This window comes from Streptomyces sp. NPDC059994 (assembly GCF_042737755.1).
Classification (GTDB): domain Bacteria; phylum Actinomycetota; class Actinomycetes; order Streptomycetales; family Streptomycetaceae; genus Streptomyces.
Map to the genome: position 1 here is coordinate 83,341 of NZ_JBHWUR010000002.1, position 54,928 is coordinate 138,268.

The window sequence follows — 54,928 nt, forward strand, 5'->3', positions numbered from 1 at the left end:
ACGCGCAGTCGCCCGCCGACTGTCTGGCGATCCAGCGGTACCAGGAGAGCCGGCCCCCTCCACCGGCGCGTCAGCAGCCGCTGGTGTGGATGCGGCAGGCGGTGATCAGCGCGGCGGCGTGCTCCTCGCCGCCCAGGCTCTCGGTACGGAGGTCCTCGGGCAGGACCTGGAGGGCGTCGATGTCGTGCTCCATCATGGTGGGCTCCTTCGTTCGGGAGGGTGGGCCGGGCCCGGGCGGGTCCGGCTGCCGGTGGCCGGGCGGCCACCGGACGTTCAGGGGTGGGTGCGTGCACCCTCGGGCAGCCACGCGCGGGGGCCGCCGAACCGTATGCGCAGCAGCAGCGAGAGGCTTCCGCCCAGGCCGGTGGCGTACTCGGCGAGCACCGTCCTGCGGTTCTCGTCGGGCACCAGCAGACGGCCGTCGTGCAGGACCGCCTGCGCCGCCAGGTGCTCGACGAGCGACTCCGCTCCGGCGAGGTGGTACGCGTCGCCCGTCAGCTCGGCCGCGTCGAGCAGGAATTCGGCGTTGCCCGCGAGCCCGTGGCAGGTCGAGGTCGAGTCGGTCACCCTGCCTGCCCGTACGGCGAGGGCCGCGCCCTCCACCAGCTCGCGCAGGGCGTCGTCGTGCGCGCCGGTGGCCGACCAGAGCCGGACCAGGAAGGTGCCCACTCCGGACGAGCCGCTGCACCAGTGCCGGGCGAGCTCCGGGGAGTCGGAGAGGTGGCGGGCGCGGTCGACCGGCCACAGCGCCCCCGCGGGCCCCCGGCGGGCGGCGGCGGCCAGCGTGGCACCCGCCTCGACGGCCGCGTCGAGGAAGCGCTCCTCCCCCGTGGCGTCGGCCGCGAGGAGGAGGAAGGTACCGACGCCGGCCACGCCGTGCGCGAAGCCGTAGTGCCAGGCTCCCGCGAGGGCGGACGCGAAGTCCTCCGGCACCGGCCAGAAGATCCCCTCCGGGGTGCGCCGGGCCGCCGCGAGCAGGCCTTCGGCGGCCCGCGTGGCACGGTCGAGGAAGCGCGGGTCCCCGGTGGTGCGCCAGAAGTGCAGCTGGGCCAGACCGGATCCGGCCGCGCCGTGACAGACGTCGGGGTTGGGCCACTCGACCGGGAGCGCCAGGGCGAGGGCGGCGGCGCGAGCGGCGAGCGCGGTGTCGTCCAGCGCCCGGGCGGCGTCCAGCAGGGCCCACGCCGTGCCCGAGCGGCCGAAGTGCAGGCCGGGCAGGTCCCCGGGCAGGGCGTCCTGCCGGTCCGCGGTCCAGTACGCGGCGGACCGCAGCCCTTCGCGCAGCGCGTCCCGCGTGACGCGCGTCGTAGGCCCAACAGGGTTTGGCTGTATGGCCGTTGGTCCAGTGGCGTCGCCGTCCCAGTGCCGCAACGCCCGGGCCAGTACGCTCACGCCGCCCGCCGAACCGTGCTGCACGGCCACCGGGTCGCACGTCTCGCCGAACGCCTCCGAGGTCCAGAGCCGCTCGGTGTCGTGCGGACGCATGGTGGCGAGGAGGTGGGCGACACCGTCGTGCAGCAGTCGCGCGCGGGTGCGCGCGGCATCGGCCGGCTCCGCGTCGGTCGGCGTACGGGCGGTGGGCGGCAGCACCGAGGCCGCGGGCGCCGCCTGCGCCGCGGCGGCGTCCGCACGCGCGACCGGCACCGCGGCGCCGTCCGCGTCCCCCGCCGCGGCGCCGGTGACGAACTGCCGTGCCCGCTCCAGTGTCCAGCGGTGGGCCGGATCGTCCCGCATCAACCCCCGTATCAGCGGCGAGAAGCGGCGTACCAGCGGGTTCTCGCGGGCCAGCAGACCCACGAGCCCTGCCAGGCGCTCCTCCTCCGGCCGGACCCCGGTGCCCGGCCGGTCCGGCGCGAAAAGCGGGTCGGCGCCGCTCAGCGCGTGCAGAACCGTCGCCCCCAGCGCGTACAGGTCGACGCTCGGGGCCGACGCGGGCGCCACCTGGTCCAGGGCGCGCAGTTCGGGGGCGGTGTAGCCGGGGGTGGCGCCCAGCACCCAGCGCTCGCCCTCCCTCGCCGCCATCTCCAGGTCGATCAGCAGGAGTCGGCCGTCCGGCGTGACCATCACGTTGTTGGGGTTGAAGTCGTGGAGGGTGACGTCCAGTTCATGGGCGGCGCCCACCAGTTCGACGAGCTGCCGGACCAGGGAGTCGGCCGTACGGTCGTCCGGGCAGCCGGTCCCGTTCTGGATCAGGCGCTCGGCGACGGTGCGCCGCAGGGTCGCGCCCGGTACCGACTCGGTTGCCAGGAACTCGCTGCCCTGCTGCTCGAACACCTCGACCAGGCGCGGGACCCGGTCCGGGCGGACCCTCCCGAGGCGGTCGAGCAGCGCCGCCTCCCGGCGCAGCAGGTCACGGACGTCCAGCCCCTCAAGCCCCGCCCCCACGTGGGGGCGCGCCTGCTTGACGACCACCTGGGTGTTGGTCCTGGTGTCCTCGGCCCGGAACACCCCGCCCTTGTTGGAGTGCTGGATCGCGCCGCGTACGAGATAGCGGTCGTTCAGCAGGACCGGCTTGGCCGTGGCCTTACTGCGGGCCGGGGCCGCCGGGCGGTCGGGGAACGGGTCGCCCGCCCAGGCCGGCGGGCTGAACCAGGCGTTCCGCTCGTCGGCGACGGGGCGCCCCTCGGGGTCGGTCAGCCGCGTGGCGAAGCAGCCGTCGGCGGTCAGGCCCGGGGTGGCGGCGAACACGCCGTACCGGTAGTAGACCTGGCTGCCGGGCAGATAGCGGCGGTCGGAGAGGACCGCCGGACCGGGCAGCCCGACGGTGGCGAGGTGCAGTTCCTCGGCGAGCAGCCGGAAGTGGTCGTCGTCGGCCGGATACACGGTGATGAACTTGCCGCCCCCACCGCGCTCGTAGCGCCCGGAGACGAGGGCCGCGACCCGGGCGGGGCTGCCCGCGAACTTGAAGGCGGCCCGGTGGGCGACGAGCACCTCGGCGGACCGCGCCAGGGTCAGCGGCGCGGAGAGCGGGGTGGCCGAGACATGGAGCTTCCAGCCCTGGGTGCGGCGGGCGGCCCCGGCGGGGACGGCATGGCACCAGAAGTCGCCCGGCTCCACGGCCCAGTCCGCTGCCCCGTCGTGCCCGGACACCTTCGCCGTCGCTCCGCCTCGGAGCGCCGGTTCCGTCCCCGACCGGGCGATGACCGCGCGTACCAGATCGGGCAACAGCGCGAGGTCCGCCGGACGTTCGGCGCGTGCCCGCCGGGGCCCGGGGAGGGCCTGGGGCGGGGCGGGCGGCGGTGCCGCGGGCAGGGTGGACACGCTGTTCGGCCTCACAGTTCGCAGATGAAGGGGTGGGGTCTAGTGCTCGGGCCGCACGTAGTCGTCGCCCCAGCTCGTGTCGAGGATGTCCGCGGCGACCGTCGCGGTCGCACCACCGTGCACTCCGGCCGCCGTCCCCGGCCCGCCGCCGTTCACCGCGGTGACGCACGCGCCCCCGACCATCAGGACGGTGAGGACGAGAAGACAGCGGACTGCTCTGGGCATGGCACGGCTCCAGGGTCGGGAGATCATGAACTCACGGACACACGGGGTCCCAAATGTCGGCCTGGCGGGGTTTGCCCGGCCCGACGCCCAAAGTTCATCCCGGCAGGCCCCGTTGGTCCAGCGCTTTGACCTGGCAATAGCCTGCATGGCAAGGAAGTAGTACGGCCGCATTGCGGGGGAAAGTCATGACTATCGGGGCAAACTTGGACGGGCTGCCGCAGCTGGACGCGAGAGCCGTCGCCGTCTTCGAGTACGTGCTGTCACGGGGCAGCCTCAAGCAGTGGCCGCCCGACGCGCCCCCGGCACTCGGACTGACCCAGGAGGAGGTCGAGGGGGCCTGCCGGACCCTGCTGCTGCTCCGGCTGCTGCGCCCCGCTCCGGGCAGGCCCGAGGAGCTCATACCGGTCAGTCCCGACGCCGCCGCGGCGGAAGTGGTGGGTCCACTGGAGGCGCGGCTCGCACAGGACGCGGCGCACGCCCAGTCCGTACGCGACGATCTGCACTCCCTCATGCCGCACTACCGCGCCGCCCGGCGCCGGCGCAGCCACCGGGAGGGCATCGACCTGCTGCCCGACCTGGCGGCCGCCTCGGCGATGCTCACCGAGGCGGCGGCGGGCTGCCGGGAGGAGGTGTTCAGCATCCAGCCGGGCGGCGGCCGCGCGCCCCACCGCCTCGGGGACGCCATCGACCGCGATCTGGCGATGCTCCGCCGCGGCATCCGGATGCGCACGCTCTACCAGCACTCGGCGCGCGCCAGCCTGTCCACCCAGGGATACGTGGAGACGCTCGCCGAGGCCGGTGCCGAGTACCGCACCGCCGCCGAACTGCCCGACCGGGCCGTGGTGTTCGACCGGGCCGTGGCCTTTCTGCCCCGGCGGGCGGACGGCGGGTCGGGCGAGGGCGCGGTGCTCGTCCGGGATCCCGACGTGGTCGCCTACCTCTGCCGGGTGTTCGAGCAGCACTGGTCCGGCGCGACCCCGTTCCTGGGCACCAGTGAGGCCGCGTACAAGGAGGTCGGCCACAGTCTGCGACGGGCGCTGGTGGGGCTGCTCGCCGAGGGCGCCAAGGACGAGGTGATCGCCCGGCGCATGGGCATGTCGCTGCGCACCTGCCGCCGCCACATCGCGGAGCTGCTGGAGGAGCTGGGTGCCGAAAGCCGCTTCCAGGGCGGTGTGCTCGCCGAACGCGCCGGACTCACCGCGTCCGAGGACCCGGTGGCCCGGGATCCGGGCGAGACCCTGCGTGGGTGAGCGGGTGCCCGGTGTCACCCCGGCCCACCTGCGACATCGTTCTGCCCATGGGGCAGGATGGCAGCCCGTTCGGCGTGTACGCGGACCCCGAACGAGGCTTCACGCAAGACGAACTGACAGGTGACAAGATGGCGACACTTCACATACGGCGGCCGGTGGCGGCCCACGGCGTTTCCCCGGCCCGGCGCGGAGTCTCCCCGGCCCCACGCAGCGTTTCTCCGGCCCGATGCGGCTCGGAGGGTGTCCGTTGACCCGGGGCCTCGTCGTGCACGACTGGGTGGTCGCCGCCATCGCGGTGGCCGCGGGGCTCGTCGCCGCGGTGCTTCTGCGCGCCCTGCTGCGGTGGCTGGGCAAGCACGCCCTCAGGACGCGGTGGAGCGGGGACGACATCATCGTCGACGCGCTGCGCACCGTCGCCCCCTGGGCCGCGGTCATCGCGGGCACCGCGGCGGCGGCCTCGGCGCTGCCGCTCACCACGCGGATGGCGGCGATCGTCAACCACTCGCTGACCGCACTGCTCATCCTGATCACCACGCTCTCCACGGCCCGTGTCATCGCGGGTCTGGTGCAGTCCGTGGCGCAGTCGCGGACGGGGGTGGCCGGGTCGGCCACCATCTTCGTCAACATCACCCGGGTCGTGGTGGTCGCGATGGGCGCGCTGGTCGCCCTCGACACCCTCGGCATCTCCATCGCCCCGCTGCTCACCGCCCTCGGCGTGGGCGGACTCGCGGTCGCGCTGGCGCTCCAGGACACCCTCGCCAACCTCTTCGCGGGTGTGCACATCCTCGCCTCCAAGACGGTGCAGCCCGGTGACTACATGCGGCTCAGCAGTGGCGAGGAGGGGTACGTCGTCGACATCAACTGGCGTAACACCGTGGTGCGCAACCTCTCGAACAACCTGGTCATCATCCCCAACGCCCGTCTCGCGCGGACGAACATGACCAACTACAGCCGCCCGGAACAGGAGTTGTCGATCCTCGTCCAGGTGGGTGTCGGCTACGACAGCGACCTGGAGCACGTCGAGCGGGTGACCCTCGAAGTCATCGACAGCGTGATGATCGACATCACCGGCGCACTCCCCCACCACGAGGCGGCCGTCCGCTTCCACACCTTCGCGGACTCGCGGATCAACTTCACCGTGATCCTGGGCGTGGGCGAGTTCAGCGACCAGTACCGGATCAAGCACGAGTTCATCAAGCGCCTGCACCAGCGCTACCGCGCGGAGGGCATCGCGATCCCGGCCCCCACCCGGACGGTCTCGCTCCAGCACGACGAGCAGACACCTTCGTCCCTGGTGTCCGCCCCGGCACCGGTCCCGCACCCGCGCCAGGCGCCGGCGTAGGCTGCCCCGCCGCAACGTCGCCGCAACCCCGCCCGTGCTTGGCTGGCGGGGCCGGCACGACGCGCAGACCGAAGGGCCGTGATCCTCATGTCCGACAGGAACGCGGGCGATACGGGCACGGGCGACGCGGGCACGGGCCACGCGCGCGTGGAGCTGACGCCCGCGGCCGCCGAGTTGCTGCGGCGGCTGCGGGCGGCTCACGGACCCCTGATGTTCCACCAGTCGGGCGGCTGCTGCGACGGCAGCGCGCCCATGTGCTTCCCGGACGGCGAGTTCCGTACGGGAGGGTCGGACGTCCTGCTCGAAAGCCTCGCCGTCGACGGGGTCGAGGAGCCCGTCCCGTTCTGGATGTCGACGAGTCAGCACGAGGTGTGGCGGCACACCCGGCTGATCGTCGACGTCGTCGAGGGGCGCGGCAGCGGCTTCTCCCTGGAGGCCCCGGAAGGCGTGCGCTTCCTCATCCGCTCCCGCCTCATCTGAGAGGCCGCCTCCGGTTCGGTCCCGGTCGCGCACCACCATGATCCCGTTGAACACCCCCACGTACGCCGTGCCGTCCGGCCGATCGTCACGGGCGCCCAGCCGTTGTCGTACGCGGCGCCGGTCTCCCGTCGGCCGCTTCCAGCGCACCGCGCCCGTAAGGAAGTCGAAGGCGGTCAGGCACCAGGCGTCGATGCCCGCTTCACACACGCTTCGGCCGGCGCTCAGGCGGAGAGCCGCCGTTCGAGCGGGGTGCGGAAGCTCGGCCGGATGCGCGTGTCGCCGAAGAAGGCGGACAGCCGGGCCGCTTCCGCCTCGATGGCGGCGCTCGCCTCGCGGCCCTGGTCCGCGAACACGTGCGTGGCGATCTCGCCGTCCGGGCGCTGGGCCCAGCCGCCGGCGATGCGGCCGTTCCACCACACCGAGGGGCCGATGTTGCCGGTGCCGTCGAAGAGTTCGGCCCTGTGGGCGGTGTCGAGGTACCAGTCGCGGTGGCGCCAGCCCATCGGGGTCGGGTCGAGGCCCGGGAGCAGGGCGGCCCAGGGCTCGGGGGCCGGCGGCGCGGCCAGCTGGCCCGGCAGGGCGTGTCCGGGGCCCTCGTCCAGGTCGACGTCGACGGCGTCGGTCCTGGCCAGCGCCTTGCGGGTGTCGGTGAGGGTCCAGCCCGTCCACCACTTGACGTCCTCGGTGGTGGCGGGGCCGAAGGCGTCCAGGTAGCGGGTGGCGAGCTCGGCCCTGGCCTCGTCGGCCGCGAGTTCGGGGTGCGGCTCCGCGACCGTCCAGCGGAACTGGCTGGACGCCCAGGTGCCCAGCGGGCGGCCGCGCCGGATGCGGCCCTCGGCGGCCAGGACCCCGAGGAAGCGGCTGGTGATGCGGGGCCTCGCCTCGTACGGCTTGCCCGGGGCCTGGACGATCTGCGACTTCAGGTCCGGCACGTCGTCGGCGAGTTGGGCCGCCGTCGCCTCGCCGCGCGCGGCGAGGGCGGCGAGGACCGCTTCCTGGGTGGCGGCGAACCACTTGGCGTCGAGACCGAGTTGTTCCTCGATCACCTTGGCGAGACCCGCGCGCTCACGGACGGCGACGGCCCGGGCGGCCGCCGCGTCGGCCACCGGTGCGAGCGCCCTGGGCAGCACGAACATGGTGCGGCGCATACAGAGCATCCGTACGAGTGAGTGGTCCTCGTACAACGCGCGTTCCAGCTCCCCCACCGACGCGGTCCTGGTCCGCGCGGCGACCGCCAGATACACCGTGGCGGGGTCGGTCGCGTGCAGCGCCACCAGCGCATCCGCCACCTCCTCGGGGGTGGCCGCGCGGGCGGCGGGGGTGAGGAGGTGGCGGGTGCCGAGGCGGGCGCGCCGCGCCTCGGTGGTGATCTTCTGGCGGGCCGGAGTCATGGCCTGAGGCTACCGACCACGCTCGCGGTGGCGTTCAGGCCGTCCTGGATGGTGGGGGCCATGCTCGTGCCGGCGAGGAAGAAGCCCAGCAGCACACAGACCATCGCGTGCGAGGCCTTGAGTCCGCCGCTGCGCAGAAAGATCACCGCCAGCACCATGAGCAACAGCACCACCGAGATCGAAACGGCCATGGCCAACCTCCTCCACCGCGCCGGAATTGCGGCATTCGGCGGCCAGTGTGGCGGAGGAGGCGGGCCGGTCGGGCGTATGGCGTGTCCGCCGTACGGGTGTTGACTGCGGGTGACGGCCCGCGAGGCGAGTGACGCCCGTGACCCCGGGATGCGCCGGGACTACTCTCCGTGCCCGCGGAGGAAGGTCTCCAGGCCCGCGAGGTCGTCGGTGTTGATGTAGTCGACGTCGGCGGCGAGCAGTTCGCGCCACAGGGCGTCCCGCTCGGGCCCGGCGAGGTCGGGGGTCGCCCAGAACCGTACCCGCTGCCGGTCCGCATGGGCCTGCCCGACGATCGCGCGCAGCTTCTGGCGCTCGGCGGCCGGGAACGGTCCGGCGCCCAACCAGCTGAAGCTTTGCGTCCAGTTGCTGCTGATCAGGGGGATGAGGGCGGCGGTGGCGGCGGTGCCGAGGTCCTCCAGGCGTCCGTCGTAGAACGCGTGGCGCACCTTCTGCGCCTCCATGGGCACCCGGGCGGCGCGGTCGCCGGAGATGACGGGCGTGACGGCGCCGGTCGACACGCGGCCGTGCGCGTAGCTGCTGAGCATCCGCCGGTACGGGCGCAGTCGCCGGTCGAGTTCCAGGTAGGCGGCGGCGCCTTCGGTCTTGATGTCGACCAGGAGCTGCACGGGGCGGTGGTGACCCCGGTACACGGAGCCGTGGTTGGCACGGACGCGGGCCATCAGCGGGTCGAGGTAGAGCGTTTCGAGCGTGCGGGCCGGGTCGAGCCGGGTCGGGTCGTGGGCCACCAGCAGCTGCCCGTCGACCAGGAAGACATCGGCCTCGACGCTGGTGAACCCGTGTGCGAGGGCGTCGAAGAGGGGGTGCGGATGCTCGAAGTCGTTGTGCGCGTGGGTCCGGCGCAGCGGTCTTGGCCCGGCGGGGTGAGCGCGCTCGGCCGCGGCGGCGGGCGCGATGGCGGCGGAGGCGGCGGCCGCGGCGAGGGCGGCGACGGCGCTGCGGCGGGTCAGTCGAGCCATGGGGTGCTCCCGGGGCGGTGGGACGGGCGGACGCGACCGAGTATGCGGGCGCACCGGCCCCGACGGGCAGGCTCCTTCGCAGAGTTGGCCGGTACTTCGCCGCCCGGCCACCCGGTGGCCGGACGGCGACGCCGCACGCGGGGAACAACCGTCGCAGGGACGTTACTGCGAAACAGTCACCGCGAAAGCTCGCCCCACTCCGCCGCCCGGTCGCACCACCGGGACAGCAGTGTCCGGTCGTGGCCCACCGCGAGGAGGGACGCGGTCGTCTGCGTGCGGTAGCGCTCGACCGCCGCCACCAGGGCCGCCGTCGTCGACGCGTCCAGCATCGCCGTCATCTCGTCGCAGACCAGCAGCCGGGGCCGCAGGACCAGGGCGCGGGCCAGGCAGGCGCGCTGGAGCTGGCCGTCGCTGACCTCGTGGGGGCGGCGGTTCAGCAGGTCCCCGCCGAGGCCGACCAGGTCCGCGAGTTCGTCGACGCGCTCGCGGACCTCGATCTGGCGGCCGGTCGCCCGCAGCGGCTCGGCGACGAGGTCGCGCAGCCGCAGCCGGGGGTCGGCGGCGAGCCGGGGCGACTGGAAGACGACGCCGACGGTGGTGCGCAGCGCGCGCGGGGCCCGGTGGCGCCACTCGGTGACGAGGGCGCCGTCGAGGGTGACCGTGCCGTCGTCCGGCCGGTGCAGCAGCGCCGCGACCCGGGCCAGGGTGGACTTGCCGCAGCCGCTGGGGCCGAGCAGGCCGACCGCCTCGCCGGGGGCGACGGTGAGGCTCACCTCCCGGACCACCGGCGTGCCGCGCTCGTACCCGGCGGTGATGTTCTTCAGATCAAGCACGGCCGGGCTCCTCCAGGTGGTGACAGGCGACCCGGCCGTCGAACGGCGGCAGGGTGCCGCACTGGCCGGTGGCCCGTTCGCAGCGGGGCGCGAACGCGCAGCCGTGCGGCAGATCGCCCAGCTCGGGCGGCATCCCGGGGATGGGCGTGAACGCCCGCTCCGGGAGCGCGTCGAGCAGGCCTTGAGCATACGGGTGACGGGGTCCGGTCCCGCCGAAATACGAGGTTGCGTCGGCGAGTTCGACGACGCGCCCCGCGTACATCACGGCGACCCGGTCGGCGATCCGCTCGGCGGCCGCCAGATCGTGGGTGATCATCAGCAGCGCCCGGCCGTCGTCGGCGGTGCGGCGCAACTCGTCGGCCGTACGGTCGACCAGGTCGCGGTCGAGCCCGGTGGTCGGCTCGTCGGCGAGCAGCAGCGGCGCGTCCCCGATGAGAGCGAGCGCGGTCGCGGCGCGCTGGGCGAGGCCGCCGGACAGTTCGTGCGGATAGCGGTCGAGGTGCCCGAGCGGGAAGGCGGCCCGTGCGGCGGCCGCCTCGGTCGCCGCGCGCAGCTCGCGCCTCGGAGTGCGGGTGAGCTCGCGCAGGGTCTCCGCGAGCTGCGCCCGTACGGTCCGCACCGGTGTGAGGTGGGCGGCCGGGCTCTGCGGTACGAGACCGATGCGGCGCCCCCGTACCGTACGGGCGAGTGTGCGCTCGTCGGCGGCGAGCAGGTCGACGGGTTCTCCGCCACCGTGCAGCACCGCGCTGCCCGCCGTCTGCGCGTTCCCCGGTAGCAGGCCGAGCAGCGCCGAGGCGAGGACGGACTTGCCGCAGCCGCTCTCGCCGACCAGGGCCAGGCACTCCCCCGCCGCCAGGTCGAAGGAGACGTCGGTGACGGCGCAGCACGCTGGAGTCGCCGAGGTCGCCGGTGAGGGCGGCGGTCAGCCAGTCCCACCAGCGGGTGACCAGCGGCTGGTCGACGCCGAGGTTGGCGCGCAGCTGGTCGAGGTTCTCCTGCGAGGCGCTGAGCCCTGCGGTGCCCGCGTAGGCCTTGACCGGGTCGAAGGGCGAGGCGGCGGCCACGGCGAAGACGCCGAAGGTCACCACGAGCAGGACGGGGGCGGCGAACAGGGTCCGCCGCCCCGCCATCCGCGCCATCGGCCCCCAGGGGAGGCGGCGGCTCACTTCTTCGGCGTCCAGGTCTCGACGTTCCACCACGGGCCGGCGGCGAGGCCGTGGTCGTGGGGCTCGGTCTGGGTGGAGAGCCCGTCCCAGCGGTCGTTGACGACGTAGAGGTGGTCGATGTGGGTGAGGAAGGTGTAGCCGGGGTTCTTCACCAGCTCGCGCTGGATGGTGTCGTACGCGGCCTTGCGCACGGCGGTGTCCCCGCTCCTGCGGCCGTCGTCGAGCGCCTTGTCGACGGCCGGATCGGCGTACCACGCCATGTTGTTGAAGCCGTCGCCCGCGAGGGAGGACTTGAGCAGCGTGTACTGGTCGAAGTCGGGGTCGCCGGGCGAGCCGCCGCCCGCGAGGACCGCCTCGTCCTTCATCTTCGGCTCGATGACCTCCCAGGTGCCGGACTGGGTGGTGATGTCGATGCCCGCCTTCTTGGCGTCGGAGGCGTAGGCGAGGGCGTGGTCCTGGCGGAGCTTGTCGCCGGAGAGGTACCAGAGCGGGAAGGCGGCGCGGACGCCGTTCTTCTCGCGGATGCCGTCGGCGCCGGGCTTCCAGCCCGCCTCGTCGAGGATCTTCTGCGCCGCGGCCGGGTCGTGGGGCCGCTCGGTGCCCTTGGCGAACCAGGGGCTGCCGGTGGGCACCGGCCCGTAGGCGGGCTTGCCGGCGCCGTCGAGGATCTTGTCGGCCATCGCCTTGCGGTCCACGGCGAGGTCGAGGGCGCGGCGTACGGCGGTGTCGCCGGTGACCTTGTTGCCGGTGGGCAGGGTGACGTTGCGGTAGTCGTAGGTCTTCGCCGTATGGGTCTTCTTGTGCTTGTCCTTCTCGAAGCCCTGGGCGAGGTTGGGCGGCAGGATCGCGCCGTCGAGGTCGCCGGAGCGCAGCCGGGTGGCGCGCACGTCGTCGTCCTTGATGATCGCCATGGTGAACTTCTTCACCTTGGGCGCGCCGCCCCAGTACGACGGGTTGGCCTCGAACGCGATCTTCTCGCTCCTGGACCACTTGAGGAGCTTGTACGGCCCGGTGCCGACCGGCGCGGTGGCGAAGTCGCCGGTGTTGACGTCCTGCTTGCCCGCGATGTGCTCGGGCACGATCGGCAGCACGGTGCGCCGCGCGAACGGCGCGTAGGGGTACTTGAGCGTGAAGACCACCGTGCCGTCGCGGTCGGCGCGGACTTCCTTGATGGCGTCGAGCTCGCCCTTGGAGGGGTTGTTGGTCTTCGGGTCGAGGATCGTCGAGTAGGTGAAGACGACGTCCTTGGCGGTGAACGGCTGCCCGTCGCTGAACTGCACGCCCTCGCGGAGCTTGTACGTGTAGGTCAGCCGGTCGGCACTCACCTCGGGCAGGGCGACGGCGAGCGCGGGCTTGAGCGCCATCTGCGCGTCGAAGGTCAGCAGTCCGTCGAAGAGCTTGGAGTTGCCGTCCTTGCCGTAGCCGAGGAGCGGGCTGAGCGTCTCGGGCTCGTACGCGATACCGACGACGGCTGTTTCCCGGGCGGCCGTGGCACCCTTGCCGCCGCTCTCCCCGCCCGGGGTCGAGCAGGCGGCCGCGGTGAGGGCCAGTGCTCCGGCCAGCGCCGCGGCGCCCGCTCCTCGCATCGCCCCGTGGATCGAACGGGCGACCATGCCCCACACCCCTTATTGAAGATCAACTGTTATTGCGAACTGGTCGCAACAGCTCGCCATTTAAACAGCCTTCAAAGGGGCGGTCAAAAACGGGACACTCGGCGCAGACTAGGCAGGTCCGGGCAGCCCCACGATCTCCGCGACCGACGCGCGGTGCTCACCGGCCGAACCCAGCGCACTCTGCGCCGACTTGGCCCGCTTGAGGTAGAGATGCGCGGGGTGCTCCCAGGTCATCCCGATGCCGCCGTGCAACTGGACGCACTCCTCGGCCGCGTGCACCGCGACCCGCGAGCAGTACGCCTGCGCGACCGCCACCGCGAGCGGCGCGTCCGGGCTCCCGGTCGCCAGCGCGTCGGCCGCGTTGCGTGCGGCGGCCCGCGCCGACACCACCTCCAGCCACAGCTGCGCCATCCGGTGCTTGAGCGCCTGGAAGGAGCCGACGGGCCGGTTGAACTGCTTGCGGTCCCGGGTGTACGCGACGGTCTCGGTCAGACACCATTCCGCGACGCCCAGTTGCTCGGAGGCGAGCAGACCGGCCCCGGCGAGCAGACCACGGCGGACGGCGGCCCGGCCGGTGTCCGCGTCGGCGAGCAGCGTGCCGCGCGCACCGTCGAGGGCGACGTCGGCCAGCGGGCGGGTGAGGTCGAGCGGGGTGAGCGCAGTGATGGCCGCCTCGCCCGCCTCGACCGCGTAGAGCCCCTGCCCGGTCGGCACGAGCAGCACGTCGGCGGTGGCGGCGTCGGCCACGGTCCGCGTGACGCCGTCGAGCCCGCCGCGCAGCCGCGGCGAGTCGGGCCCGTACGAGAACGGCACGACCAGCGCCGCGGTCTTGCGGCCGGACGCCAACTCACCGAGAAGCCCCGCGACTTCGTCGGCCGTGATGTCGAGTCCGAGAAGCGTCTCGGTGGCGATGACGGAGCTGGTGAGGTACGGAACCGGGGCGACGCTCCGGCCGATCTCCTCCAGGACCACGCCGGCCTCGCGGTGTCCCGCGCCCTGGCCGCCCAGCTTCTCCGGCACCAGCAGCCCCGCGAGCCCCATCTCGGCGCCGAGCGCCTGCCACAGCCGGGGGTCGCAGGGGATGTCGGACTCGGCGCGGGTCAGCGTGGACGCGGTGTCGGTGCGGTCGGCGAGCAGGGAGCGCACGGCGGCCCGGAGGTCTTCCTCGGCCTCGGAGTACAGCAGGTCGGGGGCGGTCTCGGTCATCGGGCCAGGTCCTTCCAGGCGATGTCCTTGTCGTTGCGCGGCTCGGCGGGCAGCCCGAGGACGCGCTCGGCGACGATGTTCAGGAGTACCTCGGTGGTGCCGCCCTCGATGGAGTTGCCCTTCGAGCGCAGATACCGGTATCCGGCGTCCCGGCCGGTGAAGTCGACGAGCTCGGGCCGGCGCATGGTCCAGTCGGAGTACAACATCCCCTCCTGCCCCAGGAGTTCGACCTCCAGACCGCTGATCTCCTGGTTGAGCCGGGCGAAGGCGAGCTTCATGCCCGAGCCCTCGGGACCGGGCTGGCCCGCCACGAGCTGCTGGCGCAGCCGCTCGCCGGTGAGGCGGGCGACCTCCGCCTCGACCCAGAGGGTGAGCAGGCGCTGGTGCAGGTCGTGGGTGCGCAGTTCGGGGCGCTCGCGCCAGGTGCGCGCGACGGACCCGATCATCCCGCCCTCGCGGGGCAGCCGCATCCCGCCGATGGAGACCCGCTCGTTCATCAGAGTGGTCTGCGCGACCTTCCAGCCGTCACCGACCGCGCCCAGGCGGTGGGCGTCGGGGATACGGACGCCGGTGAGGAAGACCTCGTTGAACTCGGCCTCGCCGGTGATCTGCCGCAGCGGCCGCACCTCGACGCCGGGGTCGGTCATGTCGCAGATGAAATAGGTGATGCCCTGGTGCTTGGGCAGCTCGGGGTCGGTGCGCGCGATCAGGATGGCCCAGCGGGCGACATGGGCGCTGGAGGTCCACACCTTCTGCCCGGTGACCACCCAGTCGTCGCCGTCCCGGACGGCCCGGGTGCCGAGCGCGGCGAGGTCGGACCCGGCGCCCGGCTCACTGAACAGCTGGCACCACACCTCCTCACCGACCCACAGCGGCCTCAGGAACCGCCGCTTCTGCTCGTCGGTGCCGTACTTGAGCACGGTCGGCGCGGCCATGCCGAGCCCGATCCCGATCCGGCGCGGATCGTTGTCGGGCGCGCCGGCCGCCGTCAGTTCGGCGTCGACGACCGGCTGAAGCGAGCGAGGCGCCCCGAGCCCGCCGAGGCCCACCGGGTAGTGCACCCAGGCGAGCCCGGCGTCGAAGCGGGCCTTGAGGAAGTCGATCGCCCCGGTGGTGGCGGGCGGGTGCGCGGCGAGCAACTCCTGCGTAAGGGCGCGCAGTTCGGCGGCTTCGGGCTGCTGCTCGCTCATCGGGCGACTCCGTCCGGGAGCACGACCACACGGCCGGTGGTGGTGCCGTCGGCGACGCGCTGAACGGCGGCGGCAGCGTCCTTCATCGGTACGCGCTCGCTGATCAACGGCTTGACGGCGCCCTTGGCGGCGAGCTCGGTCAGCTGCTCGTGGCAGCGCAGGATCGACGCGGGGTCCTTCTGCGCGTACAGCCCCCAGTGCAGACCGACGATCGAATAGTTCTTCACCAGCGCGTGATTGAGGGCGGGGGCGGGGATACTGCCGCTGGCGAAGCCCACGACGAGGATGCGGCCCTCGAAGGCGACGCACTTGGCGGACTTGGCGTACGCGTCGCCGCCGACCGGGTCGTAGATCACGTCCGCACCGCGCCCGCCGGTGGCCTCCTTCACGGCGGCCACGATGTCGTCGGAGCGCCGGTCGATGACGAGGTCGCACCCCAACTGCCGGGCGATCTCCGCCTTCTCGGCCCCGCCGACCACGCCGATGACCTTGGCCCCGGCCGCCTTGCCGAGCTGGACGGCCGCGCTGCCGACCCCTCCGGCGGCGGCGTGCACCAGCAGCGTCTCGCCCGCCTGGAGGCCGGCCCTGCGGTGCAGCCCGAACATGCCGGTCTGGTAGCCGATGTGCAGGGCGGCGGCCTCGGCGTCGTCCAGCGCGTCGGGCGCGGGCAGCAGCGCGCGCTCGTCGGCGATAACATGGTCCGCGAGCCCGCCGAACGGCAGCACGGGGTTGGCGATGACCCGCCGCCCGTCCTCGGTCTCCCCGCAGATCTCGACCCCGGGCGTGAACGGCAGCGGCGGCTTGATCTGGTACTGCCCCCGGCACAGCAGCGCGTCCGGGAAGTTGATGTTCGCGGCGCGCACCTTCAGCAGCACCTGCCCGGGGCCCGGGGTGGGGCGCTCGACCTCTTCGAGCCGCATCACCTCGCCCGGCTCGCCGTTCTCGTGCACTCGCCATGCCTGCATTCGGGGCCTCCACGCGCTGTAGGCGGTACGGCTGCGTACCCTTGCTGCACGGCATACTAAGCGGTCGCTTGCCGCTGAGGGAACAGGTGGAGGGGTGTGCGGGGCGACGAATTCGCCCCGCGACGCGCGACCGCCCGGTTCCATGACGTGTGACCGCCCGTCCCGCGACGCGCGACCGCCCTGTTACGAGCTCCCGCCCCGGGGCCGCGCCCGTACGTGCATCCGTTCCCCCTGCGGCCCGAACAGGCTCAGATACTCCACCGGCGCGTCCCCGGCCGGCCCGAACCAGTGCGGCAGCCGGGTGTCGAACTCGGCCGCCTCGCCCGCCCCCAGCACCACGTCGTTCCCGGCGAGCACCAGCCGCAGCCGCCCAGCCAGGACGTACAGCCACTCGTAGCCTTCATGAACGCGCGGCTCGGGCGCACCGCCCGTCTCCCGGTCCACCACCTTGTACGCCTGGAGCCCGCCGGGCTGGCGGGTGAGTGGCACCAGGGTCTTGCCGCCCCGCACGATCGGCCTGGCCCGCACCCGGGGATCCCCGACCGGCGGCGCGCCCACCAGATCGTCGAGCGGCACCTGATGGGCGCGGGCGATCGGCAGCAGCAGTTCGAGGCTGGGCCGCCGGTTCCCGGATTCCAGGCGGGAGAGCGTGGAGACGGAGATCCCGGTCGCCGCCGACAGATCCCCGAGCGTGGCTCCGCGCTCCTTGCGGATCCGCCGAAGCCGGGGGCCGACTTCGGTCAGCACGTCGTCGAGTGCGCGTTCCCCATCCATCCGCCCATTGCAGAATCGGCAAGGCGCTTTGTCAATCCGGCCCTCCGGCCCTCCGGTCCCGTCTTCCGGTCGTCCGGTCTTCCGGTCTACCGGTCTACCGGTCTACCGGTCTTGCGGTCTTCCGGTCTTGCGGTCTTGCGGTCTTCCGGTCTTCCCGTCTTCCGGTCTTCCCGTCTTCCCGTCTTCCCGTCTTGCGGACTTCCGGTCTTGCGGTCTTGCGGTCTTCCGATTCGGGTCGCCGGGAGCTACTGCTCCCCCGTGGCGGCCAGGTTCTGGAACTCCCGATGGGTGATGACCATGTCCTGCTCCTGCCCCGGCGTCAGTCCCTCCAGCCGGACGGAGCCCGCCCGCCCCCGCGCGGCGGCTGCCTGCTGGTGGGCGAAGACGAACAGCAGCCTGGGGAACGCGGTGAGCAGCCGGTCGAGGAGGTCGGCGTCCGGCGGCTGGTACAGCACGATCGTGAACGGCCCCGACTCCTCCTCGTGACGGGCCAGCAGCCGCCGCAGGGCCTCGTCGTCGCACTCGAAGCCCCACCCGATCGAGTCGACCACGCAGGCGCGCACCTCGGCGATCACGCCCTCCACGAAGTCCGCCGCGTCGTGCCGGGGCGCGGGTTTGCGCACGCGCCACGAGTCCGGCGCCTCGCTCGCCCTGCGCACGTACATGTCCGCGGTCTCCTTGAGCGTCGACCCCAGCAGCGCCACCCGGTCGCCCGCTCCCTGCCCGACCAGGCGGAGCTGATCCGCCGCCTTCTTCGGGACCCGGGCGAACGGCACCACCACGTCCACGATCCTCTGCCGGTCGGCCCGGCTCTTCACCTTCGGCAGGAAGTGCTTGACGGCCTTGCGCATCGCGCAGCTGTCGCCGACGTTCTGGACCGGCCGCTCGACCAGCAGCCCCTGAGCCACCGCGTAGCGCGAGTGATCGCGTGCGTAGGCGAAGGTGGCGACTCCCAGGATCTCGGCCGTGTGCTCTAGGGCCGCGTCCGAGAGGTCGGAGATCCGGCCCGCGAGGAAGTCGGTGACCTCCGGGTACGGCACGGCGCCCTGCCGCTCGATCAGCGGACGCAGCGACGTGGCGATCTTCGCCGGGGGCCGGGTGGGTCCGTACTGCCGCCGCCAGTCCACCATGTCGAAGCGGCCGAGGTTCAGCTTGCCGAGCCCGCTGTCGGGAAGCTGGCGGCGACGGACTCCGGGCAGGGTCACGGGCAGGACCACGAAGGCGTCACCGGTCCCGGCCCGCTCGGCGTCGGCGACGATCGCCTCCACCATCACGTAGTACGAGTCGAGCGCGTGCGGCGACAGCAGGATGATCATGCCGTGGCACTTCTTGATCTCGGTCAGCACCTTGCCGTACCAGGTGTCACCGCCGCTCAGGATGTCCTTGTCGACGATCGGCTCGCAGCCCAGGTCGACGAGGTGCGCTTCGAGCGCGAACAGGTAGGCCCGGCAGTCGCACCCGGACTCGGGCGTGCACTGCGAGCTGTGGCTGAGGAAGATCCGGGGACGTGCCATGCCGCTACTCCCCGAGGCCGGAAGTGCGCGGTATCGGGAGCAGCCGGTACCAGCGGACGGCGCCGCCTTCGACGGCGACGGTGGCGGGGGTGCTGTCGGTGCACGGGACGACGGTTCCGTCGAACAGGTCCAGCAGCCGTGCGTTGCCCGTGGCGCCCAGGTAGTCCGGGGAGACGTCGATCGTCTCGCGGTCCGCCCCGGCGTTGGCGACGCAGAGCACGATCTCGTCGCCGTGCTGCCGTACGAGTGCGATCAACTGTGGCAGCGACAACGGGAGTTCCCGGCAGGTCCCCCGGGACAGAGCGAGATGGTCCCGGCGCAGCTCCAGCATTCTTGACACCTCCGGGTCCTGGTTCTGGAGGAGCGACAGGGGAACGATGGGGCATCCCGGCAGGCCGAGCAGCACGCGCAGGGCCAACGCCGTTCGCCCGGGCGCGGTCAGGTCGTCGGGCAGCAGATGGCCCCACTGCGCTCCGGGCCTGGCCGTGCCCAGGGACAACTGGGCGTTGACCAGTGCGTTTCTGACCAGGGCGCCTTCCGTCATACCAATGATCAGCTCCCCTTGCAGGGCTCGCACCACGACATCGCAGGCTACGAAGGCGCCGGTGGCGCCGAAGTCGGAGTCCGCCGTGGCGGGGAGCCCGGTGGTGTGCGTACCGATGAGCACTCGGTCGTCGTAGCCGTCCAGCAGGTGGCGCACATCGCGCAGTACGTCCGCGTGGAGACGGGGGTCGCCGACCAGGCGCAGGCCGTCGACGTCGTGGTCCAGCCACTGGCGCATCGAGTTGAGGATCCGGCCGACCGCGTACACGTCCCGCAGGTCCATGTCAACGACGATCCGCACGCCATGGTGGTGGGCGGACATGAGCAGCGACACGAACCCTCCGAAGTCGCCCAGAGAGTCGGGGATTTCCTCGTCGCCGGGGATTCCCTCCACGTCGCCCCTGACGGTCGGGGTGATCGGCCCGACCGTCAGACACGTGACGCCCACCGCCCGGACGGACGCCATCGCCTCCGCCAGGTCGACGAACGTGACCGGGTCCCGGCCCGCTCGTACCACCGCGATCACCTCGCCCCGGATCCAGCCGGGCACGTCCACCGGGTCGGCCAAGGCCTCGGTGTCCGGGGTGATGACGTACTGCCGGCCGTCGTCGGTGGTGAGCTCGACCGGTCCGCCCGTGCCGGAGACCGCCCATTCGCCGCCGGGCAGGGCGAAGACGCGGTCGGCGCAGAAGTTCAGCCGCCGTTCGCTGCCGATGGCCGTCCCGCTGGCGAGGTCCCAGAGCAGGAGCCTGGAGTCACCGCCCACGGCCGCGATCCAGCGGCCGTCCGCGCTCATGGCCAGGGAGGTGACCTGCCAGGACGCCGTGCCGTAGTTCATCACCATGTCGCCTTTGTCGCCGCCGACGAACCGCCCTTCGACCTTCCCGTCCGCGTGCGCCCAGACCACATGCGTGCCGTCCGGCGCTCCGGCGACAGCGGTGACCTCGCGGTCCGCCAACTCCCGCAACAGCCCGTGGTCATACATCCTCAGCACGCCCGATTTCTCGACGAAGGCCGCGCACTCCCCACTGACCGACACCCACAGCGCCCGCACTGGGGCCGCTTCGCGGTCGCCGAGGTCACGTACTCCAGTACGCCGCCCATACAGGAAGAGCCCGTCACCCTGCACGAACAACTGCGCGAGACCCTCCAGGTGATCCGATGGGAACTGCACACGAACCGCGGCGCCGCTCGGCCACGTGTGGGCATGCCGCCTCGCCATGGCCAGGTCGTACTCGATCGCCGTTCCCCCCTCGGTCCACGCCAGGGCCGCGCCGTCCGACGACAGGCTGAGGGACCGCCTCGGCGCACCGTCAGCCGCGGCAGGGAGGCGACCCACCTCCGTCCCGTCGTCCGCATGCAGCACGATCGTGCAGTCCCCCAGCAGTACGGCGAACCGCGCACGCACCTCCGTGCCCGAGGCGACCGCCACCTCGTAAGCCGCCCCGGCGTGCGCCAACCCCTGGACGGCCTCGCCACTCACGGACAGCCGCTGCACCACGGTGAACGGGAGGTGGATGCTCTGATCCTCCATCAACTCCAGTTGCACCGAGGACGATTGTGGCGCGAGCGCGCTCGCCGCGTCGACCCGCACCGTACGCACCCCCGCCGCCATCACCGTACGCGCCCCCTCACCCGGCGGGCGGCTGAGCACCAAGCCGTCGGAGCGGGCCACCACGCCAACCGGGATGTCCCGCTGGACAAGGGCGCGAGCCGCGGCCGTCATGCCGGATGCGCGCGGGAAGAGGTCCTCCGGCGGCGCCACGCCGAGGCGTTCGCAGGACGCCACCTGGATCCGCCAGGCGTCGTCGTACCGGCGCACCCCACTCGGCAGGCGCGGCACATAGTGCAGCGCCCAGCGCCCGATCTCGTCGGCCGCGTGCCCGGTCGCCGTGACCGCGTGCAGCACCCGTCGCAGCTGCTCGCCGATGTGCTCGGGCGTCGACGTGGCCGGGAAGAGATCGGCCCACAGCAGATCCTCGAACCAGCGGGCGACCGGCTGTGCACCCAGATGTGCCTCAACCATCAAGTTGCGTACGTCCAGGACGAATTGACGGGGCCGGAGTGCGAGGCGTCGCCGCAGGACGGCCGCCGCGGCCGGGTCGAGCAGCAGAGAGTGCGCGCTCGCCGACTCCACCAGCGGGGAGAACCACAGCTCGGCCTCAAGACCCGCCGCCGAGCGCGGCAGGAAGCGCAACCGGGCGCGGCGCAACAGCGGTCGCTCCACTCCGGCCGCCAGCGACAGGCACTCGGCGAGCCGGACGAGCTGGGGCCGGCTCCGCGCGAGCTGCGGGATGTACTCCTCCATCGTGCGGTCGGCCGGTGGCGGCAGGTGCGCCTCCGGCACCTCGGGTTGGCTCGTCATGGGCACTCCAGCCATCCGCGCACCCGCGCCGTCGCCTCCCGTGCGTGCCGCAGCGAGACACGCCGGTCGAGGGGGACGAACGCCACCTTCTTGCGCAGCGGGGCCGGATAGTCGGCGCTCTCGTACGGAGTCAGGCAGATGACGGGGCAGCCGGAGTGCGCCACGCTGTGGACGAACGCACGCCACTCCTGCGGGCCCGCGACGCCCTGCCCCGCGAACGGCGGCCGCATCCGGCCGAGGTCGGAGAAGAGGATCACCGGTGTGCCGGGCGGCGGCGGCCGGTACGGGTCGATCGTGAGGGGATCCTGGCGCACCACCCCGCGCCCCGGCGCGCCCCGGAACCTCAGCACCTCGACCCGGTCGCGTCCGGCGATGCTGCCCACCAGTTCGCGCAGCCACAGTCCGTCGTCACGGAACGGCGCCATGCCCGGCCCGTGGTCGAGCAGCAGTTGCGCACCGCGCCGGGTGCTGAAGCGCCGTCGGCGCGGCACGGCTCGCAGCGCCTGGCGCCCGGCGACGCCCCGCAGCAGCGCCCGCTGGTCGACCTCTCTGCTCTCCACCGGCGTGGCCACCACCGCGAACATGATTCCCCGGGCCCAGTCCCCCTTCCAGGGCGGCTCGTGGGAGAGCGGGGTGGCGGCGGTAGTGCGCTCCGGCAGCCCGGCGCCCGCAGCCGGACCGTTGGCGCCGTCCGTCACGGCGGCCTGCGGCGGAGGTCCGCCGATCGCGGTGAGCGAGAAGTCGACCGGCCTGTCGGCCAGCAGGAGCGCCCGCTCCGCGCCGCCGTGCACGGTGCCGTCCCCCTCCGGCTCGGACGGGTCCGGCCGCTCCGTGCGCGGTCCCCGCTCGGCGCTGACGGCCCGGGGAAGTGGCGTGGGCGTGCTGCGGCGAGGGCCGCCGGACGCCTCCTCCAGCCGTACGGCCCTGGCGCGGCCGGCCCCCGTGCCCCGGCCGACCGCCTGGACGACGCGGCCCTGCGGCAGGGCCGTGGGCGTACGGCGCCCCTGCCCCAGCAGAGCGGCCATGGCGTCTGCGGTGGCCAGGTCCGAGGGCTTCAACTCGGCCATGGCCCGCACCAGATCACCGAGGAAGAGTTCACCGCGCCCGCTCACGCGGTGGGCTCCGTTCCGTCGCGCCGCTTGCGCAGGGTCACCGCCTCAAGCGCGGCCCACTCGGGTGTGCCGGGCACCACGCCGAGCTGCTGGCTGGCCTTGAGCGCGTCCAGATATTCGGCGGTGCTGGGCCCGGCCGCCGGATCCTCCAGCGTCTTGCGGACGTCGAGAATGTGCGTGGCGACCTTGTCCGCGAGCTCCGGTACGTACCGCTCCCCCAGGTGGGAGCCCGCGACCTTCAGCAGGTGTTTCTTGGTGGGGGACCGCAGCTCGAAGACGATGCAGCGGCGCAGGAACGGCCGGGGCAGCTCGCGTTCGTCGTTGGTCGTGATCACCACGAACGGCGCTCGCTCCGGCGGCACGGAGACCGACTGCTCGTCGTCCCACGGTACGGGGAACGACAGCGAGCCGAGGGGCCCCAGCAGGCTGTTCGGCAGATCCGGGTCCGCCTTGTCGATCTCGTCGATGAGGACGACCGAACGCTTGCCGGCGGGGGCCGCGAAGGCCCGCCACAGCGGACCCTTGGTGTAGTAGTGCCCCATGTCGTCGACGAGTTGCTGCGCCTGGGCGTCGTTGAGCCGCTTCAGCGCGTCGAACCGCCACAGCAGGTCCTCCGGCTCGGTGCGGGCCGTGACGACATGCGCGTAGTACTCCCAGCCCAGGATCCTGGCCACGTTGGGGGCGAGAGTGGACTTGCCGGAGCCCGGCGGACCGAACAGCAGCAGAGGCCGCCCCGTCTTGAGCGCGACGTTGACCGCGAGGACGACCTCGTCGTCATCGAAGACGTACACCTCGTCGTCGGCGGCGTACCGCCCCGGGCCTGCGGCCGGACCACCGGAGCCGTCGGCCCCCGCGCCGTCGTTCCTCGGGTCGAACTCCTTGTCGTACCGCAGCACGCGGCCCTCCCTCAACGGTGCGTCCGGAAGTCATTCTGCACGCCCGCGTCCCGCCTCATGCGCGGACGCCGGAACGCGGCACGAGCTCCACTCCCGGCAGGCTGCGGCGCAGCCCCTCCAGGTCGAACTCACCTGCGGGCAAAGGGAATCCGAGCACCCGCAAACGCGTCGCACCGGCGAGTGCGGCGAGTGCGGCGGCCCCGGGGTTCGGCGACACGTCGAGGAACACCACACCCGTGCGGGCGAGGGCCGTGAGGTCGGAGAGGGACGGACATCCGGTGATCCGCAGCGTACGCAAACGGGGCAGCCGGGGCAGCCCGTCGAGGTCCGTCAGGGCCGGGCTGTCGGCGATGACCAGCGTGCGCAGCAGGGGCAGGCGGCCCAGGACGGCGCACGGGGACGCGACGTCACGCCAGACCACGTGGTGGACGGTGGCGGCGAGCCGGTCGAGGTCTGGCGGGACCTCCGCGCCGGATAGCTCCAGCATCGCTGGTCCAGAGACCACTTGCCGTGGCGCAGTGGTCCATGACTCGACCCGGACGGACTCCGGAGCGGGCCGGGCGGGCCGCCGCTGCGTCTGGGCGGCCCGCAGCCTGCGGGCCGCGACGAAACGGCGGACCAGCTCATGGGCTGCGGGGCCGCCGATCCGCTGGGCGGTGCGTACGATCAGGCGTGCTTCGGGGCCGTCGGGGTCGAGGCTGTCGGGCAGCGGCATCAACTCCAGCACCAGCTCGCCCACTTCGGCGAGGGCGTCCGCCTCGGCGGGTGTCCGGGGCGGGATCAACTGCGCCAGTCGGAACTCGATTTGTTCGCGGATCTCGGGGTCGACTTCGACGGTGTACCCAAGCGCCGCCGCAGCCAGCAGGTGGAGGCGTACGCGGCTCGTCGGGACCTCTTCGGCGCGCTCGAGAAGCGCCCGGAACAACCCCTGGCGCTCACTGCGTCGCGCATGGCCGAACGCCATCAGTACGACGTCCTGCCAGTTCGGGTCGTCCGCCTTGTTGACCAGCAGCCCGAAGTCCCCCTGCTCGACGGCCGCTTTCGCCGCGAAGTAGGACTGGAAGCTGCGGTGCGCGAAGCCGATACGGTCGAGTGCGGACACCTGGAGGAAGCCGCTGCGTTCCCGTATATACGCAAGCAGCGTCTCGGGGTTCCCTTGCTCGGCGAGCGCGGGAAGCGACGGCAACAGCCCGGCGATCAGGCCGTGGGCTCTCTCAAGCTCCGCGTCCGTCTGGCCGTTGCGCTGCAACCAGTAGGCGAGAAGTTGCAGCAGCTGGGTCTGGGGCCCCCGCCCGAATGCTGTGATGCCGTACCCCGAGACGCGACGCTGTTCGTCCCGTCGGGTCAGCATCATCGAGAGCACGGCGTCATAGAGCTCCCAACGGGTGTGGGGCAGCAGGCCGCCGCGCTCGTCGTGGACGACGCACAGCAATGAGCACAGCAGAGGGTTGCTCGCCATCTCCCTCAGGTCGCGCTGTTCGACAACGGCGGCCAGCAGTGCGTCACGCTTGCGCTCCAGGGCCGCCCTTTCCGCCGGGCCGCCCATGCCCGCCGAGGTCACCGCGTACCAACGGGTGACGAGTCGCTGAATGTCCTCGGAATTCAGCGGAGCCAGTTCGAGGGCGGCGAACTCCCATTCCGCCAGCCATGATTCGGGCACGGCCTGGGTTCGCGTGGCCACGGCGTACGAGCAGTCCGGATAGGCGGCGAGCAACTCTCCCAGCCAGGAGCGGATCCCGGCCCGCTCGGGCTCCTCCACCTCGTCGATGCCGTCGATGAGCAGGAGACCCCGCCCGGACGCCAGGACGCGCTCCGCCCAGCCCGAAGGCTGCTCGTCCGCGATCATCAGACCCGCCGAGGCGAGGAACTCCGCGGGGCGTGGCAGCCCGCCGCCCAGCTGGAGGTATCTCATCGGCAGGACGAAGGGGATGTGTTCGTGCAGATGGTCGCGGGCGGTGCGCTGCCCCTGCGCGGCCGAGACGGCCATGTGCCACAGCAACGTCGTCTTTCCGGAGCCCGCCGCGCCGCGCACCAGCGTCCGCCGACGCCCGGCCAGCGCCGCCCCCGCCGTCGTTTCCGTGGGCGCCCCGGTCTCGCCGAACGTCGTCAGGTCGGTGTACAGCTCGCGCAGCGGCCAGCCGCCCCGGGGCCGCCTCGAAACGAGGTCAAAGCCGAAGACCTCCACCCGGTCGTACTTCCTGGCCACGAATTCGAGGTACCGGCTCTCGAAAGCCGCGTCCGACAACGGCACAGCGGACTGTTCCATCAGCCCACCGTCCAGCGAATCATCCACGCCTCGTTCTGGATCGAGATGACATGCTCGCACTCGGCGACGAACGCCTCGGCCGCCTCGGGCGTCCCCACGGCCCCGGGCGCGTCCTCCCAGCGAGTCATCAACCGCTCCAACTCCTCAGCCGTACGCATGAATTCGAGTTGCTGGTACGAGTACCGCCGGGCGATGGCGTGCGCGGTCAGCGCGACCGAGACCGATGCCACCACCGGCACCCACGCGGCGAGGCCACCCGCCGAGAACACGCCCGCGAACGCCGCCAGCACGGCAGCCAGACCACCGAGACCCAGTTCCACGCGGCCCACCAACACGACCTTCCTGCCCATCCACTCGGCCTTGGGCCGGTAGTAGGTCTCGATCTGGCGCCGCAGGCGGTACTCGACGTACGAATCGAGGTCGGTCACCGGCGGCAGGGGCCTCGGAAGGGCGGCGATCCCGGCGGTGTACCGGATCAGATCGCCGCCGTCCGTCCGGTACGCGCGCCCGCGCTCGGCCAGCAGCGCGCCCGCGCCCGCCAGGTCCCGGTAGGGCCCGACCCGCGCCAGGCAGGTGTACACCTCGGCCTTCAGCGCCTCGGACACGGCGCGCACCCGGATCCAGTCGTTGAACCGGGCCGGCCCGCCGCGCTGGGCGAGCAGCGGCGCCGCCCCCGCCGCCACGGCCGCGGCGAAGGCGAGCACCTTGCCGGCCACCTCGTTCCGGCCCATCGTCTCGGCGGAGCCGGTCCCCAGGACCGCGGCGAGGATGGCGAGCAGCAACGCCTCGCTGCGCGCGCCCTCCACGGTCTTCTTCAGCCGGTCCGCGCTCCGCGACCAGACGTTCTGCTGGTCCCAGACCGCCGCTATCGACGATTCGTACTGAGTCAGTGCCACAGAAGGATTTTGACGGCTTCTCAGCGGCCTTGTCTGGTGGATTCGCGGTGTTGACGGTAGGGATTGCCGCCATGACGGCCGACACCGCACCCCCCGGCGCCCCGCTCCCGGGCCTCCCCGCCCCTCCTCCGCCCGGCGCCCGCGCACTGCCGCCGGGGACGTACGACGGGACCGTGGTCCTGGTGACCGGCGGTGGCTCCGGGCTCGGCAAGGCGATGGCCGCCGAATTCGCCCGTTCGGGGGCGGACTTGGTGATCGTGGGACGCACCGAGGAGCGGCTGAAGGCGGCCCGGGAGGAGTTGGCGGAACTGGGTGGGCGGGTGGTCGTCGCCGTGTGCGACGTCCGGGAGCCGGAGCGGGTCGGCGCGGCCTTCAACCTGGCCGAACGGGAGGTTGGGCTGCCCGGCGTGCTCGTCAACAGCGCCGCCGCCAACTTTCCTTGCCCCGCGGAGGACTTGTCGCCCAACGCGTGGCGCGCGGTCGTGGACATCACACTGACCGGGACCTGGTTCACGACCCGTGAGTTCGGTCGCCGCCATCTCGCGGCCGGGACGCCCGGGTCGGTGATCAATGTGGGGGCGTCGTACGCCTGGACGGGCGGCCCGGGGTACGCCCACTCGGCGGCGGCGAAGGCCGGGGTGCGGAACCTGGTCGAGACGCTCGCGGTGGAGTGGGGTCCCTACGGCATCCAGGTCAACGGGCTCGTTCCGGGGCTCTTCCCGCACCCGGACATGCCCGAGGCCATCCGGTCGGGGCTGGAGGACGCGGCGGCGCGCGGCGAACTCGCCGCACGCCAGCCCGCGTTACGGGTGGGCGAGCCCCGGGAGCTCGGCTGGGCGGCGACCTTCCTGGCCTCCCCGTACGCCCGTTTCATCAGCGGCCACACCTTGGTGGTGGACGGCGCCAACTGGCAGCGCCGTACGGTGGTCGCCGCGCCGGTGACACCCGTACGGGAGCAGCTGGGCCGGGAGCGGTTCCAGGGCTGAGCCCCACCAGCGTCATTTTCCGTCGAACGTCGGCGGGCGGCGGGCCGCCTTGGCCGCGTAGCCCTCGCGGGCGTCCTCGGAGGTGAGGGTGAGGGCGGCGGCCATGGCCGTACGGTCGAGAGCCTCGGCCAGCCCGGCGTCGGCGAAGGCGTCGATGTTCCGCTTGACCGCCCGCACGGCGAGGGGGGCGTTGGCTGCGATCTCGGAGGCCAGAGCTCGCGCCTCCTTCTCCAACTCCGCCGCGTCGACCACCTGTTGGACGAGCCCGAGCCGCTCGGCGGTGGGTGCGTCGATGCGGCGGCCGGTGAGTGCCAGGAGCTTCGCCCAGCCCGCGCCCGCGTCCCGGGCGATCCGCAGGTCGCCGCCCGCGTCCACGGCGACCCCGATCGCGGTCTCGGGCAGCGCGAAGACCGCGTCGTCGGCGGCGACCCTGATGTCGGCCATCAGCGCGAGCTCGAAGCCGAAGCCGAGGCAGTAGCCCTGGACGGCCGCGACCACGGGCTGCGGCAGCCGGGCGAACGCGGCGAAGCGCTCGTGGACCCAGCGGATGCCCTCGTAGTAGCGGTGGGTGCGCTCGGCCGGGGAGCGGCCGGTGATGGCGCCGCCGGGGGCGGTGACGTCGATCCCGGCACAGAAGGCCCGGCCGTCGGCGCGGAGCAGTACGGCGCGGATCGCGTCGTCGAAGCGGATCCGGTCGGCGAGGAGGCCGAGCTGACGGCTGGACTCCCAGCTCCAGCCGTTCAGCTTCTCGGGGCGGCAGAGGGTGAGCACGCCGAGCCCTTCGGCGGTGACCTCCAGGCGTATCCGCGCCTCGCCCTCCGGGATCTCCCGGTCGAGGGTGTCGATCACCGCGCCCCCGTTCCCCTACCACGGACCTGAGTTGACGGTACGTCAGACTACTGGAAGCCGGGGGCGAGCGGGGAAGCCCCGCTCGCCCCTCCGCGTCCTCCCCTACCGGGGGAACAGCTCGAACGCCACCGCCGGACGGCCCCCGAAGCGGGCGGCCGCGCGTTCGGCGTTGGCGGTGAGGAAGTTGCGGCAGTACGTCTCGGGCTCGTCGTTCGTGAGGCCCTCGATGTAACTGCGGTGCTCCATGAGCGAGTCCACCGACCGTTCGAGCCCGGCGGTCGCGTCGACCGCGTGGGTCGGGGAGTCGGAACCGGCCACGGCCACCCATCGCACACCGTTCCAGGGCTGGAGGCCCTGTTCGATGAGCTCGGGGAAGATCCAGCGGTTGCCGGCGTCCCCGGCGGCGTCGAGGGTGGCCCGGCCGACGGCCCGGTGGTCGGGGGTGTTCCAGATGACGCCGCCCCAGGTGTCCCGGTGGTTGAGCGTGATGACCAGTTCGGGGCGGTGCCGGCGGATGGCGGCGGCGATGTCCCTGCGCAGGCCGGTCCCGTACTCGATCACACCGTCCTTGTGGTCCAGGAACTCCACCGCCGAGACACCGACGACGGCCGCGCTCGCCCGCTGCTCCTGCTCGCGCAGCGGGCCGCACTTGGCGGGCTCGATACCGTCGATGCCCGCCTCGCCACGGCTGGCGAGCAGATACGTGATCTCACGGCCCGCGTCGGTCCATCCGGCGATCGCGGCGGCGCACCCGTACTCCAGGTCGTCCGGATGGGCGACGACCGCGAGGGCGCGCCGCCAGTCGTCGGGCATCTCTTCCAACTGCTCCAACTGCTCTGTCATAGCCGCAGCTTACGAGCCCGGAAGGTCGGCGCCGCGCCGCCTCTGGGCTACAACTCACCCCGTACGAGGCCGAGAAGCCGGTTCAGTACGCGCTCGCCGCCCGCTCGTACGCCGTCGTGCTCGTACTCGTCGGTGACCCAGGTGCGCAGCCCCCGGACGGCGTGAGCGGTGGCCAGCGAGTGGGCGGTGTCGACGTACATGTCGTCGTGGTAGACGGCGGCCGCCACCGGCACCTCGTTGGCGGCGAGCGCGGCCGGGTCGTACAGCGGGGACCAGTCGGTGCGGGCGGCCAGCAGATCGGCGGTCTCGCGCAGCCGGCGCAGCGCGGGGTCGGTCTCGAAGTGCCAGGGGTGCACGGATTCGCCGGTGAAGAGGACGGGGCCGTCTCCGGCGAGGGCCTTCTCGGCCGAGAACTGGGGGAACTCCGAGCGGACCCGGTCGGCGGACCAGTCGGTGGGGCGGGCGTCCTGGGCGTAGATCGCCTCGTGGAGGACGGCGTAGAGGGGGTGACCGGCGAACGAGAGGGCCGCGTGCACGCCTTCCTGGAAGGCGTCGGAGAGCGCGGGGCCTGCGGCCGTGCGTACGAAGGCGTCTTCGAGGAGGTAGTGCAGCTGGTGGGCGCCGTCGCCACCGCCGAGGAGGATGCCGAGCGACTGGAAGGCCGCCGGGGTCAGCACGTATCCGCTGGTCAGGACGGTGTGTTCGGTGGCGAGGTGCTCGATGACGCGGCGCACCCGCTCGACGTCCTGCGGATAGCGGGAGTAGTACGCGGCGTTCTTGCGCTCGATACGGGGGTAGGCCGCCCGGTACACGTCGTCCGCGTGGGCGTCGAGCGAGGGCAGTCCGCCGGTGATCAGGACGGCGGCGAGGCCTTCGGGCGCGGTGGAGAGGTAGTGGGTGGCGCAGAAGCCGCCGAAGCTCTGGCCGAGGACGGTCCAGGGCGCGCCGCCGGTGAGCCGGCGGCGGATCAGCTCGCAGTCCTTGACGATCGAGTCGGCGCGGAAGTGGGCGAGGTAGTCGGCCTGTTCGTGGGGGCCGCCGTGCAGCGGGAGGGTCTGGCGGTTGGCCGGGGTGGACAGCCCGGTGCCGCGCTGGTCGAGCAGGAGCACCCGGAAGTCACGCAGGGCGCGCCCGAGCCAGGCCTGCTGCCCGATGAACCGCCGGGCGCCGAAGCCGGGGCCGCCCTCCAGATAGAGCAGCCAGGGCAGCCGCTCCCGGTCGGCGGCGTGACCGGCGGCGACGGCCTCGCGCGCGAAGAGCTCGATCTGCTCGCCGTCGGGGCGGGCGTGGTCGAGCGGTACGGCGAAGCGGTGGTCGACGAGGACGGTTCCGGGCTGGCGGTAGGCGGGCGCGCTGGCGGTGGTCAAGGGTGCGGGCTCCTGGTCTCGGTCGTACGTCCGGCTCGCCCAGTGGATCACACCGGCCGGCCCGCGCACTTCCCCGCCCGCTGTCATCAACAAGAGCGCTGCGAGGAATCGTGAGTGCCTCCGCATCTCACAGCCCGCCCGGTGTGGCACGCACGCCCGGACCGCCCCCTGCACGCTGCACTTGAGGGCTGCCCGTCGGCAGCGGGCAGCCATCTCCTGACGACTAAGCTGCGCGCTCGGCCATGTCGTTGTTAGGTGGACGAACCACCGCTGTCCTCAGACGGAATGCAGGCGAATGCTACGCGGCCCGCAGCGCCTCCACCGCGATGCGGGCCGTCGTGCCGATGACCGCGTCGGCAGGGGGCAGCGTCGCGGCCGTGCCGGCGGCGCGGGTGAAGACCGCGACGGCGTAGCGACCGCCGTCGGGGTATTCGATGACGCCGACCTCGTTGCGCAGGGTCGGCAGGCTGCCCGTCTTGCCCGCCACGTGGACGTCGTCGAAGGGGAAGCCGGAGGCCATCCGGTGGGGCCAGACCTGGAGGCCCAGGAGGCGGCGGATCGCCGCGCCGTGTTCGGGGGTGCACGCCTCGTCCCGCCACACCGCGCTCAGGAGGCGGGTCATGTCGCGGGGCGTGCTGTGGTTGGTGCGGGTGGGGTCCAGCGCCCGCAGGCGGGCGATGACGTAGGGGTCGGCCAGCGCCTGGGCGCCGCCCGGGCCCGCGTCCTCCTTGATGGTGGCGAGGAGTTCGCGGAAGGTGTGGACGGCGTATGTATGGGCGAGGCCGAGCCGAGCCGTGGTGGCGTTGACGGCGTCGAGGCCTACGCGCCCCAGGAGGAGTTCGGCGGCCGTGTTGTCGCTGACGGCCATCATGAGGTACGCCGCGTCGCGTAGCGACATCCGTACGGGATCCAGCATGACGGCTACGCCCGTGGGGCCCAACTCCCGTTCCGCCAGCGGAACGTCGATCTGCTCCGTCAGGTCCAGCCGCCCCGCCGCCGCCTGTTCGTGGAGCGTGACCAGCACGCAGAGTTTGTGCACGCTCGCCGTGACCACCGCCTGGTCGCCGCCCGTGCCGATCTCGGCGCCGGAGTCGATGTCGAGGGCGTGCAGCCGGCCGGTGACGCCGGCTTCGTCGAAGGCCTCGCGGATGCGGGCGGCGGCGGTCACAGCCAGTACTCCGCGGCCGGGCGCAGATGGAGCGGGCGCGGGGGCAGTTCGGTGCTCACGGCCGAAGTCTCCCGCAACGCGCGCGTGGCCGCCTCGGCGAATGTGCTCACCGCCGTGTCGCCGCGCCCGCGCGGCCACGCGACCGACAGCCGCCAGGACAATGGCGCCCCGGCGAGTGGGCGCCAGACGAGGTCCGGGTCCCGGTCGGCGGTGTGCGCGGGGTGGGCGTCCCTCGGGCTGAAGGCGACGGCGTGCGCGGAGAGGATCAGGCCGCGGATGAAACTGGCGCCCTGGCCGTGCCGTACGGCCGCGGGCGTATAGCCGTTGCGCGCGCAGGTGGTCAGGACGTCGTCGTGGAGCGCGGGCGCGGCGGCGCGGTGGAAGAGGATCAGGTCGTACGGGGAGAGGGAGGCCAGGGGGACCGCGTCGAGCTCTGCCTCCGGAGCCTCGCGCGGCAGCAGGACGCCCACTTCGCGGCGCAGCACCGGGCCCAGTTCGAGGCCGGAGACGTCGCAGGGGTGGTGGATGAGCCCGGTGTCCAGGTCGTGCGAGGCGAACTGGGCCAGCTGCTGGGTGGTGGTCAGCTCGCGCAGTTCCAGCTCCACCCCGGGGTGGTGCCGTGCGAAGTCCGCCAGGATCGCGGCGACGGTCTCGCCCGCGATGTCCGGCGGCAGTGCGGCGCGCAGCAGCCCGCTCTCGCCGTCCCGGATACGGCGCGCGGTGGCCATCAGCGCCTCGGAGCGGGCGAGCAGCTCACGGGCCTCCTCAAGGAGCAGGGTCCCGGCCTTGGTGATCGTCACCTGTCGGCTGGTGCGCTCGAAGAGCCGCACGCCGAGCTCGCGCTCCAGGCGCTGGATGCGCTGCGAGAGGGGCGGCTGGGCCATGCCGAGCCGCTCGGCGGCCCGACCGAAATGTGACTCTTCTGCAACAGCCGCGAAGCACTCAAGATGCCGAATCAAGTCCACGGCCAGCGACGATATCGCAATTTTATCGATCTGGGACTGATAGTGAACTTGGACATACGGCCCAGACTGCTGCTCTCCTCCTCCTATGCCCACCGCCGAACCCCCCACGCCCGACGGAGAGTGATGAACCGGCCACTGCGACGCATAGCCGTCTTCTGCGGGGTGCTCACGCTCGCCCTGCTCGTACGGGCGACCTGGGTGCAGTTCGCGCAGCGCGACACCCTCGCCAACCACCCCGACAACCGCCGGGTGCGGATCGAGACGTTCGCCCAGCCGCGCGGCAACATCATCGTGGGCGGCGCACCGATCACCGGCTCGGTGGCGACGCCGGGCTCCGACCTCAAGTACAAGCGCGTCTACCAGGACGGCCCCATGTACGCGCCGGTCACGGGCTATCTCTCGCAGGCCCAGGGCGCCACCTTCCTCGAAGGTGTCCACAGCGATGTGCTCAGCGGCAAGGACAGCAGACTGCTCGCCGGGCCGCTCGACATGCTGACCGGGGTCAAACCGCGCGGCGGCGATGTCATCACCACCATCGACCCGAAGGCCCAGAAGGCCGCGTACAAGGGGCTCACCGACCTGAAGGCGAAGGGCGCGGTGGTCGCGCTCGACCCGCGTACCGGCCGGATCCTCGCCATGACGAGCACACCTTCGTACGACCCCTCGGTCTTCGCGGGCATCTCGCGCAAGGAGGGCGAGGTGTTCAAGAAGCTGGACCAGGACAAGGGCAAGCCGCTGAGCAACCGGGCGCTCCGGGAGACCTACCCGCCCGGCTCGACCTTCAAGATCCTCACGGCGGCGGCCGCCCTGGAGCACGGCACGGTCACCGACATCAACGCGCCCTCGGGCGCCCCGGCCCCGTACCGACTGCCGCAGAGCACGACGAAGATCGGCAACGTCGTGCCCAACTCCCTGTGCGACAAGGTCTCGTTGAAGACCGGGCTCCAGTGGTCCTGCAACAACGTGTTCCTCGACGCCGCGTTGAAGACCGGCAACGACAGGATGCGCGAGACGGCCGAGAAGTTCGGCTTCAACGAGGAGCAGTTCACCCCCGTACGCGCGGTGGCGAGCGGCTACCCCGACAAGCTGGACAAGCCGCAGACCGCGCTGACCGGCATGGGCCAGGGCAGCCTCACCAGCACCCCGTTGCAGATGGCCATGGTCACGGCCGGGCTCGCCAACGACGGCAAGGTGATGAAGCCGTACATGGTCGAGGAGCTGCGCGGCCCCGACCTCTCACCGCTCGCGAAGACCCGGCCCGAGGTGCTGAACCGGGCCGTCTCCGAGGCCACCGCGAAGAAGGTGCAGGAAATGATGGAGTTCACGGTGACCGACGGCTCGGGCAGCAAGGTGAAGATCGAGGGCGTGACCGTCGGGGGCAAGCCCGGCACCGCGCAGCACGGCGCCGATGTGCGCGACGAGCGCCCGTACGCCTGGTTCGTGTCGTACGCCAAGCAGAGCGACGGAACTTCGCCGGTCGCGGTGGCGGTGCTCGTCGACCCCGAGGACATGGACATCTCGCGCGACGCCATCGCGGGCGGGCGGCTGGGCGCGCCGATCGCGAAGGCGGTCATGCAGGCGGTACTGAAGAAGTAGCGCCCCCGAGGTGGCGGCGGTGGCGGTGCGACGACGGTTTCGGATCGGACAGGGAAAGAGAGCTGTGGCGGACCAGTCCCCCGACGAGGGCAGCAAGCAGAAGATCGACGCGGAGGCGACGAGCGGCGGGGCGGAGGCGAGCGGCGGGGCGGAGGTGCAGGGCGGTCCGGGCAGCAGCTCCGGCACTTCCGATGCCTCCGGCACCCCCGACACGACCCGCGAATCGGACTCCGAGCGCACGAGCGAGTTCGTGGCGCTGAAGCCGGTCGACATGCCGGTCCTGAAGCCGCCGCGGCCGGTGTCGGGCGGTCCCGCGTCCGGCGCCCGGGGCACGGCTGAGGCGGCCGCACCGATCTCGCGCACCCCCGATACCGAACCCCCCGCGCCCGGGACACCCGCACCGGCCCCGCTCCCGCCCCTTGACCTGCTCGCGGAGCTGACCAACACCCCGAAACCGCCGGAGACCCCGGCCCGTACCCTCGCGCGCCGCCTCAAGGTCTGGCTGCCGATCTCCCTCCTCCTGGTCCTGGTCCTCGTGATCGTCCAGGTGGTCCGCCCCCTGCCGACCCCGTCCCTGAAGCTGGGCGCCGACACGTCCTCGTACACCTTCGATGGGCGCTTCAGCCTTCCGTGGCCGGCGAAGGGCCAGGGCGCTGTCCAGGTCCAGGGCTCGGGGAGCCTCGGCACGTTCGGGGAGCAGCGGCCGGTGCCGACGGCGAGTGTCGCCAAGGTGATGACGGCGTACGTGATCCTCAAGGAGCATCCGCTCAAGAAGGACGAGACGGGGCCGACGATCGAGGTCGACGAGAAGGCCGTACGGGAAGGCGAGTCCAAGGACGAGTCGCGCATCGAGGGGCTGACGGCCGGGGCGAAGTTCAGTCAGCAGGACATGCTGAAGATGCTGATGATCCCGTCGGGCAACAACATCGCCCGGCTGCTGGCCCGTTGGGCCACGGGGAGCGGCGACGAGACGGCGTTCGTGGCGAAGATGAACGAGGCCGCCAGGGCGCTCGGCATGAGGGACACCGCGTACACCGATCCGAGCGGTCTGGATGCCAAAACCGTGAGCACCGCCGTCGACCAGCTCAAGCTCGCCGAGGCGGTGATGAGGTTCGACGCCTTCCGGCCGATCGTGGCGCTGCCGAACGCCACGGTCAAGGGTTTGCCCCAGCCGGTCAACAACAACAATGACGACCTGCTGCTCGCCGGGCTGAGCGTCAAGGGCATCAAGACGGGATCCAACACGGCGGCGGGCGGCGCGCTGATGTGGGCCGCCTACAAGACGGTCGACGACCGGACACCGCTGATCCTCGGGACGATGCTGGACCAGCGCGTCGACGGCCCGGACCCCAACGGCGGCAACAGTCTCACGCTGGTGAAGGAGAACAGCAAGAAGGTCGTCGCGGCGGTCCGCGACGCCCTGACCTCGGCTGTCGCCGTGAAGAGGGGCCAGGTGGTCGGGTACGTGGACGACGGTCTGGGCGGGCGTACGCCGCTGGTCGCCACCGAGGACCTCAAGGCGATCGATGTACCGGGCCAGCGGCTGCCCCTGCGGATCGCGGACGGCGGCAAGCCCCTACCGCACTCGGCCGGGGCCGGTGTGGTGGTAGCCACGCTGGCGATCGGCACCGGTCCCGACGCCCCGAAGGTCCCGGTCGCCTTCCAGAAGGATCTCCGCGAGCCGTCCTTCGGGTCGAGGCTGACGCGGCTCGGGTGACTTCAGGGACCATGGGCGTGGCGACTGTGGTGGTCCTACGCGATCGGGGGCAGGCTGGAAGGGCGGAGACCCGCCGATCCGGGTCTCGACCGGAGGAAACGACCATGATCACATCAGCCGATGTCCGTGAGTGGCGCAACCAGGCCGTGATCGACCCGAAAGGGCACAAGATCGGGGTGCTCGAAGCGGTGTACGTGGACACGAGCACCGACGAACCGGCCATGGCCACCGTCCTGACCGGTCTGCCGACCCGTCGCCGCCTGGTCTTCGTCCCCCTGGACGAGGCGGTCCTCGGCCCGCACTACGTCAAGGTCCCGTACGCCCGGGCACTGGTCCGGCAGGCCCCGTCCATCGGGACGGACGACGTGCTGCCCGCCGAACAGGAGGAGGCGATCTTCCAGCACTACGAGATGGAGTACCGCCCGGGCGCCGCCGGCGAACGCCAGCTCGCACGCCGCTGACCGCACCGGCCGCCCACGGCCCCGAACGTCCTCCACCGACGAAGGAGATGGCCACATCATGGCACTGTTCCTGTTCCTCATCCTCGTGGCCGTCGTCCTGGGACTGATCGGCGCGGTCGCGGACGGCCTGGGCTATCTGCTGGCCATCGGCGTCGTCGTCCTGGTGGCCGACGTCGCCTTCTTCACCAGGCGCTGGATCCGGCGCAGCCGTCGGCGGCCGGTGCGGTGAGGCCTGGCGGGCGGACGGCGGGGGCAGTCGGCTGCGCTGGTGCTACGACCGGTTGACCCGGCCGGCCACCGCGTGGCCGATCAGCAGGTAGACCACGGCGGGCAGACCGTAGTTGAGGATGGTGCGCCAGTCGTCCGACTTGACGTTGAACATGTCGCGCGACCAGCCCGAGAGCCAGTTCGCCGCGTGGTGGACCCATGACACCAGGTCGTTCCCGGTGTTGGCGTCCAAGAGGAAGAAGGCGATCCACAGGATCAGGATCACCGCGGTGATGTCCGCGATGATGAGGATGATCGTCGCGGCCGGGTTTCCGCCATAGCGTCTGGACATGCCGACCGGGTTGCCGGGAGAGGGAAGTTGAAACCAGCTTCGGGTCCGCCTGATGTAATGGACTGTACTGTCCGTGCGGGAGCACAGAGATGTGTGGGCTGCGGGTTTGGAGCGGGGACGCGTGATGGAAGTGCTGCTGGCGCTGGCACCTGACGAGGAGTCGGACGCGGACGACGTCGAACAGCTGATGCGCCGACTGCGGCGATCGAAGGCCTCGCCCATCGCTACCAGGTCGGGAACACGACGGTACGGGAGCACATCGCGGAGGAGATGCGGCGCCTTCTGGACGACGACAGCCGCAGTGTGTCGGCTGCGGCGGCCGCGAGGTTCCACGCTCTCTTAGGGCTGAGCGACACGGAGCAGTCAGCCCCGGCATCGGCGTCGGCCTCGGCGTCGCCAACGCCGGCAGTGTCGCATGCCCCTCAGCTCCCTCAGACGCCGTCGGCGCCCGCCACCGTGAAGTGGTCCCTCAACGTCAAGGCATCCGTGCACGCCTCCCTCACGATCATGAACGGACTGCTGTACGCCGGGGACAACTCGGGTCGGGTGCACGCGGTGGAGACCGCCACGGGAAGCGGCCTCTGGCGCTTCGAGGCCGGAAACCCTGTCCACTCGGTACTGGCGGTGGCGGAAGGGACCCTGGGCATCACCGCAGGCCCGTACTTCCATCTGCTCGACGCCCACACCGGCGAGGAACGCTGGAAGTTCAAGGTGCGCCAACGGGTCACCGCACTCCCCGAGACGGACGGCGGGGCGGTCTACCTCGCCAACACGAACAGCGTGTACGCCCTGAACCTCGCCACGGGTGAGAAGACCTGGACGTACTGCCCCCGCATCGCACCCTTCCACTGGGTGGCGGCGGCGGGCGGGCGGGTGTGGACCGCCACCGAGCGGGCCGTGTACGGCGTCGACGCGGCGACCGGCAAGCGCAAATGGCGGACTCCGGTCACCGCCCCGGTCTCGTCCCTGTCCGCCCTGTCCGACTGGGTCCTCTACGTGGGCAGCGGTAATGGTCACCTGTACGCGGTCGACGCCTTGACCGGACTTATCAGGTGGCGCTCGCACCCCACGGGCAGGGACGTGAGCACGTCGCCGGTCGTGGCCGACGGCTTGGTCTGCGTCAGCAACGACGCCGGTCTGCTGTGCGGCATCGACGCGGCGACGGGCGCGAACCGATGGGTGTCCGCCGAGCGCATCCCGACGCAGTCACCACCGACCCTGGCCGAGGGGACGGTGTACGTCGGCAGCTCGGACGGCCACCTGTACGCACTGTCCGCCGAGACCGGGGCGGCACGGTGGCGGCTTCCCACCACCCGCCCGGTACGGTCGTCACCGACCGTGTCGGACGGCGTCGTCTACATCGCCGACCTGGGAGGTTGGCTGTACGCCGTCGAGGACCACGGCGGGATGTGAGCGTGCGCGCTACACCCCCGTGACCCCGTCGACGCGCTCCCGGAGCAGATCCGCGTGCCCGTTGTGCCGTGCGTACTCCTCGATCATGTGGATGAGGATCCAGCGCAGGGACACGGTTGCGTCGCCCAGGACCGCCGCGTTCTCGGCGCTCAGCGTGCCGGAGTCGTCCAGGGACGCGTCGGCTATGAGCCCGCGGCCCCTGTCCACTTCCGCGCGCCAGAGAGCCAGCGCCTCCTCGATCCCCCGGTCCGGATCGAGGGCGAACCCGGCATCGCCCTCCTTGCCGCACAGGAACGGTATGTCCTGCCCGGCGAACACCCGCTGGAACCAGTTCCGTTCGATCTCCGCCATGTGCTGGACGAGGCCGAGCAGCGTCATCGCGGACGGCTCCACCGAGGCCGTTCGCACCTGTTGGTCGTCCATCCCCGCGCACTTCAGCGCGAGCGTGGCTCGCTGAAAGTCCAGCCAGCTCTCCAGCATGGCCCGTTCGTCCGCGTGCGGGGGCGGAATGGGCCGCCCGTCAGGTGTCGTCCGTGTCGTTCCCATGCAGACCACCTTCGCACGCACCACTGACAACGGGTCCGGTCAGCACGACGGCTCAGTCGGACAGCGGAGTGTCGAGGAGGGCGACGCCGAGGCGTGTGGGGCTGTGGAGGGCCGTGTTGCGATGCCGCGCGGTCCGGGTCAGTCCGGCCGGTTACCTCGCGATTACGCCCGCTCCTCCTTCGCCGACCTCGCCCCCAACCCCCTCAGCCACGCGACCACTTCGGCGTGTCCGGCACGGGCGGCCGTGTCCAGTGGGGTCAGCTCGTCGTAGCCGACCCAGTCGATGTCGCCGCCCCGGGCGCGCAGGTACGCGGCTGTCGGCTGCTGGCCCCCGTGACAGGCGCACCACAGGGCTTCGGTGATCTCGATGGCGGGCGGTGGCGGGGTGCCGGGGGTGAAGTAGGCGGCGACCCGGTCGAGTTCGCCGAGGCCGGCCGCCTGCCACAGGGTCGTACGAGCGCCACGTTCGTACAGGCGGCGGGCGGCCCGCCACTGGCCGAACGCGACCGCGTCCGCGATCGCCGTGCCTCCCGCGATGACCGAGCCGTCGACCTCGATGTCCGCGCCCAGGTCGAGCAGCGTGTCGAGGACGGCGACGTCGTCGCAGCTGGCCGCCCAGTGGAGCGGGGTCTCCGCGTGCGGGCCGGTGAACCGCGCTCCCACGTCCGCACCCCCCGCGACGAGCGCGGCCACGACCACCGGACCGTTCGGGAAGTGGCCCGGCCAGTCCGTGGCCACGTGCAGCAGGGTGCGGTTCACCAGCTCGTCGCCCAGCCGGGCCGCCGCGAGACCGGGGTGGGCGGCGAGGAGCTCCTGGAGACCCCGGACGTCCCCGGCGCGGATCGTCGCCGCCACCTCGACGGCCAGCGGCTCGTGCGCGCCGATCAGCATCGTGGACATCGTGACGCCGGTCCCTTCCGCCGAGGAGTCATGGAGTACGGGCTCATGGAGTCATGCTGTGATGGAGATGGAAGTACGGCGTACGTACATCCATACACACGCCCATCCTATTCCTCGATCGCCCCACCGACCGCACGCAGATGCTCACGGAACGTGAGGGCGGGGTTGCCCCGGCGGTCGGTGAGGTAGCGGGCGAACTGCACCTGCTCGCGCAGGGAGTTGCCCTCGTGGATGCGTTCCGCCTGGCGGCGCTCGGTGTCGCGGATGGTCTCCGCCACGGTGAGGAGTTCGGCCGCCCTGTCGGCGGGTACGAAGAGCACGCCGTCCTCGTCCCCGAACACCACGTCCTCGCGGCTCACGGTCCACTCCCCCACCGTGGCCGCCTCCAGCGCGTCCTTGGCGCGGCCGTCCAGCCGCTGCGGCCCGGCCGGGGTCGCGCCCATACTGAAGACCGGCAGTCCGATCGCGCGGATGTCGGCCGTGTCGCGGTGCAGACCCCAGATGACGACCCCTGTGAGCCCGGCGTCCATGGCCTCCAGGACGGCGAGGTCTCCGACGCAGGCTTCGTCGAGCCGTCCGCCGTTGTCGACGACCAGTACGTCGCCGGGCGCGGCCCCCTCGTACGCCTCCAGGAAGATGTCGACACTACCGACGTGCCGCGCCGGTGCCACCCGTCCGGCCACGCGTCCGCCGTCCACCACGGGACGTACTACGGACGGCGCGCACCGCACCGGCACGCGCGCGCGGAGGCAGGCGTCCGCCACGTGTGCGGTGGTCAGTGTCGTGAAGCGGCTGTGGAGCTCGTCGTGATCCATACCCTTGTGTCCCTCTCGCCGTTCTGCCTGTTGCTGCCATTGTCGGGGTCGAGTGGGCGGGGCGGGTGGCGCAAGTCCCCTACGGATGTGAAATCAGGTCCCGTAGGGACGTGAAAATGTGGACGTGAAAAATCGGGTGGGCGGTCCGTCTGGAGCGGCTGCCTCCGGCGGCGGTCCACTGCCATGATGGGCCCATGCCCCAGATGGTTCCTGCCGTTGTCCCGGCAGGCCGCCTCGGCCGATCTGACCAACCGGCCCTCGCGGTGTCCACCGGTCTGTTCTTGCGGCCCTGGGAACTCGACGACGCGCCGTTCGTTTACGAGGCGTACCAGGATCCGGCGATCCAGCACTGGACGCGGCGGCGCGCGGACTGCGAGATCGAGACCCGGGAGTGGATAGCGCGCTGGCGGCAGGGCTGGCGGGCGGAGACGGACGCACACTGGGCGGTGGTGCGTTCCACCGACGGCGCGCTGGTCGGGTGGGTCGCCTTGTGCTGCCTGGACCTGGCGGTCGGCCGCTCCGAGTGCCGGTACTGGATCCTGCCGTCGCTCCGCGGCCAGGGAGTGGCGCCCGCGGCGGTGGCCGCGCTCGCCTCGTGGGCGCTGGACACGGTGGGGCTGCACCGGATCGAGATCGCGCATCCGATGGCGAACGAGGCCGCCTGCCGGGTGGCCCTGAAGTCGGGTTTCATCCCGGAGAGCACGCGGCGCAGCGCCCAGTTGCACGCGGACGGCTGGCATGACGTACACGTCCATGTGTGCGTGCAGGAGAGTGCCGACGACCTGGTGGAGGAGTTGGCGCCGGAGCGCGCGCTCGGGCGTGTCCAGCGGCGGCTGCACCGGCGCGGCAAGGACAGGTTGCGGGACAGGATTCCGGGCCGTCAGGGGCGTCAGGACGGTTAGGGACACGAGGACTGTCAGGGTCGCCAGGACTGTTGGATCCGTTAGGGCCGCAGCAAGCCCTTCGACACCAGGTAGTCCTTGGCGACGTCTTTGGGCAGCCGCCGCCAGCCGTCTGCTTGTTGGTTGGGGCTCACCAAGTCACCGGTCGCCAGTACGGTGTGGAGGGCACCCCAGTGCATTGGTGACGCCCTTGCTGCCCGCGCGGGACCGGTTGACGACGGGCACGATGCAGTCGGCGTTCTGGAGGTGCCTGTCGTCGGCGAGGAGGACGAGCCCGAAGGTGTCCAAGGTGGCGTCCGTCGTGGTGGTGAGGACCATCTGGTCCTGCCCGTTCTGGACGGCTCGTTTGGACTGAGTGGTGCCTACGCCCTTGGGGTCGACGGCTGTGATGTCGATGCCGTACGTCTTCTTCAGCCCGGGTTCGCAGTACGGGCGTTGGACGCACTCGTCTCCGGCGGCGAGCCGTACGGGCAGTTCGGCGGCGCCGAGGTCGCTGAGGGTGTGCGGTTTGTGCCGGAGGGTGCGGCCGGGGACACGGAAGTCGGGAGACGGCTGTGTTCATGGGGAGGTGTTCCCTATCCTCCGGCCATGGAGTGGGCGACGGTGGTGGGGACGGCCATGGGCGCGGTGATCGGCATGGGCAGCACGCTTCTCGCCGAGCGGGTTCGCTGGAGGCGGAGCTTGGGCGAGCAGGAGCGGAGCGAGTTACGTGCGGCGTACGCGCGTTACCTGGACGCGGCAACGCTCGCCAGGGATGCGGTGTCGCTGGCAAGCCGTTCCCTGGCGCTTGCGCCGGAGGCGCGGGCTGAGCAGGCCAGGCCCGCGATCCAGGACAATGCGGTGTACGCACGCCAGTACGAGCTGGAACTCGTCGCTCCTGCGGAGGTCGTCACCAAGGCGCGGGCGGCCACGAGGGCGCTGGGCGACTACCGGGATGTGGTGATGGCGGGGGCCACGTACGAAACTGCCGAGTGCGCGGAGGCTCGCCGCGCGTTCCGGGCGGCGCGCCAGGACATCATGGATGCGATGCGGACCACTTTGGATCGGGCGCGGGGGCGGTGAGGCAGGGGTGTGCGGGTGCGGAGGGCCAGGCTCCTTCGCAGCTCCTTCGCAGCTCCTTGGGGAACGTGGGACGCCTGCGGCGCAATGCGGCGGACTGTGAACTCGATACAAACCGGGAAAGCCAGTTGAGCTGTCATTACGGCTGAGTCGATCGGGTTGAGGTCAGCTGGGCATGGGGCGGGTTGTGCTGCTGATGTCTGCCTGCTGAGACCCCAGTTCTCCTGCCGTGCCTGCTGATCTACGCGCCCACGATTGTCAGCCCGTACGACTTCACACTCTTTCATTTTGCTGCTCCTCCGTGTGCGAGGTTGTACGGGCGTGTACGGGTCGGGCTTGCGATGCCGGGAGCGTAGGAGTCGACACGGATGCCAGGTTCAAGCCATGGCGAGGAAGTGCATGGCGGCACGCTGCCCGCCCTGGCCGTCGTGCCCGCCCGTTGTGACTGGTGACCGCCGCGGCGATGAGTTTGCGCGGCCCGAGCAGTCACACCGGTGACGCCAACAGCAGGAGGGAACAAGTGACGCAGCTACTGAGGGTGCAGAACTTCAACGTTTCGAGCGACGGTATCGGCGCGGGTGCCGCCGAGGACCAGAGCCTGGAGAGCCCGTTCGGCCTTCCCAATCCGGGCGAGTTGTTCGCCTGGGCGGGTGCGACGGCGAGCTGGCCGATGCGTACCGATCCCGGGGGCAGCCGTGGCCTGGACGACTACTTCACACGGGACTTCGCGCACAACATCGGTGCGGAGATCATGGGCCGTAACAAGTTCGGGCCGCAGCGGGGACCGTGGCAGGACGAGGATTGGCGCGGCTGGTGGGGCGAGGAGCCGCCGTTTCACACGCCGGTGTTCGTGATGACGCACCACCAGCGGCCGTCGTTCACGCTCTCGGACACCACGTTCCATTTCGTGGACGCCGATCCGGTGACGGTGCTCGCGCAGGCGCGGGAGGCCGCGCAGGGCAAGGACGTACGACTGGGCGGCGGGGTCACGACAATCCGGGAGTTCCTTGAGGCGGACTTGGTCGACACGATGCATGTGGCGGTGTCGCCGCAGGTGCGGCTGGGGTCCGGGCTGCGGCTGTGGGAGTCACCGGATGAGCTGCGGGACCGCTTCCATCTGGAGGTGGTGCCGAGCCCGAGTGGGGTGACGCATCACTTGTTCTGGCGGAGATGAGGCTGCGCCCCCAGGTTCACGCATCCGCCGACCGGCCACCGCTGTGATGGAAAAGAGGGAGTAAAGTTGAGGTAGTGAGGCCCTGCGGCATCCCCCGAACGCAGGGCCTCACTTCTGTTTTTCCCGGACCCGAGCGGACGTTCAGACGTTTTGGATGTTTGGACGTGGCTGGCTCGTAGCCGGACAAACCGAGAACGGCAGTTGCGATCCCAACCGTCGCGGCGGTCTTTGCCAGGAGACCTAGTCGATTCAGCACTGCACTTCGCGTCACGACCGCCGCCCGGTACGACCGCCCATCGCGTCGACCATGGCGGACACAAGGCTCCGCCGGTGTGCGGTGGCTGGTGGCCGGGCGGGTGTTGTCAGTGGTGTCGTGCATGATCGGCGGTATGACTTCGCTGTACGACATCGCCCGCACGCACCTGCCCGCCGACCTGGCCGAGAAGTGGCGCGCTCTGCTGCGCCCCGGCGCGCATCTGGTGAAGGCCACCGCGAGTGAAGCGGTGGCCGGTCGGCTGGGTGGGCGGCCTGCGTTGCCGCAGGGCGAGGCGTGGCCGGTGTGGCCGGGGCATGGGCCGTTGTCGTTCGTGGCCTCGGTCGACTGCGCCGCTGTGCCCGTCGGTGCCCTGGACATCGCGCTACCGGCCGACGGAAGCCTGCTGTTCTTCTACTTCGACGGGCAGATCGACGACGGCACGGCGTACGTGTCCCCGGACGAGCCGGACACATGGGCCGGGGCACGAGTGGTGTACGTGCCCGCGGGAGCGCCGGTGGCCGAGCAGGCTGTCCCCGTGGGTCTTGAGGCGTATCCCGAGGTGCCTCTGGCAGTCCGGATGGAGCCTACGGCGCCGAGTGTGTGGCACCCCGTCATGCGAACGGCGTTGCCGCAGGACGCTCTTGACGGCGCGTGGCCCGAAGCGTTCATCGACGCGCTGTACGACCACTCCTCGGGCCCCGGCCACCGGATAGGCGGCCATGCGGATCCGGTACAGAACCCGGTCGAGCAGGAGGTCGCCCACGGTGTCCTCGGTGCGGACGTGGGCTGGGACGATCCCCGCGTCGACGAGGAGGCCGAACACTGGGTGCTGCTGGCCCAGTTCGACACGGACGACGACGCCGACATGATGTGGGGCGACTGCGGGGCCCTGTACTGGCTCATCCGCCCCCAGGACCTGGCCGAACGACGCTTCGACCGGGCGATGTTCACCATGCAGTGCTGCTGAACCGCCGGGTCCATAGCCGGGTTCAGGTTGAGCGCCGCCTCACGTTCGGTCCATTCGCGAGGTTCGCGAAGGGATGATGCCGCGCTTACGGCCGCCCATGCTCGAACATCAGGGCACGAAACTGTCGTGCGACCATTGGCGGGCAGCTGGGGAGGGCCCAGGCGGCGGTTGATACAGGGGATCTGGCGTGAGCGTGGATGGGGAGCAGGGCGGCGGTTCGTCGGTGCCTGACGAGGAGTGGGAGCGGTTCCTGCGCGAGTCGGCGGATGGTGTGCCGGGGGCGCCCAAGGAGCCGTCCGCGCGCGCCCGTGTGGTGGCGCGACGGTTGCCCAAGGAACCCGAGGCATCACAAGTGTGGCGTGGCTACTCGCCGGGCCGACCGAGGCGGAGGAAGCAGGGGTGGTACGTCGTCGGCTTCGTGATGTCGCTCGCCCTCCTGGTCGTGGCCTTGTTTCCGGGGCAGCTAGTCGGTTGGTTCGCCGGTGACGAGCAGGCGGACACCCCGCTTGCCGCGGAGTCGGTACGCCCCGACCAGCCGCCGCCCGCGCAGGTTGCGGAACGGCCCACGCTCGCCGAACCGTTCAAGGGGTCGCCTGCGGCACGCTGGGCCGACGGCGCAGCGGGGATCACGGTTCCCGAGGCCAAGGCGACCGGGCGGATGAGTACGGCGCAGGTCGCACAAGCCCTGGGCCGCACCCGGGACTTCCTCGTCGCTGCCAGCCTGGATTCAGCGGTGCTGCGGGGCGATCGCCCCGCCAAGGCGATCGCCCTGATCAATCCGCACCAGCAGGACGTCCAGGACTACCTGTCAACCGCCTTTCGCACGCCCAGCAAAGAGAACGACCCGCTGCTGCTGTTCAGCCGATTCGACAAGACGCGTACACGTCTCGTCGGGGACGTGGTGAAGACACGGGGCCGGATGACTTTCCAGCAAGGTGAACGCGGCGCACTGCGGGTGACCACCGACATCACGTACGTGTACCCCGTCGTGAGCGCGGCCGCGGGCAGCGACGAGGTCGAGCGTACGATCGTGCGGCGCGAAGTGGTGGTGAACTGGGACGATCCCGCGAAGGTGATCACCGAGCCGGGAACGTTCTCCATCGTCTCGTACAAGGTCCATCTCACCAACGGCGGTTGCGGCGCCCCGAACGGCTACCTCACTCCGGTGTTCGGCTCGGGGCGGGACGCCGGGGCGGGTAACGGCACCGAGATTGACCCGTACGACCGCAGCACGCCGCTGGAGGAGCGGGTGGAGAAGGGATGTGGCGTAGCGACGCGGACGTGAGCGAACCCTGTCGACAGCGGTCCCGGACCGACAAGGAGCCTCTCGGCCCATCGCGTGCACACGGCATTCCTGCCGGAGGATCGGGGGGCGGTGAGCGCACCAATTCGCAGCCCGGTCGCAGGAGCCGTCAGTGTCGTCGCGTCCCGGACGTCGCGTCCCGGCAATTGGACTTGCGACACTGCGAGCATGCCCAAGGACCGGAACGACTCCCCACTGCCGCGCCTTCAGCGGCCCCGGTACGGCGTTGACGCTCAGCGTTCCCGGCGGTACTCGGCGCCGCCGGTACGGCCTGCTACCTGACAGCCGGCCGGTGGCTGCGGGCCGGATGCCCACACAACCGGAAGTGAGGCGGCTTCGCTACTGCTCCTCGGGGCTGGTCAGCAGCCGACGGTGGAGTTCCGCGGTCATCGTGTGGATGGCCCGGGTCAGCTCGGTGTTCGTCTTGAGCTCCAGTTCCTGCTCGACGAAGTCGTGATCGGCCTTCGCCTGCTGGAACTCGGCCTGCCGGTTCTGGCCGATCATGACGAACGTCGAAAGGAAGATCGCCTCAAGGGATACGACGAGGGTCAGCATGGGCCATGGGTTGGACTCCACGAACAGCATCCAGAGCCCGAAACCGACCGCATGAAGATAGACGAACGTCATGGAGCCGGCGAACTTGGTGATCGCATCGGCGATACGCAATTGGGCGTCGCCGGAGCGGCGGGTTCGGTGCGCGACGACGACCGGATGGTGCTGCCTCGTACCGCCGGGATCGCTCATCTTCGACTGCCTGCTTCCTTGGGTCGACGCTGTCCCACACTGCGATGTCGCTGCATGGTGCCAGACTCTCCGAGGAACCAGCGGCAGGCTTCCTGCCGCCCTCACCGACTCCCCGTATTCCTCTCCCCCATTCCCCCTGCCCACCATCTCCCTTGGTGTTGTGCCTGTGCCGGCGACGGCTCCTGCTTCTGTTCCAGAACATTCCGAAGGCGCGGAGTCATGGACAGGAGCAGTGGTCCGTCCTTGACTGTCGGGCAGGGCGCTGGGCCATGACGCTCCGGGATCTCCGGGATCTCCGGGCGCGACCTCCCGCCGCTAGCTTCGCCGGGACCCCGCGGAACGCAGAGTGCAGCGACCACCCCGCCTCACTCACCCAGCGCACGCCTCAGCGCCGCACCCAGCTCCGACATCTGCCGCTGGGACACCTCGGCCGACAGAATCGCCTGCGACCCGTGGAACGTGCCCGCCCACTGGTGCAGTTCGACCGGCACACCCGCCTGCAGCAGGCGCAACGCGTAGCCGATGCCTTCGTCGCGGTTCGGGCAGAATTCCGCGGTGGCGAGGTACGCGGGCGGCAGACCGGACAGGTCGGTGGCCCGCGCCGGGGCCGCGTACGGCGTGGCGGGTGTGGAGCCCAGATAGTGCCGCCACATCGCGGTGACCTTGTTGCGGTTCATCCAGGGAGTGTCGGTGAACTGCCGGGCGGACCATGCCTCTTGGCGGTCGTCCAGCCCGGGCTGGTTCAGCAGCTGGAAGCAGATGCGCGGCCCCTGCTCGTCTCGCGCCCGCAACGCCACCGCCGCAGCGATCGCCGCACCGGCACTGTGCCCTCCCACCGCGATACGCCTCGCGTCGATGCCGAGGTCGGCCGCGTACCCCGCCGCCCAGGTCAGCACTGCGTACGCGTCGTCCAGCGCGGCCGGGAACCGGTGCTCGGGGGCCAGGCGGTAGCCCACCGAGATCACCACCGCGCCGGAGCCGTCCGCAAGCCGCGCGGCCCACGCGTGCTCGGTGTCCAGGTCGCCCATGACGAATCCGCCACCGTGCAACCAGACGATCGCGCCCTGCGCCCGATGCGGTCGGTATATCCGTACCGCGATGTCTGACGCATTCGACACACCTGACAGATCCGCGGGCACAGTGCGGTCCTCGACCTCCATGTGTGCGAGGTCCGGCGCCGGGATCGCGGCGGCCAACTCCGCGAAGTTCTTGCGCTCGGCGACCGGGTCGCTCAGGTCGGCCCGGGGGAACAACGGGATGAATGCTTCGAGTTCGGGGTCCATGTCGACCATCCTCAGCGCCGCCACCCACCGCGGTCATCCGCCATCCGTCGGGCAACTCGGCCGGATCACGCACCGATCGGCGCCCACCCACTGGCCTCCTGCCGGCCCCGCCCGCCGACGCCTATCCTCCTGTCATGGAGGCACTGGCCATACGGCTGTCGCAACTGGACTCGCACGTCGAAGGCGCGATCCGCGTCGTGATGTTCTACGACACCCTCATGCGTCGACGGGTGGACCTCCCGGCGCTCGCACGGGCCTCCGCGGGGCTGGCCGAGTGCGTGGCCGGAATTCGGCTCCACAGCGCCGGGCGGGCCATGCGGCTCTCGCCCGACGGCAGGGAAGCGGCCACTCCTGCGCGGCCCGCGTCCACCAGAGTGCCGATCACTCTCGACGAGGAGGAGATCGGCGCGGTGTGGCTGGAGCGCCCCGGCCCTCCCGGCTCGCTCGACGAAGTGCTGCTCGACCGGCTCGCCATCGCCGCCGCGGCGGTCGTCGAGAGGTACGGTCCGGCCCGCACCACCATGGCCGACCCCGCGCTCGTCGAGCTGGTGGTCAGCTGCGACAGCGACGAGGCGGCCAGAGCCCGGGCGTTGCGGCTTCTGGGCTTCGCCGCCGAACTGCCGGTCCGCGTCGCCGCCGTACGGTCGCGGCTTCCGCTCGACCAGGTCGCCGGTCTGCTCTGCCCGGACCGCCCGGTGAAGGCCGCACCGCTCGGCGACGTGGGCGTCATCCTGTCCACCACCATGGACCCGGCCCGCTTCCCCGCGGGCGTACGCGCGGGCATCGGCGCAGCCGCAAGCCCCGACCGGTCCTGGCGCGAAGCCCGCACCGCCCTCCGCTTCGCCACTCCACGCCAGCCGGTCGTCCGCTACGACGGCCTGGGGGCGTTGGCCCTGCTCGCCCAAGTACCCCAGGACGCCGCGAGGGACAACTCCGACGTGGCCGCGATCGCCCGGATCGCCGGCAACCCAGCAGATCTGGAGACCCTGGACACGTACTGCGCCACCGGCTCCCTACGCCGGGCTGCCGAACGTCTCCATCTGCACCACAGCAGCGTCGCCCGCCGACTCGAACAGATCGGAAGGGCCCTGGGCATCGAACTCACCGAGCCCACCGGGCTGATACGGGCAAGGCTCGCCCTCACCGCATGGCAGCTACTCGACGAGTAGATGCATCAGAGGCCGAGGTCGACCCCGCGCACCGAAGCCCCAACCGGTCGGGCGCCGCGTCCTGCTCCAGGCGATGATGCCGGCGGGCCGGGAGCCCGTCGACGTCCGTGCGGCGCGCGTCGCTCCTCGCAGACAGACTGTCCTGATATGAGACACCACTTCAGCTGGGGCGAGGTCTTCGAGCGCAGCGACCTGCTCGCGGACGACGGCGACTGGGGCGGGCTGGTCCAGCTCTACGACGCCGTGGACGCGGAGCTCGCCGACAAGCCCTCCCCCGACGAGGAGCGCGAACTGCGCCAGTGCCGGGCCCGGGTCGCGCGGGTGGCCATGTTCGAGCTGCCCGCCGCGCGGGCCGCGGACGCCGTTCGGATCCTGGTGCGGGAGTACGAGGACGGGCTGCTCCACTCCGGCGCTCTGTGGGAGACGCCGGCCCATGTCCGGACCTGGCAGGAGGTCGGCCCTCACCTCCGTCACCCGCTGCTGCGGCACCTCGTGGCGCACGCGCGGGTGCTGCGCGGGGAGGACCTCTCGCCGGCCGACGGCCTCGATCCGGCGGCGTACGGCGGTGTACCGCTGTCGCTCGCGCCCTGGGAAGCGGAGTCCTGGGACGTCGCGCAACATCCCAGCTCGCCGGGGCGCAGCAGCGGTGCCACGGCGATCGCCTCGCTCTCCGCCGTCGGGCGCGAGGGCCGGAGGCGGCTCCCCCCGGCCACCGGTGGGGCCGTACCGGTGCCGACCACGCCCGAGCCGCTGGTGCCAGGCGCTCCCACATACTGCTTCGCGGGGATCTCCGGGCCCGTGCGGTGCGGGGCGGAACAGGCCGCCGCCCGGTTCCTCAGCGGGCTCCCCGCCGGTGAGCGGCCCTCGTATGCGACGCCCATCCCGTTCGCGGCCGCCTACCCCGACCTGGTGCTGGCGCTCGGCGGCAGCAGCGCGTACGGGACGGTGGCTTCCACGGCGCTGGGCCGCATCGCCGTGTGGCGGATGCTCCCGGGGGTTCGCCGGGCTGGCCGAGGCGGCGCCCGCGGCGGACGTCTCCGCGTTCGTCGCCGGGCTCACCTGTCTGACCTGGGAGCTGCCGAGCGACGAGATCTGGTTCCTGCACCTGGCGGTCGGACATCACCACCACGGCGGCCGGAGCACCAGTTGGATCGTCGACGGGCAGGACGTCGACTGACAATGGCGGTCGTCCGCGCCGATGCGGGCGCGCCCGCCGTCACTGGCTCCGCAGCGAAAACGTGTGCCCCGCCGGGTCGGAGTACAGCCTGGTGTCGTACAGCCCCCCGTTGTCCTTCGTGTCCAGCGGGCGCCCGCCCAGCGCGATCACCTGGCGCTCGACCGCGTCCATGTCCTCCCGGCCCACCAGCAGCTCCAAGTGCGCCTGCTGGGAGTCGTCGGGGCGGGGCCAGCTGTTGGGGGCCGCGCCGTGGTCCCGGCGGAAGGCCATCCTCGTACCACCTCGGCCGGTGATCTCGATTCGTTCCGTTCCGCGTTCCAAGGGCTGCTCGGCGCCGAGCAGCCTGGCGTAGAACTCGGCGAGCGCCTCCGGCTCGGCGCAGTCGAGGGCGAGGACCGCTGCCTCCACCAGGCCGGTCGACTCCGTCGTCACCTTCTTCGACAGGGCTTCCATCCCCGGTCCTCCTCGCCTCAGTAGTAACGGCGGTCTTCTTCGACCACGGGCACGGCAGGAGGCGGCGCCTGGAGCCGCCGCCGCTTGAAGATGCTGACGTAGGCGGCCGTTCCTATGATGCCGACGGCCATCAGCACGAGACCGGCCACATGGATGTTCATGCCCTGCACATGCCAGTCGACCGCGAACGTGAGAATCGCTCCGGCCCCGATCAGCAGAATGCATCCGCCCAGACCCATGGCTGTACCTCCGAACTCGACTGCGCGTACGTTCGGTTGGTACGGGTGCCCCTGAGCGCCCACACCTAACACCCACGGGCCGTGCGACGTTGCCGTACGCGTCGGTGCCCCGGCCGTGATGTACGGCCGGGGCACCGAGGTAGCGGGATCGGTCAATCGGTCAGCGTGTTCCCGCCAGCAGACGCGCCGCGACGGTCGCCAGGCGCTCGCCCTGGTAGCGGGCCGCCACCAGCGTCTTCTCGGAGACGGCCTCGGCACCCGCGTGCGCCGTGCCGTACGGGTTGCCGCCCGCGCCGTAGACGGCCGGGTCCGTGTAGCCGGGCGCGACGATGATCGAGCCCCAGTGGTGGAACGTGTTGTACAGCGCGAGCGTCGTCGACTCGTTGCCGCCGTGCGCGTTGTGGGCGCTGGTGAAGCCGGTGGCGGGCTTGTCCGACAGCGCGCCCTGCTGCCACAGGCCGCCCGTGGTGTCGATGAACTGCTTCAGCTGCGCGGCGATGTTGCCGTAGCGGGTCGGCGAGCCGAGCGCGTACGCGTCGGCCCAGGCCAGGTCGTCGAGCGTGGCGATCTCGACGTCCTTGGTGGTCTCGACGTGCTCGCGCCAGGCCGGGTTGGCATCGATGGCCGGGTCCGGGGCGAGCTCGGGGACCCGGCGCAGCCGGACCTCGGCGCCGGCCTTCTCCGCCCCCTCCGCGACCGCCTTGGCGAGCTGGTGGACGTTGCCGGTGGACGAGTAGTAGATGACCGCGACCTTGGCGCTCATGACGAGGCCCCTCCCAAGCAGAGATCGTAAGCACCGCACCGGCGAATCGGATAGCTATCCGTTTCGTCTTCGAGTGCGAGTAAACCGGATAGAAATCCACTTTGCGAGTGATCCGAGGGCCTCCCTCCGCAGCTCCCGCGACAGCCGCGCGATCGAACCGGATACGTATCCGATAGCCTCGGGATCATGACCCGCAACGAACTCGCCGTCACGGGCCAGGCCCCACCCGAGCGCGCCGACGCCGCTCGCAACCGCCGGAAGATCCTGGACGCGGCGGCCCGGCTGGTCGCGGAGCAGGGGCCGCAGGCCGTCACCATGAACGCGGTCGCGCACGCCGCCCGCATGGGCGTCGGTACGGTCTACCGGCGGTTCGGCGACGTGAGTCAGCTCCTCTTCGCCCTCCTGGACGACAGCGATCGGCGCTTCCAGCAGTCGTTCCTGACCGGCCCCCCGCCGCTCGGCCCGGGCGCCCCGCCCGCCGACCGACTCCGCGCCTTCCTGCACGCGCTCGCCGACCGGATCGTGGATCAGCGCGAGATCATGCAGCTGGCGGAGGCCGCGTCACCGAGCGCGCGCTACAGCAGCGGGGTGTACGCGACGCTGCACACCCATGTGTCGGTCCTCCTGCGCGAGGCGCGGCCCGAGGCGGACACGGAGCTCCTGGCCCATCTGCTGCTCGCCCCCTTCGTGCCGAGCCTGTTCGAGCACCTCACGGTCGGGCGGGGGATGACGCCGGAGCGCATCAAGGCGGGCATCGACGATCTGCTCGGACTGGAGGGCGGGCCGGCCCACACCACCGGCGACGCTTCCTGACGGCCCACCAGGCCTGTCGGCGGAGCCCGTCGACCGAGCCGGTGGACCGCGTTGGCCAAACCAGTGGGTCATATGCCAACGCGCCATGTTCAAGGGCCACTTGTGCCGGGCATGCACACACCGGAGGCCCCGGTTCTCTACACATACGGCCGGACGTCTCCACGGTTCCCCCGCAACCTCTCCTCCGTCCGCCGCCGGGCCGGCGGGTCGCCTCAACCGAGGTGAGCACATGATCACCGTTCTTCCGGACTTCGCTCCACCATCGCGCGTCTACCGCATGCACGGACATACAGTCCTGGCCCTCTGCGGCGAGATCGACATCGCCACCGCCGTCGAGGTCGTCCCCTACCTGGAGGCCGTGACCGCCCCGTACGAACCCAAGGTCGTGATCGATCTGACGGCGGTCACCTTCTTCGACTGCTCCGGCCTGCGGCTGCTCAGCTCCGCCCGCCGCCGCGTGGCCGCCCGCCACGGCAGCCTCACCGTGGTGTGTGCACACCCGTTCACTCTCCGGATTCTGGCGCTTTCGGGCCTGGGCGCCGCGCTGCGCGTGGTTCCCACCCTGGAGGAGGCCGTCCTGGTCGCACCCGGGTGACACTGGAGGAGGAATCGACAAGGGGGACTCGACTAGGAGGCCGCCCATGAGCATCCCCGCGCTCCCCCGGCTCACCAGCGCCCTGGCGGACGAGCACCGCAACCGCCTCACCGGCCTCGCCCACGAGGTCGACTTCTCCTCCGGGACCCGCCTCTTCAACGAAGGCGGCCACGCCGACCGGTTCTGGGTCCTGCGCTCGGGCACGGTCACCCTCGACATGCGCATCCCCGGCAGACGCCCGGCCGTGATCGAGACGCTCGGCTCGGACGAACTGGTGGGCTGGTCCTGGCTGTTCCGCCCCTATGTGTGGCAGCTGGGCGCCGAGGTCAAGACGCCCGTGCGCGCCTTCGAGTTCGACGCCGAGGCCGTACGCGCCCTGATGGATTCCGATCCCGCGTTCAGCGCGGCGGTCAGCGGCTGGGTGGGCCGCGTCCTGGCCCACCGACTGCATGCGGCCCGCACCCGACTGCTCGACATGTACGCCCCGTACGGCAGCGGAAACGCCCTGTGACCGCCGCTGCGGCTCAGGCCTCGTGATCAGGCCGCGTACCCGGTGTCGCGCACCGTACCGAAGGCCGGCGCCGGCGCGAAGGCCGACGCTGCCAGCGACTGCCATTCGCTGGGCGACATGCCGTACGCGCCCCGGAACGTACGGCTGAAGTGCGAGGGGCTGCTGAAGCCCCAGCGGTTTGCCACCGCGGCCACGGTGAACCTGCGGTTGGACCGGCCCAGCTCGATCCTGCAGGACTCCAGCCTGCGTCGGCGCACCCATTGGCTCACCGTGGTGCCGTCGTTCTGAAAGAGCTTGTGCAGGTACCGGACGGAGATGTGGTGGGCGCGTGCGATCGATTCCGGTGAGAGGTCCGGGTCCATCAGGTGCTCTTCGACGAAGGCCCGGATCCGGGACAGCATCTCGCTGCCGCCTCGCGACGCGTCGGCCGCCGCGTCTGCCGTGTCCGACTCAAGGAGCTCCACGACCAGGACGGAGAGGAGGTGAACGGCCGTCCGGGCGAGCCGGTCCCCGACCGTGGACCGGCGGAACTCCGCCTCGGCGGCGAGCGCGGACAGGAAGTCCGACACCAGCGCCCCCAGCCCCTCGCCGCCGCGCACGGGGACACCCACGACCTGGTTCAGTTCCGGCTCCGTGACACCCAGATAGCAGCGCGGAATCCGGAAGAAGACCATCTGGCAGTCGTCGCCGAAGCGGAGCAGGTGACGGCGGGCCGGGTCACAGAAGACCAGGTCGTTCGGGCTCAGGGGGCTCTGGGCGCCCTCACGGACGCTCGTGACGCGGCCACGGACGTGCATCCCGAGGTAGAGGAAGTCTCCGTCCGCCTCCCCGGGCATTTC

53 protein-coding genes and 3 pseudogenes are annotated in these 54,928 nt (G+C 71.6%); 19 read left to right on the forward strand and 37 right to left on the reverse strand.

Annotated features, from left to right (window positions below):
* Positions 1–70 precede the first annotated feature (70 nt).
* The 3 genes from ACFWA7_RS01915 to ACFWA7_RS01925 all read right to left on the reverse strand — a co-directional run bounded on the left by ACFWA7_RS01915 (position 71) and on the right by ACFWA7_RS01925 (position 3,486).
* Positions 71–196, reverse strand: coding sequence for an ALQxL family class IV lanthipeptide (locus ACFWA7_RS01915; RefSeq protein ID WP_371655971.1), 126 nt, complete (start codon positions 194–196; stop codon positions 71–73).
* Positions 197–273: 77 nt separating this feature from the next.
* On the reverse strand, positions 274–3,261 hold the full coding sequence (gene lanL, locus ACFWA7_RS01920) for a class IV lanthionine synthetase LanL (RefSeq protein ID WP_385820279.1): 2,988 nt from the start codon (positions 3,259–3,261) through the stop codon (positions 274–276).
* Positions 3,262–3,300: 39 nt separating this feature from the next.
* Positions 3,301–3,486: a hypothetical protein gene (locus tag ACFWA7_RS01925; RefSeq protein WP_385534989.1), complete on the reverse strand. Its 186-nt coding sequence runs from the start codon at positions 3,484–3,486 to the stop codon at positions 3,301–3,303.
* 185 nt (positions 3,487–3,671) lie between these two features.
* Between ACFWA7_RS01925 and ACFWA7_RS01930 the strand changes: the two genes are divergently transcribed.
* The 3 genes from ACFWA7_RS01930 to ACFWA7_RS01940 all read left to right on the forward strand — a co-directional run bounded on the left by ACFWA7_RS01930 (position 3,672) and on the right by ACFWA7_RS01940 (position 6,558).
* Positions 3,672–4,736, forward strand: a complete 1,065-nt coding sequence (locus tag ACFWA7_RS01930) for a hypothetical protein (protein WP_385534991.1) — start codon at positions 3,672–3,674, stop codon at positions 4,734–4,736.
* 247 nt (positions 4,737–4,983) lie between these two features.
* Positions 4,984–6,078 carry a mechanosensitive ion channel family protein gene (locus ACFWA7_RS01935; RefSeq protein WP_385534993.1) on the forward strand — a complete coding sequence of 365 codons (1,095 nt, stop codon included), beginning with the start codon at positions 4,984–4,986 and terminating at the stop codon, positions 6,076–6,078.
* 87 nt (positions 6,079–6,165) lie between these two features.
* Positions 6,166–6,558, forward strand: coding sequence for a DUF779 domain-containing protein (locus ACFWA7_RS01940; RefSeq protein ID WP_371655966.1), 393 nt, complete (start codon positions 6,166–6,168; stop codon positions 6,556–6,558).
* Positions 6,559–6,779: 221 nt separating this feature from the next.
* Here ACFWA7_RS01940 and ACFWA7_RS01945 read toward each other — a convergent pair whose 3' ends face one another.
* From ACFWA7_RS01945 to ACFWA7_RS02025, 17 genes and pseudogenes are all read right to left on the reverse strand, one after another.
* Complete coding sequence (locus tag ACFWA7_RS01945) at positions 6,780–7,949, reverse strand: winged helix DNA-binding domain-containing protein (RefSeq protein ID WP_385820281.1); 1,170 nt, start codon at positions 7,947–7,949, stop codon at positions 6,780–6,782.
* The gene (locus ACFWA7_RS01950) at positions 7,946–8,140 is read right to left on the reverse strand and encodes a hypothetical protein (protein WP_385534997.1); all 195 of its coding nucleotides are present in this window, start codon (positions 8,138–8,140) and stop codon (positions 7,946–7,948) included. The genes ACFWA7_RS01945 and ACFWA7_RS01950 overlap by 4 nt, the downstream gene beginning before the upstream one ends.
* Before the next feature lie 159 nt (positions 8,141–8,299).
* On the reverse strand, positions 8,300–9,157 hold the full coding sequence (locus tag ACFWA7_RS01955; RefSeq protein ID WP_385820283.1) for a phosphatidylinositol-specific phospholipase C/glycerophosphodiester phosphodiesterase family protein: 858 nt from the start codon (positions 9,155–9,157) through the stop codon (positions 8,300–8,302).
* A 176-nt stretch (positions 9,158–9,333) separates the two neighbouring features.
* Entirely contained in the window at positions 9,334–9,990 is a 657-nt protein-coding gene (locus ACFWA7_RS01960) for an ABC transporter ATP-binding protein (RefSeq protein ID WP_385820285.1), read from the reverse strand.
* A pseudogene (locus tag ACFWA7_RS01965) lies at positions 9,983–10,870 on the reverse strand (ABC transporter ATP-binding protein); the annotation flags it as partial. The gene ACFWA7_RS01960 and the pseudogene ACFWA7_RS01965, both read right to left, overlap by 8 nt.
* Positions 10,866–11,156 (reverse strand): annotated as a pseudogene (locus tag ACFWA7_RS01970) (ABC transporter permease); the annotation flags it as partial. The pseudogenes ACFWA7_RS01965 and ACFWA7_RS01970, both read right to left, overlap by 5 nt.
* The gene (locus ACFWA7_RS01975) at positions 11,153–12,769 is read right to left on the reverse strand and encodes an ABC transporter substrate-binding protein (protein ID WP_385820287.1); all 1,617 of its coding nucleotides are present in this window, start codon (positions 12,767–12,769) and stop codon (positions 11,153–11,155) included. The pseudogene ACFWA7_RS01970 and the gene ACFWA7_RS01975, both read right to left, overlap by 4 nt.
* Before the next feature lie 108 nt (positions 12,770–12,877).
* Entirely contained in the window at positions 12,878–13,975 is a 1,098-nt protein-coding gene (locus tag ACFWA7_RS01980) for an acyl-CoA dehydrogenase family protein (protein WP_385820289.1), read from the reverse strand.
* A complete protein-coding gene (locus ACFWA7_RS01985; RefSeq protein ID WP_385820291.1) occupies positions 13,972–15,165 on the reverse strand; it encodes an acyl-CoA dehydrogenase family protein in 1,194 nt (397 codons plus the stop codon). The genes ACFWA7_RS01980 and ACFWA7_RS01985 overlap by 4 nt, the downstream gene beginning before the upstream one ends.
* Positions 15,162–16,130, reverse strand: a complete 969-nt coding sequence (locus ACFWA7_RS01990; RefSeq protein ID WP_385535009.1) for an NADPH:quinone oxidoreductase family protein — start codon at positions 16,128–16,130, stop codon at positions 15,162–15,164. The genes ACFWA7_RS01985 and ACFWA7_RS01990 overlap by 4 nt, the downstream gene beginning before the upstream one ends.
* Before the next feature lie 183 nt (positions 16,131–16,313).
* Entirely contained in the window at positions 16,314–16,904 is a 591-nt protein-coding gene (locus ACFWA7_RS01995) for a helix-turn-helix domain-containing protein (protein ID WP_385820293.1), read from the reverse strand.
* A 245-nt stretch (positions 16,905–17,149) separates the two neighbouring features.
* On the reverse strand, positions 17,150–18,418 hold the full coding sequence (locus ACFWA7_RS02000; RefSeq protein ID WP_385820296.1) for a toll/interleukin-1 receptor domain-containing protein: 1,269 nt from the start codon (positions 18,416–18,418) through the stop codon (positions 17,150–17,152).
* Positions 18,419–18,422: 4 nt separating this feature from the next.
* Positions 18,423–21,326 (reverse strand): hypothetical protein, encoded by a 2,904-nt coding sequence (locus ACFWA7_RS02005; RefSeq protein ID WP_385820298.1) that lies wholly within the window; start codon positions 21,324–21,326, stop codon positions 18,423–18,425.
* A complete protein-coding gene (locus tag ACFWA7_RS02010) occupies positions 21,323–22,438 on the reverse strand; it encodes a hypothetical protein (protein WP_385535017.1) in 1,116 nt (371 codons plus the stop codon). The genes ACFWA7_RS02005 and ACFWA7_RS02010 overlap by 4 nt, the downstream gene beginning before the upstream one ends.
* On the reverse strand, positions 22,435–23,334 hold the full coding sequence (locus ACFWA7_RS02015; protein WP_385535019.1) for an AAA family ATPase: 900 nt from the start codon (positions 23,332–23,334) through the stop codon (positions 22,435–22,437). The genes ACFWA7_RS02010 and ACFWA7_RS02015 overlap by 4 nt, the downstream gene beginning before the upstream one ends.
* A gap of 55 nt (positions 23,335–23,389) precedes the next feature.
* A complete protein-coding gene (locus ACFWA7_RS02020; protein WP_385820300.1) occupies positions 23,390–25,600 on the reverse strand; it encodes an NACHT domain-containing protein in 2,211 nt (736 codons plus the stop codon).
* Positions 25,600–26,496, reverse strand: coding sequence for a DUF4231 domain-containing protein (locus ACFWA7_RS02025; RefSeq protein ID WP_385820302.1), 897 nt, complete (start codon positions 26,494–26,496; stop codon positions 25,600–25,602). Before ACFWA7_RS02025 ends, ACFWA7_RS02020 begins: the two co-directional genes overlap by 1 nt.
* Before the next feature lie 71 nt (positions 26,497–26,567).
* On the opposite strand from ACFWA7_RS02025, the gene ACFWA7_RS02030 reads away from it, so the two are divergent.
* On the forward strand, positions 26,568–27,482 hold the full coding sequence (locus tag ACFWA7_RS02030; RefSeq protein WP_385820303.1) for an SDR family oxidoreductase: 915 nt from the start codon (positions 26,568–26,570) through the stop codon (positions 27,480–27,482).
* Positions 27,483–27,494: 12 nt separating this feature from the next.
* Here ACFWA7_RS02030 and ACFWA7_RS02035 read toward each other — a convergent pair whose 3' ends face one another.
* From ACFWA7_RS02035 to ACFWA7_RS02055, 5 genes are all read right to left on the reverse strand, one after another.
* Positions 27,495–28,331: an enoyl-CoA hydratase/isomerase family protein gene (locus tag ACFWA7_RS02035; protein WP_385820305.1), complete on the reverse strand. Its 837-nt coding sequence runs from the start codon at positions 28,329–28,331 to the stop codon at positions 27,495–27,497.
* 102 nt (positions 28,332–28,433) lie between these two features.
* Positions 28,434–29,174 carry a PIG-L deacetylase family protein gene (locus ACFWA7_RS02040; RefSeq protein ID WP_385535029.1) on the reverse strand — a complete coding sequence of 247 codons (741 nt, stop codon included), beginning with the start codon at positions 29,172–29,174 and terminating at the stop codon, positions 28,434–28,436.
* Positions 29,175–29,221: 47 nt separating this feature from the next.
* On the reverse strand, positions 29,222–30,541 hold the full coding sequence (locus tag ACFWA7_RS02045; RefSeq protein ID WP_385820306.1) for an alpha/beta fold hydrolase: 1,320 nt from the start codon (positions 30,539–30,541) through the stop codon (positions 29,222–29,224).
* Between the two features lie 298 nt (positions 30,542–30,839).
* Entirely contained in the window at positions 30,840–31,709 is an 870-nt protein-coding gene (locus tag ACFWA7_RS02050) for a serine hydrolase (protein WP_385535033.1), read from the reverse strand.
* Entirely contained in the window at positions 31,706–32,674 is a 969-nt protein-coding gene (locus tag ACFWA7_RS02055; RefSeq protein ID WP_385820308.1) for a LysR family transcriptional regulator, read from the reverse strand. The genes ACFWA7_RS02050 and ACFWA7_RS02055 overlap by 4 nt, the downstream gene beginning before the upstream one ends.
* A 123-nt stretch (positions 32,675–32,797) precedes the next feature.
* Between ACFWA7_RS02055 and ACFWA7_RS02060 the strand changes: the two genes are divergently transcribed.
* The 4 genes from ACFWA7_RS02060 to ACFWA7_RS02075 all read left to right on the forward strand — a co-directional run bounded on the left by ACFWA7_RS02060 (position 32,798) and on the right by ACFWA7_RS02075 (position 36,677).
* Positions 32,798–34,270: a peptidoglycan D,D-transpeptidase FtsI family protein gene (locus tag ACFWA7_RS02060; protein ID WP_385820310.1), complete on the forward strand. Its 1,473-nt coding sequence runs from the start codon at positions 32,798–32,800 to the stop codon at positions 34,268–34,270.
* Positions 34,271–34,334: 64 nt separating this feature from the next.
* Positions 34,335–35,987 (forward strand): D-alanyl-D-alanine carboxypeptidase family protein, encoded by a 1,653-nt coding sequence (locus ACFWA7_RS02065; protein ID WP_385820312.1) that lies wholly within the window; start codon positions 34,335–34,337, stop codon positions 35,985–35,987.
* 104 nt (positions 35,988–36,091) lie between these two features.
* Positions 36,092–36,448: a PRC-barrel domain-containing protein gene (locus ACFWA7_RS02070; protein WP_385535037.1), complete on the forward strand. Its 357-nt coding sequence runs from the start codon at positions 36,092–36,094 to the stop codon at positions 36,446–36,448.
* Positions 36,449–36,506: 58 nt separating this feature from the next.
* Positions 36,507–36,677: a hypothetical protein gene (locus ACFWA7_RS02075; protein WP_385535039.1), complete on the forward strand. Its 171-nt coding sequence runs from the start codon at positions 36,507–36,509 to the stop codon at positions 36,675–36,677.
* 42 nt (positions 36,678–36,719) lie between these two features.
* Here the strand turns inward: ACFWA7_RS02075 and ACFWA7_RS02080 are convergent, their stop codons facing one another.
* Positions 36,720–37,007, reverse strand: coding sequence for a hypothetical protein (locus ACFWA7_RS02080; RefSeq protein WP_385535041.1), 288 nt, complete (start codon positions 37,005–37,007; stop codon positions 36,720–36,722).
* Between the two features lie 270 nt (positions 37,008–37,277).
* Here ACFWA7_RS02080 and ACFWA7_RS02085 point away from each other — a divergent pair, with 270 nt between their 5' ends.
* Positions 37,278–38,420, forward strand: coding sequence for a PQQ-binding-like beta-propeller repeat protein (locus tag ACFWA7_RS02085; protein WP_385820314.1), 1,143 nt, complete (start codon positions 37,278–37,280; stop codon positions 38,418–38,420).
* Between the two features lie 9 nt (positions 38,421–38,429).
* On the opposite strand, the gene ACFWA7_RS02090 is transcribed toward ACFWA7_RS02085, so the two are convergent.
* The 3 genes from ACFWA7_RS02090 to ACFWA7_RS02100 all read right to left on the reverse strand — a co-directional run bounded on the left by ACFWA7_RS02090 (position 38,430) and on the right by ACFWA7_RS02100 (position 40,681).
* Positions 38,430–38,966, reverse strand: a complete 537-nt coding sequence (locus tag ACFWA7_RS02090) for a DinB family protein (RefSeq protein WP_385535045.1) — start codon at positions 38,964–38,966, stop codon at positions 38,430–38,432.
* A gap of 162 nt (positions 38,967–39,128) precedes the next feature.
* Complete coding sequence (locus tag ACFWA7_RS02095; RefSeq protein WP_385535047.1) at positions 39,129–39,866, reverse strand: ankyrin repeat domain-containing protein; 738 nt, start codon at positions 39,864–39,866, stop codon at positions 39,129–39,131.
* Between the two features lie 107 nt (positions 39,867–39,973).
* Positions 39,974–40,681 (reverse strand): RraA family protein, encoded by a 708-nt coding sequence (locus ACFWA7_RS02100; protein WP_385820316.1) that lies wholly within the window; start codon positions 40,679–40,681, stop codon positions 39,974–39,976.
* Positions 40,682–40,875: 194 nt separating this feature from the next.
* Between ACFWA7_RS02100 and ACFWA7_RS02105 the strand changes: the two genes are divergently transcribed.
* On the forward strand, positions 40,876–41,583 hold the full coding sequence (locus tag ACFWA7_RS02105; protein ID WP_385535051.1) for a GNAT family N-acetyltransferase: 708 nt from the start codon (positions 40,876–40,878) through the stop codon (positions 41,581–41,583).
* Positions 41,584–41,624: 41 nt separating this feature from the next.
* Here the strand turns inward: ACFWA7_RS02105 and ACFWA7_RS02110 are convergent.
* Positions 41,625–42,099 (reverse strand): annotated as a pseudogene (locus ACFWA7_RS02110) (glycine betaine ABC transporter substrate-binding protein); the annotation flags it as partial.
* 72 nt (positions 42,100–42,171) lie between these two features.
* Between ACFWA7_RS02110 and ACFWA7_RS02115 the strand changes: the two are divergent.
* The 4 genes from ACFWA7_RS02115 to ACFWA7_RS02130 all read left to right on the forward strand — a co-directional run bounded on the left by ACFWA7_RS02115 (position 42,172) and on the right by ACFWA7_RS02130 (position 46,324).
* Positions 42,172–42,645, forward strand: a complete 474-nt coding sequence (locus ACFWA7_RS02115) for a hypothetical protein (RefSeq protein ID WP_385535053.1) — start codon at positions 42,172–42,174, stop codon at positions 42,643–42,645.
* A 517-nt stretch (positions 42,646–43,162) separates the two neighbouring features.
* Positions 43,163–43,816 carry a dihydrofolate reductase family protein gene (locus ACFWA7_RS02120; RefSeq protein WP_385820428.1) on the forward strand — a complete coding sequence of 218 codons (654 nt, stop codon included), beginning with the start codon at positions 43,163–43,165 and terminating at the stop codon, positions 43,814–43,816.
* A 389-nt stretch (positions 43,817–44,205) separates the two neighbouring features.
* Entirely contained in the window at positions 44,206–45,039 is an 834-nt protein-coding gene (locus ACFWA7_RS02125) for a YwqG family protein (protein ID WP_385535055.1), read from the forward strand.
* A 187-nt stretch (positions 45,040–45,226) separates the two neighbouring features.
* Positions 45,227–46,324, forward strand: coding sequence for a hypothetical protein (locus ACFWA7_RS02130; protein ID WP_385820318.1), 1,098 nt, complete (start codon positions 45,227–45,229; stop codon positions 46,322–46,324).
* Positions 46,325–46,681: 357 nt separating this feature from the next.
* Here ACFWA7_RS02130 and ACFWA7_RS02135 read toward each other — a convergent pair whose 3' ends face one another.
* Both ACFWA7_RS02135 and ACFWA7_RS02140 read right to left on the reverse strand, forming a co-directional pair.
* The gene (locus tag ACFWA7_RS02135) at positions 46,682–47,086 is read right to left on the reverse strand and encodes a DUF1003 domain-containing protein (RefSeq protein ID WP_385535057.1); all 405 of its coding nucleotides are present in this window, start codon (positions 47,084–47,086) and stop codon (positions 46,682–46,684) included.
* A gap of 365 nt (positions 47,087–47,451) precedes the next feature.
* The gene (locus tag ACFWA7_RS02140) at positions 47,452–48,369 is read right to left on the reverse strand and encodes an alpha/beta hydrolase (protein ID WP_385820320.1); all 918 of its coding nucleotides are present in this window, start codon (positions 48,367–48,369) and stop codon (positions 47,452–47,454) included.
* A 134-nt stretch (positions 48,370–48,503) separates the two neighbouring features.
* Between ACFWA7_RS02140 and ACFWA7_RS02145 the strand changes: the two genes are divergently transcribed.
* Positions 48,504–49,538 carry a PucR family transcriptional regulator gene (locus ACFWA7_RS02145; RefSeq protein WP_385820322.1) on the forward strand — a complete coding sequence of 345 codons (1,035 nt, stop codon included), beginning with the start codon at positions 48,504–48,506 and terminating at the stop codon, positions 49,536–49,538.
* Here the strand turns inward: ACFWA7_RS02145 and ACFWA7_RS02150 are convergent.
* On the reverse strand, positions 49,524–50,159 hold the full coding sequence (locus tag ACFWA7_RS02150) for a hypothetical protein (protein WP_385820324.1): 636 nt from the start codon (positions 50,157–50,159) through the stop codon (positions 49,524–49,526). The genes ACFWA7_RS02145 and ACFWA7_RS02150 overlap by 15 nt on opposite strands.
* 247 nt (positions 50,160–50,406) lie before the next feature.
* Between ACFWA7_RS02150 and ACFWA7_RS02155 the strand changes: the two genes are divergently transcribed.
* A complete protein-coding gene (locus tag ACFWA7_RS02155) occupies positions 50,407–50,715 on the forward strand; it encodes a hypothetical protein (protein ID WP_385820326.1) in 309 nt (102 codons plus the stop codon).
* Positions 50,716–50,754: 39 nt separating this feature from the next.
* Here ACFWA7_RS02155 and ACFWA7_RS02160 read toward each other — a convergent pair whose 3' ends face one another.
* The 3 genes from ACFWA7_RS02160 to wrbA all read right to left on the reverse strand — a co-directional run bounded on the left by ACFWA7_RS02160 (position 50,755) and on the right by wrbA (position 52,170).
* On the reverse strand, positions 50,755–51,168 hold the full coding sequence (locus ACFWA7_RS02160; RefSeq protein ID WP_385820328.1) for a VOC family protein: 414 nt from the start codon (positions 51,166–51,168) through the stop codon (positions 50,755–50,757).
* Between the two features lie 17 nt (positions 51,169–51,185).
* Complete coding sequence (locus tag ACFWA7_RS02165) at positions 51,186–51,407, reverse strand: hypothetical protein (RefSeq protein ID WP_385535067.1); 222 nt, start codon at positions 51,405–51,407, stop codon at positions 51,186–51,188.
* Between the two features lie 160 nt (positions 51,408–51,567).
* A complete protein-coding gene (gene wrbA / locus ACFWA7_RS02170; protein WP_385820331.1) occupies positions 51,568–52,170 on the reverse strand; it encodes an NAD(P)H:quinone oxidoreductase in 603 nt (200 codons plus the stop codon).
* A gap of 186 nt (positions 52,171–52,356) precedes the next feature.
* Between wrbA and ACFWA7_RS02175 the strand changes: the two genes are divergently transcribed.
* The 3 genes from ACFWA7_RS02175 to ACFWA7_RS02185 all read left to right on the forward strand — a co-directional run bounded on the left by ACFWA7_RS02175 (position 52,357) and on the right by ACFWA7_RS02185 (position 54,089).
* A complete protein-coding gene (locus ACFWA7_RS02175; protein WP_385820333.1) occupies positions 52,357–52,983 on the forward strand; it encodes a TetR/AcrR family transcriptional regulator in 627 nt (208 codons plus the stop codon).
* 229 nt (positions 52,984–53,212) lie between these two features.
* A complete protein-coding gene (locus tag ACFWA7_RS02180) occupies positions 53,213–53,578 on the forward strand; it encodes an STAS domain-containing protein (RefSeq protein ID WP_385535073.1) in 366 nt (121 codons plus the stop codon).
* Between the two features lie 46 nt (positions 53,579–53,624).
* Positions 53,625–54,089, forward strand: coding sequence for a Crp/Fnr family transcriptional regulator (locus tag ACFWA7_RS02185; RefSeq protein WP_385535075.1), 465 nt, complete (start codon positions 53,625–53,627; stop codon positions 54,087–54,089).
* Positions 54,090–54,115: 26 nt separating this feature from the next.
* Here the strand turns inward: ACFWA7_RS02185 and ACFWA7_RS02190 are convergent, their stop codons facing one another.
* Positions 54,116–54,925: a helix-turn-helix domain-containing protein gene (locus ACFWA7_RS02190; protein ID WP_385535077.1), complete on the reverse strand. Its 810-nt coding sequence runs from the start codon at positions 54,923–54,925 to the stop codon at positions 54,116–54,118.
* Positions 54,926–54,928 lie beyond the last annotated feature (3 nt).

Excerpts from the sequence above, each read along its gene's own strand:
- ACFWA7_RS01975 (WP_385820287.1), bottom strand. The coding sequence starts at position 12,769 with ATGGTCGCCCGTTCGATCCACGGGGCGATGCGAGGAGCGGGCGCCGCG.
- ACFWA7_RS01980 (WP_385820289.1), bottom strand. The coding sequence starts at position 13,975 with ATGACCGAGACCGCCCCCGACCTGCTGTACTCCGAGGCCGAGGAAGAC.
- ACFWA7_RS02180 (WP_385535073.1), top strand. The coding sequence starts at position 53,213 with ATGATCACCGTTCTTCCGGACTTCGCTCCACCATCGCGCGTCTACCGC.
- ACFWA7_RS02150 (WP_385820324.1), bottom strand. The coding sequence starts at position 50,159 with ATGTTGCGCGACGTCCCAGGACTCCGCTTCCCAGGGCGCGAGCGACAG.
- ACFWA7_RS02075 (WP_385535039.1), top strand. The coding sequence starts at position 36,507 with ATGGCACTGTTCCTGTTCCTCATCCTCGTGGCCGTCGTCCTGGGACTG.
- ACFWA7_RS02060 (WP_385820310.1), top strand. The coding sequence starts at position 32,798 with ATGAACCGGCCACTGCGACGCATAGCCGTCTTCTGCGGGGTGCTCACG.
- ACFWA7_RS02020 (WP_385820300.1), bottom strand. The coding sequence starts at position 25,600 with ATGGAACAGTCCGCTGTGCCGTTGTCGGACGCGGCTTTCGAGAGCCGG.
- ACFWA7_RS02175 (WP_385820333.1), top strand. The coding sequence starts at position 52,357 with ATGACCCGCAACGAACTCGCCGTCACGGGCCAGGCCCCACCCGAGCGC.
- ACFWA7_RS02160 (WP_385820328.1), bottom strand. The coding sequence starts at position 51,168 with ATGGAAGCCCTGTCGAAGAAGGTGACGACGGAGTCGACCGGCCTGGTG.
- ACFWA7_RS01955 (WP_385820283.1), bottom strand. The coding sequence starts at position 9,157 with ATGGCTCGACTGACCCGCCGCAGCGCCGTCGCCGCCCTCGCCGCGGCC.
- ACFWA7_RS02145 (WP_385820322.1), top strand. The coding sequence starts at position 48,504 with ATGGAGGCACTGGCCATACGGCTGTCGCAACTGGACTCGCACGTCGAA.
- ACFWA7_RS01995 (WP_385820293.1), bottom strand. The coding sequence starts at position 16,904 with ATGGATGGGGAACGCGCACTCGACGACGTGCTGACCGAAGTCGGCCCC.
- ACFWA7_RS02135 (WP_385535057.1), bottom strand. The coding sequence starts at position 47,086 with ATGAGCGATCCCGGCGGTACGAGGCAGCACCATCCGGTCGTCGTCGCG.
- ACFWA7_RS02080 (WP_385535041.1), bottom strand. The coding sequence starts at position 37,007 with ATGTCCAGACGCTATGGCGGAAACCCGGCCGCGACGATCATCCTCATC.
- ACFWA7_RS02105 (WP_385535051.1), top strand. The coding sequence starts at position 40,876 with ATGCCCCAGATGGTTCCTGCCGTTGTCCCGGCAGGCCGCCTCGGCCGA.
- wrbA (WP_385820331.1), bottom strand. The coding sequence starts at position 52,170 with ATGAGCGCCAAGGTCGCGGTCATCTACTACTCGTCCACCGGCAACGTC.
- ACFWA7_RS02115 (WP_385535053.1), top strand. The coding sequence starts at position 42,172 with ATGGAGTGGGCGACGGTGGTGGGGACGGCCATGGGCGCGGTGATCGGC.
- ACFWA7_RS02190 (WP_385535077.1), bottom strand. The coding sequence starts at position 54,925 with ATGCCCGGGGAGGCGGACGGAGACTTCCTCTACCTCGGGATGCACGTC.
- ACFWA7_RS02070 (WP_385535037.1), top strand. The coding sequence starts at position 36,092 with ATGATCACATCAGCCGATGTCCGTGAGTGGCGCAACCAGGCCGTGATC.
- ACFWA7_RS01915 (WP_371655971.1), bottom strand. The coding sequence starts at position 196 with ATGATGGAGCACGACATCGACGCCCTCCAGGTCCTGCCCGAGGACCTC.
- ACFWA7_RS01930 (WP_385534991.1), top strand. The coding sequence starts at position 3,672 with ATGACTATCGGGGCAAACTTGGACGGGCTGCCGCAGCTGGACGCGAGA.
- ACFWA7_RS01940 (WP_371655966.1), top strand. The coding sequence starts at position 6,166 with ATGTCCGACAGGAACGCGGGCGATACGGGCACGGGCGACGCGGGCACG.
- ACFWA7_RS02165 (WP_385535067.1), bottom strand. The coding sequence starts at position 51,407 with ATGGGTCTGGGCGGATGCATTCTGCTGATCGGGGCCGGAGCGATTCTC.
- ACFWA7_RS02140 (WP_385820320.1), bottom strand. The coding sequence starts at position 48,369 with ATGGACCCCGAACTCGAAGCATTCATCCCGTTGTTCCCCCGGGCCGAC.
- ACFWA7_RS02155 (WP_385820326.1), top strand. The coding sequence starts at position 50,407 with ATGCGACGCCCATCCCGTTCGCGGCCGCCTACCCCGACCTGGTGCTGG.
- ACFWA7_RS01950 (WP_385534997.1), bottom strand. The coding sequence starts at position 8,140 with ATGGCCGTTTCGATCTCGGTGGTGCTGTTGCTCATGGTGCTGGCGGTG.
- ACFWA7_RS01945 (WP_385820281.1), bottom strand. The coding sequence starts at position 7,949 with ATGACTCCGGCCCGCCAGAAGATCACCACCGAGGCGCGGCGCGCCCGC.
- ACFWA7_RS02005 (WP_385820298.1), bottom strand. The coding sequence starts at position 21,326 with ATGACGAGCCAACCCGAGGTGCCGGAGGCGCACCTGCCGCCACCGGCC.
- ACFWA7_RS01990 (WP_385535009.1), bottom strand. The coding sequence starts at position 16,130 with ATGCAGGCATGGCGAGTGCACGAGAACGGCGAGCCGGGCGAGGTGATG.
- ACFWA7_RS02090 (WP_385535045.1), bottom strand. The coding sequence starts at position 38,966 with ATGGGAACGACACGGACGACACCTGACGGGCGGCCCATTCCGCCCCCG.
- ACFWA7_RS02100 (WP_385820316.1), bottom strand. The coding sequence starts at position 40,681 with ATGGATCACGACGAGCTCCACAGCCGCTTCACGACACTGACCACCGCA.
- ACFWA7_RS02040 (WP_385535029.1), bottom strand. The coding sequence starts at position 29,174 with ATGACAGAGCAGTTGGAGCAGTTGGAAGAGATGCCCGACGACTGGCGG.
- ACFWA7_RS02030 (WP_385820303.1), top strand. The coding sequence starts at position 26,568 with ATGACGGCCGACACCGCACCCCCCGGCGCCCCGCTCCCGGGCCTCCCC.
- ACFWA7_RS02095 (WP_385535047.1), bottom strand. The coding sequence starts at position 39,866 with ATGTCCACGATGCTGATCGGCGCGCACGAGCCGCTGGCCGTCGAGGTG.
- ACFWA7_RS02085 (WP_385820314.1), top strand. The coding sequence starts at position 37,278 with ATGCGGCGCCTTCTGGACGACGACAGCCGCAGTGTGTCGGCTGCGGCG.
- ACFWA7_RS01985 (WP_385820291.1), bottom strand. The coding sequence starts at position 15,165 with ATGAGCGAGCAGCAGCCCGAAGCCGCCGAACTGCGCGCCCTTACGCAG.
- ACFWA7_RS01925 (WP_385534989.1), bottom strand. The coding sequence starts at position 3,486 with ATGCCCAGAGCAGTCCGCTGTCTTCTCGTCCTCACCGTCCTGATGGTC.
- ACFWA7_RS02000 (WP_385820296.1), bottom strand. The coding sequence starts at position 18,418 with ATGGCACGTCCCCGGATCTTCCTCAGCCACAGCTCGCAGTGCACGCCC.
- ACFWA7_RS02125 (WP_385535055.1), top strand. The coding sequence starts at position 44,206 with ATGACTTCGCTGTACGACATCGCCCGCACGCACCTGCCCGCCGACCTG.
- ACFWA7_RS02185 (WP_385535075.1), top strand. The coding sequence starts at position 53,625 with ATGAGCATCCCCGCGCTCCCCCGGCTCACCAGCGCCCTGGCGGACGAG.